The sequence below is a fragment of the Aeromonas sp. FDAARGOS 1416 genome (assembly GCF_019048085.1).
Taxonomy (GTDB): Bacteria; Pseudomonadota; Gammaproteobacteria; order Enterobacterales; family Aeromonadaceae; genus Aeromonas; species Aeromonas veronii.
In genome coordinates this window covers 3006852-3063070 of sequence record NZ_CP077301.1, presented here as the reverse complement: position 1 = coordinate 3063070, position 56219 = coordinate 3006852, and the positions used below count along the sequence as shown (strand labels likewise).

The window sequence follows — 56219 nt, the reverse complement described above, 5'->3', positions numbered from 1 at the left end:
CAATAGTGGCTAGAACTGTGTGCCATAACGGTATATATGGCAGCTTGTAGGGCGGGATGCCGGGTAAAAAAGAGCCCGCACGATGGCGGGCTCTCGGGCAGATCAGATGATTCTGCGCGGCTTATTCTGCCTTGGGGGCAGCCTCAGCGGGTGTTTCACTGCTATCGGCTGGCGCACTCTCGGTCGCCGGGGCTTCCGGTGCCGGGCCCGGCACCAGATCCACAGCCGGCTTGGCGATAAGGGAACGGGTCTCTTCCACCGCTTCGGTCAGCTTCACCTCGATGATCTGGCCGAGCTCGTAGACTACTTCGGTCTTGTCCAGATAGACGCGGCCGTTGTCCCAGTTGCACTCCAGTCGATCCTTGTTGTCGAGAATATGGCGGGCAGGCAGGAAGACCACGGCGCCGTTCTCCTGCAGACGCAGCTTGAGACCGGCACGCATCACGTCGATGATTTCGGCATTGAACACCTGATCGGTGCCAGCCGCGGCTTTCAGGTAGCGAACATAGAGCCAGTCGCCGATGTCACGCTCCACCATGCGGTGCAGGCGGCGGCAGGCGGTCAGATGCTCGGTGAGCTCCTGACTCGGGCGCTCACCCGGGGTCTTGCCGGCGATGACCGCTTTGAGCAGACGATGGTTGACCATGTCGCCGTATTTACGGATTGGGGAGGTCCAGGTGGCGTAGGCATCCAGACCCAGACCGTAGTGGGCGCCCGGTTCGGAGGACATCAGCGCATAGCTCTGGAAGCGGCGGATCTTGCCGTCCAGCCAGCGGGTGTCGAGGTTGTCGATCCAGCGGCGCAGGGCGCAGAAGCCGGAGAGGCTGGCGATCTCATCGCGCTCGAACGGGGCTTCGGCACTCTTCAGCAGGTCGATGGCGCCGTCGAGGGACTCTTCGTCAAAGCCGGTGTGAACGTTGAAGATGCCGTAACCGACGCTCTTGCCCAGCACGCGACCGGCGCAGATGTTGGCGGCGATCATCGACTCTTCCACCATGCGGTTGGCGATGCGGCGCGGTTCGACGTGGATAGCCAGCACTTCGCCATTCTCGCCCAGCTCGAAGTCGTAGTCGGGACGATCCGGGAACACCAGGGCATGCTCGGTGCGCCACGCGATGCGTGCTTCGGTCATCGCCTTCATCAGCGGCAGCTGGGCCAGTACGCCTGCGTCGATAGCCAGCTCTTTGCCATGCTCGGCCCAGTCGGAGACGTCGTCATAGTTGAGACGGGCGTGGGAGCAGATGCGGGCGGCGAAGAACTCGGTCTCCTCCAGTAGCAGACCATCTTCGGCGATCAGCAGACGAGCGCACAGAGTGTTGCGCTCCTCGCCCTCTTTCAGGGAGCAGAGCTCGTCGGAGAGGGTGCGCGGGATCATCGGCACGTTGCGGCCCGGCATGTAGACGGTAAAGGCGCGCTGGGCGGCCTCTTTGTCCAGCTCGCTCCCTTCGGCCACATAGGCGGTCGGGTCGGCGATGGCGACCAGCAGCTCCCAGCCGTTGTCCAGCTTGGTGATGGCCAGCGCATCGTCCATATCCTTGGTCTTGGCACCGTCGATGGTGAAGAAGGGCACCTTGGTCAGGTCACGACGGGGCAGCTCTTCCTCTTCGATGACCTTCCACTCCGGCAGATCAGCCGGCTCGACCTGGGCCAGATTGTGGCGGGCCAGCACCACCCACCAGGGCACGTTGTGATCTTCCTGGGCTGCAATCTTCTGGGTGATCTCGGCAGAGAAGTTGCCGTCGACCAGCGCATGGCGCTTGAGGGTCGCCACCACCCAGTCACCTTCCTTGAACTCTTTCTCATCCAGACCCTTCTTGACGCGGGCCTTGATGGCATCCTTGATCAGCGGATGGTCGGCCACCACGTTGAGGCGGTCGCGGAACATCTTGACCCGGGCCACGAAGCGGGTGACGGACTGCTCCAGCAGGGTATCCGGCTCGGCCACTTCCTTCTCTTTTTCGGTGCGGATCAGGGCGGTCACCCGGTCACCGTGCATCACCTTCTTCATGTAGGGAGGCGGCACGAAATAGCTGGTCTTCTCATCGACTTCCAGAAAGCCGAAGCCCCGGTCCGAGGCGCGGATCACACCCTCTTTCTTCGGGATGTTTTCGCGGATTTGTTGCTTGAGCTGGGCCAGCAGCGGATTGTCTTGGAACATAAGTGAGGAACCTGAAGTGAAAACCTGGGTGGAGACCTGATGAAGGATCGCCCAGCACTATACGTTTTTAGCCCTGCAAAGCCAAGGTGAATGGCCTGCTCAGCGTGGTTTCAACTGCGATCTGGCATGGTCGATAAGCCGTTGGGAGAGCTGCTTGTGAACCCCTTTTTCCAGTACCCAGCGGTGCCAGTAGAGGCGTTCCGTCAGGACGTGGTCGGGACTGAGGTTGAGTAGTGACCCGCCAGCCAGCTGGCCTCTTATTTGCAATTCGGGGATGAGACAATAGGCCAGCCCCTGTTCTGCCATGGCGACGAAGGCCTCCGACGAGTGGACCGTATGGCAGGGATAACCGCCAGGCTCCAGCCCGAAGCGTTCTCTCATAAAGCTCACATGCATGTCATCGCGTTGATCGAACGCCACCGCCGGTGCCTTGGCCAGCGCCTCACGGGTCAGGCCGCGAGGGAAGTGGCGGGCAACAAAGGCGGGGCTGGCGGTAAGCTGATAGTTCATCTCACCGAGCTCATCGACGCAGCAACCCGCCAGTGGTTGGGGATGCAGGCTGACTGCGCCAAAGGCCTGACCCTCGCGGACCTTGTCGAGGGTGCGGCTCTCGTCATCCACCAGCAGGTTGAGTTCGATGGGGTGCTGTTTCAACAAGGGGGCAATGGCGGGAAAAAACCAGGTGGCTAGGCTGTCGGCGTTGACGGCGATGCTGATCCGGATTGGCCCCTGCGGCTCATCGGGAGTCAGCTCCCCCGCCAGCTCGAGCTCGAGCTGATGTACCTGCCGATAGTGGGCCAGCAGTTTCTCGCCGAGTGGCGTGGCCTGCAGCGGCTGGCTGCGAATGAGCAGCGGCTCGGCAAACTGTTGCTCCAACTGCTTGATCCGCTGGGAGATGGCCGACTGGGTGATATGGAGCGACTTGGCCGCCCGATCGAAGTTTTGTTCCTGCAGTACCGCATCCAGCGCCCGCAGCAGTTTGTAATCCAGCTCTTTCATCTTCTCCCCCTTCCGTTGCCCAAGGGCTGACTCTACGTCACTCGGCAGGGGACAACAATGGGCGGTGGAAGGGGCGTTGCGCTGTGATATCTGACAGTGGTGGTCTGTCTTGTAAGGAAGGCATACTGCTAGAGACCGCAGGGGGCAGCCCTGCGGGGTCATAGCGATACAGCGATACGTTTATCCCGGGCCTGTTTTCCCGGGATTTTTTATATCTGGGCCGCTAACTCATGGGAGCGATAGGTGGCAGTTTGATAGTGTCCGATAAGTGGCTGCGAGACCGCCAGGGCAAATCGCTCATCCAGATAAAAGCGCAGGCCGACACCTTTCACTGCACCGAGATCTACCGCTTGGCGGTGGCCCAGACGAGCCATAGGGATTCCGAGACGGCGGAAAATGCGTTCTGCGGGCAGGCTGGCTACACCAACAAACTCTTTGATGCCGTTGGCTGTAGCAAACGCATAGGCTTCCCGAAGGAGCACGCAGGTCAGCTCGCTGACACCATTGGTCATGCACGGAGCGCGGGTCGCATCGATAGCCAGACGGGTGAGTTCCCAGATCTCGGGAGTGCGGGGCGCGTTTTCACCGGCAAGGGCGGTGGGAAAAATGCTGGGCAACATATAGGCGCTGGCGCAACTGAGCAGACGGATACAGGCGCAGACTCCTTGTTCATCTTCGACCAGTACCCAATGGGTGTCTGGCGTGTCAAAGCGGTCGCGTTCCAAACCGTGGTAAGACTCGACGTCCCAGCCTAGCCGGTCGGAAAAGACGCGATTTCGAAATTGATAGAGTTCGTTCTCTACGGCGTTTCGTGGGTGATCTCTCAATTTTCCTTTGAAAACCAACATTATGAACTCTCTCTCTGCCTGTTCGCCGTTATAATCAGAAGCTTGGCCAGGGGGGCTAGCATATGAAACAAGAGCAACTGTTTGAGTATCTGGAACATTTCACTTCGGTGACGGATGGTGACCGTCTTGCCGGATTGATCGGTCGCTTTACGGTCGATATGGGTTATGACTATTACGGCTTTACCCTGATCATTCCGATGTCGATGCAAAGACCCAAAGTGGTACTGTTTAATCAGTGCCCTATCTCCTGGGTACAGACCTATACCGATAACAACATGCTGGCGTGCGACCCTGTGATTCAGTTGGCACGCAAGCAGACGCTGCCCATTTACTGGAACCGCCTCGATGAGCGGGCTCGCTTTCTGCAAGAGGGAAGCATGGACGTGATGGGACTGGCCGCCGAGTTCGGATTGCGCAATGGCATCTCCTTCCCTCTGCACGGCGCAGCCGGGGAGAACGGAATCCTCTCCTTTATCACGTCCGAGCGGGCTTCTAGCGATCTGTTGCTGGAGTCCTCGCCAATCCTCTCCTGGATGGCCAATTACATCTTCGAGGCTGCGATCAGGGTTGTGCGCCTGAGGGATTCGGATCAACAAGCCGCGCTGACGGATCGTGAGACCGAATGCCTGTTCTGGGCCAGTGAGGGGAAAACATCGGGGGAGATCGCCTGCATTTTGGGGATCACCGAGCGTACGGTGAATTACCACCTCAATCAGGTCACTCGCAAAACCGGATCAATGAATCGCTATCAAGCCATTGCCAAGGGGATTAGCAGTGGCATTTTGCTGCCGAATCTTGAACAGGTTGTTGTCACCAACTTCCCTAAACTGATGCAATAGAACCTGTTGATTCTCGGGGCAGAAGCAGGGGGACTCAATTGTCAGATCCTGCTATTGACCATTGGTTTCGGATGGGGCTTTTGGTGACTCCAGGTGATTAGCAAAATGAATCAATCAGTAAATCAATGAATTTCTAAGAAGGAACCTCCATCGCTATAGTGCCGCTCATTCACCATTTCGAACGGTACTCTCCATAATGCTCGCAACAACACTACAGGGCTTCACCATTGGTCTGGCCATGATCATCCCCATCGGCGCCCAGAATGCCTTTGTGCTGAGTCGGGGCATCCATCGCAATCACCATCTGCTGACGGCCACGCTCTGCAGTTTCTGCGATCTCACCCTGATTGCTATCGGCGTATTTGGCGGAGCCAATCTGCTGGCCGCCAGCCCCCTCGGCATGGCGCTGCTCACCTGGGGAGGCGTGCTGTTTCTCGGCTGGTTTGGTGGCCGTTCCCTGCTCAGTGCCTGGCGTGGTAAAGGGGAGGGGCTTGCCGATTCAGCTCAGCAGATGGGGGCCAAAAGCGTGCTGGCGATGACGCTGGGAGTTACGCTGCTCAATCCTCACGTCTATCTCGATACTTTGATGCTGCTCGGCTCCCTTGGCAGTCAGGTGAGCGAGTCCCTGCGTCCGGCCTTTGCTGCGGGGGCCATGCTGGCCTCGTTGGTGTGGTTCTACTCGCTGGCGCTGGGGGCCGCAGCGCTGGCGCCCTGGTTGGCCCGCGGCCGGGTGCAGCAGGGGATCGATCTGCTGGTAGGCATCATCATGTTGAGCTTGGCTGTTCAACTGGCCATAGGACGTTGAGGAAGTTAAGGCGGCAGGAATGAGCGGCCGGTAACAAAAAGATGCCACTCACATGAGTGGCATCTTTGCTATTGGAGGGGCTCAGACTCTGAACTGGGAGAGCAGGCGCTGCTGCAGCAGGCTGGCCTGATGGAGCGAGGAGGCGAGTTGCAGACACTCCTGTGCCTCCTGTTCGCCGGTTCTGGCTTGCAGACTGATGCCGGAGACCTTGTCAGAGGAGTGGCTCAGGGTGTGTGACAGTTGACCTGTGGCTACGGCGACCTGCTGCACCATGTCGGCCAGCTGGTCGATGGCGCCTTCCACCTTGAACAGGATCTGCTTGGTATTCTCGGAGTCCTGCATGCCGGACTCCACCGTTTTGAGGTTGCGTTGCATCATCAGATAGGCGGTCTCGGTCTGCTGCTGGATGCTGCTGATCACCTGGCTGATCTCGGCGCTTGATGTCGCGGTGCGATTGGCCAGGGTGCGCACCTCGTCCGCAACCACCGCAAAGCCACGCCCCATCTCCCCCGCGCGGGCCGCTTCGATGGCCGCATTGAGGGCAAGCAGGTTGGTCTGCTCCGAGATGCCACTGATGGTGGAGATGATCTGGCCAATCTGACCCGCCTGCTCCTTGAGGGAGTTGATGGCGATGGCACACTCGCTCACCTCCTGTACCACCCGTTGCATGCCCGCGCTGGCGGAGGCGACATACTGGCTGCTCTCGGTGGTCAGCTGGCGCACCTCGTTGGCATTGTGGGCCGCCATGCTGCAGTTGTCCGAGATACCGGTGGCGACTTGCACCATCTGTTCACTGTCGTGGTGCAGGGCCAGCGCATGTTCGGCGGTCTGGCGGCTGCTTTGGCTGATTGCCTCCACCCGGTTGACCGAGGTGTGAACGTGCTCGCTGATGTGCTGGTTGTTGTCCATGGTGGAGCTGATCATCTTCTGCAGTTTCTCGATGAAACGATCCACGCTGTTGGCCAGCGAGCCTATCTCATCATCACGTTGCAGGTTGATGCGGGCGTTGAGGTCTCCCTCGCCAGCGGCAATATCCTGCATCCGCTTGTCCACTTGCAGCAGCGGGGTTACCAGCTTGCGGGTCAGCCAGAAGCCGCAGAGGGTGACCATGATCAGGCTCAGCAGCAGGCCACCCAGCAGCAGGGTTCGGGTCTGGCTGATGATGCCGTTGAGCTGGGCCACCTGATCCTCGACGGTAGCATCGCCGCTCTCCTCGATGGCAACCAGCTGTTGTCGTAGCTCATCGGCACTGACCTCATAGACGGACTGCTGGGTCTGATAGCTGCCGAGCGCATCGACCCACTGTCCCATCAGTTGCTGATGCCGGGCCAACAGGGCGCGGTACTCTGCCGACAGTGTCTTGCCGGCAAATTCGCCGGTTCCCTCGATCTCGAACAGCCCGGTGCCGAGCATGCTGTCGACCGCTTCGTGGTAGAAATCGGTCGCCTCTTTTAACTCGGCCTTGATCGCCTCTGTGACTCCTTGTCTGCGCATCTTTTCCAGCGCATAGAGCTGGCGCAAAAAGCCTATGTTGGACTCCATCCCCCCATCGGCCGCTTCCCAGCGAGTGGAGAGGCCGCTGTTCCAGCTGATGGTCTGGTCGGGGGATTGGGTCAGCGCCTCGACCGCGCCATCGCCAATCACCTCCAGCTGGGTCGAGAGGCGGGCCATCAGGTCGGCGTTGTGATGCAGGGTCTGATCCACCTCGGTATAGGCGTGATAGAGCGCCAGCAGCTTCTCTTGTTGCTGTTGATAGTCCTGCTTGTGCTGTTCCATGGTGGCAAGGGCTGCACCATCAATGAGCTGCCCTTGGCTGACCCGGGCCAGTGCGTCATCGGTCGCCGCCTTGGCTGCATCGAGTTCGGCGCGATTGAGCGGGGTGCCGTTTTGCATCTTCTGAATCTGTAGCTGTTGGTTGCCCAGCTCTATGGAGCCCTCCATGGCACCGTCGGCGGTCTGCCAGGCGGCGCCCAGGACATAGGAGAGCAGATTGGCTAGCCGCTGGCTGCCATACCAGCCAACGACCCCCATGCCCAGCGTACAGCCGAGCAATATGGCAAGACCCAGATTGGAGGTGGTAACAATTTTCATGTGATGGCCTTCCTTGGTATCGACATTGGCACCAGTTTCGGTTCCGAACGGGTTTAGTGTAGTGGTTTATCCCCCGCTCGGGGGCCGGTGCGGCGCTGAAACATCCCGTGCACTGGCTGCACCCGATCAAGCATGGTGGAAAATTGGATAAAAAGCCTCTCTGACCACAAGGGTGTTGCTGCCCTATGCTGGATACTTATCCAGTTATTCTTTATGCTATGAGCCAATTTACGAATAGTTGTATTGGTGAGGAGAGAGCCGTGATTGGTCGCTTGAGAGGCATTGTCATTGAAAAGCAGCCCCCCGAGGTCCTGCTGGAAGTGGGCGGGGTTGGCTATGAGGTGCAGATGCCGATGAGCTGCTTCTATGATTTGCCGGAGATCGGCAAGGAAGCGACCATCCATACTCACTTCGTGGTGCGGGAAGATGCCCAGCTGCTCTATGGTTTCAACCACAAACAGGAGCGGGCGCTGTTCCGCGAGCTGATCAAGACCAACGGAGTCGGCCCCAAGCTGGCGCTGGCTATTCTCTCCGGCATGACAGCTACCCAGTTTGTGCTGAGTGTCGAACGCGAAGAGATAAGCTCTTTGGTCAAACTGCCGGGAGTCGGCAAGAAGACCGCCGAGCGGCTGGTGGTGGAGATGAAGGATCGCCTCAAGGGGTGGGTCAGTCACGACCTCTTCTCCCCGGCCATGGTCACCCTGCCAGCCAGTGAGCCCGAATTGCGGGCACCGGATGTGACCGAGGAGGCGGCCAGTGCGCTGGTGGCCCTAGGTTACAAGCCGCAGCAGGCGAGCCAGATTGTCAGCAAGATCGCCAAAGAGGGGATGTCGGTGGAAGATATCATCCGTGAATCCCTGCGTAGCCTGGTGTGAGGTAGTTGATGATTGAAGCAGACCGCCTCATCTCGGCCAGTGCCGCCCGTGAGGATGACATTATTGACCGGGCGATCCGCCCCAAGAAGCTGGCTGACTACACCGGTCAGGATACCGTCTGCGAACAGATGGAGATCTTTATCGAAGCGGCCCGTCAGCGGGGAGAAGCGCTCGATCACCTGCTGATCTTCGGTCCACCGGGTCTGGGCAAGACCACCCTCGCCAACATCGTCGCCAACGAGATGGGGGTCAATATCAAGACCACCTCCGGCCCGGTGCTGGAGAAAGCGGGGGATCTGGCGGCGCTGCTCACCAACCTCGAACCGAACGATGTGCTGTTCATCGACGAGATCCATCGCCTCAGCCCGGTGGTGGAGGAGGTGCTCTATCCGGCGATGGAGGATTACCAGCTCGACATTATGATCGGGGAGGGACCCGCGGCTCGCTCCATCAAGCTGGATCTGCCTCCCTTCACCCTGATTGGCGCCACCACCCGGGCTGGTTCACTCACCAGCCCGCTGCGGGATCGCTTCGGTATCGTCCAGCGGCTGGAGTTCTACAACGTCAAGGACCTGACCGATATCGTCTCCCGCAGTGCCCGTTGTCTGGGGCTAGACATGACGGAAGATGGTGCCATTGAGGTCGCCCGTCGCTCTCGCGGCACGCCGCGGATTGCTAACCGTTTGTTAAGGCGGGTGCGCGACTTTGCCCAGGTGAAATCCGATGGCCGGATCGACGGCCCCATTGCTGCTCGCGCCATGGACATGCTGGATGTCGATAACGAAGGTTTTGACTTCATGGACCGCAAGTTATTGTTGGCTGTGATAGACAAGTTTATGGGGGGCCCGGTGGGTCTCGATAATCTGGCCGCCGCGATCGGGGAAGAGAAAGATACTATCGAAGATGTGCTGGAGCCTTATCTGATCCAGCAAGGGTATCTGCAACGTACACCCAGAGGACGGATTGCGACCACACGAGCCTACGCTCATTTCGGTCTTCAGCGACCAGATGAGAAGTAAAAACAGTCATTTGAACATGAAACCGCCGTCAAAGGCGGTTTTTTGTTATCCGGGCAAAAAAAAGCCCACGGCGGATGCGGTGGGCAAAGACAATTCAGGATGGATGTTCACAGACAGTGAGTGCGTCTGGACACAGACCGGAAAATAAACAGGTGAGCCGTCGCGAGCTCTCAGAGTCGGTTCAGTTGATAGAGCTGAACAAAGGAAAGCTTGTAGTAACGGATGGTTTTAGCAACAAACTTTTTCATCTTCGATTCCAATAGACAGGTTCAAATTGATCGTCGAATACGTACCGTGAACCCGGATTAACCGGCCTGTATCCAAGGGTATGCCCTCACTGCGAGGCGCATTGTAGGAGTTCGAATCGACCCCGGCAAACAAGAAAAATTGCACTCTTCAAATTAGTTTATCTAATGTCTTTATTGATGAAATTGGTTCGCATGAGTATGCATTCTTTGCAATTTTAAATTGAGTTTTCGAATCAGATTGCCTGACTCGGATAACATGGAAAAAGGCGCGTCATTCACGCTTTTCAAATTAAACCGAGCGGCGGGATGTTAAATTCTTAAATTGATTTAAATCAATGTTTTACGCTTTATCGTGTTTTGTGATCTGGCTCGCGTCAATAATCGTGAAATAGATTAAAAATGCCTTTCAAAGCCATGTATGGCGGGTCCTTTTACATTGATTTCAATCAAATAAAGGTGATATAAAAACCCGGTCATCATGGGCGAGAATAAATTTAGGCTGATTGTTTTGGAATTGTTAAACATTAGCTTTATTTGTGTTCTCGTATTGCCTTGTTGTTAATGCCAGTGGTTACTGAACGCGTTTTGTTGTGACACGTCCCAATAAGGCTCATTCGCTAACCTCCAACGGAAGCTTTGTGCTTAAAACTTAAAATAGCCGTGCCAATAATCGGTGAGGAAACATCATGATTGCTGAGCATGTGGTAGACCTATCGCGGTTCCAGTTCGCTGCGACGGCCCTTTATCACTTTTTGTTTGTACCCCTGACGCTGGGAATGGCCTTTCTCCTGGCGATCATGGAATCCGTCTATGTGATGACCAACAACACCATCTACCGGGACATGACCAAATTCTGGGGTAAGTTGTTTGGTATCAACTTTGCCTTGGGGGTCACCACAGGTCTGGCCATGGAGTTCCAGTTCGGGACGAACTGGGCTTACTACTCCCATTATGTCGGCGATATCTTCGGGGCCCCGCTGGCTATCGAAGGGCTGATGGCCTTCTTCCTGGAGTCCACCTTCGTCGGTATGTTCTTCTTTGGTTGGGATCGTCTGAGCAAGCATCAGCATCTGGCTGCCACCTGGTTGATGGCGCTGGGGACCAACCTCTCCGCCCTCTGGATCCTGGTCGCCAACGGCTGGATGCAGAACCCGGTCGGTGCCGAGTTCAACTTCGAATCCATGCGGATGGAGATGATGAGCTTCGCTGACGTGGTGCTCAACCCGGTTGCTCAGGTCAAGTTCGTCCACACTGTGGCGGCTGGTTATACCTGTGGCGCCATGTTTGTGCTGGGTATCTCCTCCTACTACCTGCTGAAGAATCGTGATGTGGCGTTTGCCCGTCGCTCCTTCGCCATTGCCGCTGCATTCGGTATGGCTTCCATCGTGTCCGTGCTGATCCTCGGTGACGAATCCGGTTACGAGACCGGTGAAGTGCAGAAGGTGAAACTGGCCGCTATCGAAGCTGAGTGGGAGACTGAACCTGCTCCGGCCGCCTTTACCCTGTTCGGTATTCCGAATCAGGAAGAGATGCGCACCGACTACGCCATCAAGATCCCCTATGCGCTGGGCATTATCGCGACCCGTTCTCTGGATGGTCAGGTAACCGGTCTGAAGGATCTGAAGAGCGAGCACGAACTGCGCGTCCGCAACGGTATGACCGCTTACGACCTGCTGACCAAGCTGCAATCCGGTGACAAGTCTGACGAGACCCGCGCTCGCTTCGACGAAGTGAAGCAGGATCTGGGCTACGGTCTGTTGCTCAAGCGCTACACCAGCAACGTGACCGATGCTACCGACGAGCAGATCAAGGCCGCCGTGGATGACTCCATCCCGCAGGTTCTGCCGCTGTTCTTCGCCTTCCGCATCATGGTTGCCGTCGGCATGCTGATGCTGGTGCTGATTGGTATGGCCTTCTATGACAGTGCCCGTCACCAGATCGGCAAGCGCAAGTGGCTGCTCAAGGGTCTGCTGTGGGGTATCCCGCTGCCGTGGATCGCCATCGAAGCTGGCTGGTTTGTCGCTGAGTATGGTCGCCAACCGTGGACCATTGCAGAGGTGTTGCCGACTTCCCTCTCTGCATCCAACTTGCCTGCAGCCGAGATCTGGTTCTCTCTGATCGGTATCTGCCTGTTCTATACCGTACTTCTGGTTATCGAGATGTACCTGATGTTCAAGTATGCCCGTCTTGGCCCCAGCAGCCTGAAGACTGGCAAGTATCACTTTGAACAGCTCAAGGCATAAGGAGAGCGACCATGTTTGATTACGAAACTCTGCGTGTCATCTGGTGGGCTCTGGTCGGCGTACTGCTGATCGGTTTTGCCATCACTGACGGCTTCGACATGGGGGTAGGCGCACTGCTCCCGTTCGTCGGCAAGAAAGATGTCGAGCGCCGCGTGATGCTCAACACCATGGGGCCGCACTGGGAAGGTAACCAGGTTTGGCTGGTCACTGCCGGCGGCGCCTTGTTCGCTGCCTGGCCGATGGTGTATGCCGCGACCTTCTCCGGCTTCTACATCGCCATGATCCTGACCTTGATGGCGCTGTTCCTGCGTCCGGTCGGTTTCAAGTACCGCTCCCTGCGTGCTGATGCCAAATGGCGCAGCAACTGGGACTGGGCCTTGTTCGCCGGCAGCGCCGTACCGCCCATCGTCTTTGGTGTGGCCTTTGGCAACCTGCTGCAAGGCGTTCCGTTCGAGTTTAACCAGTTCATGATGTTGACCTATCACGGCAACTTCTTTGGTCTGCTTAACCCGTTCGGCATTCTGGCTGGTCTGGTGAGTCTGTTCATGCTGCTCACCCAGGGCGCAACCTGGTTGATGATGAAGACCGACGGTGAAGTGCTGGCGCGTTCCCGCACTGCCGCCATGATCTGCTCACTGCTGACCCTGGTGCTGTTTGCTGCCGCGGGTTGGTGGGTAAGCGGTATGGAAGGGTATGTCATCGTCAAGGCTGCCGCGACTGACGCAGTATCCAACCCGATGAACAAGGAAGTTGTCCTGCAGGCTGGTGCCTGGATGAACAACTACACCCTCTATCCGTGGATGGTGGCTGCCCCTGTACTGGGCCTGGCCATGAGCCTGCTGACTGCGCTGTTTGCCCGCATGAACATCGGCTGGCTGGCGTTTACCAGCTCCTCGCTGGCGATTGCCGGGGTCATCCTCACTGCCGGTTTCTCCATGTTCCCGTTCGTGATGCCCTCAAGCCTTGAGCCGTCACTGAGCCTGACCATGTGGGATGCTACCGCCTCTTTCAACACCTTGCAGGTGATGACTGTGGCTGCAGCGATCTTCGTACCGATTGTGCTGGGTTACACCATCTGGACTTACATCAAGATGTTTGGCCGGGTAACCAACAAGCACATCGAAGATAACCAACAATCTCTCTATTAAGAGGTGCGCTGACAATGTGGTATTTCACCTGGATCCTGGGACTGTTGCTGGCCTGTGCATTTGGCATCATCAATGCGCTGTGGCTGGAACACACCGAGAACATGGATCGTCAGATCGATGAAAACAAGTGATCGACTCGCCAGGCTGGCCGCTCCACTGGAGCGGCAGCCGTGGCAGGGGTTGATGTTACTCGCGGCGGCCTTGTTGGCCGTCGCTATTTTACAGGCCCCCAATCTGATCGCGGCCAACACCAGCGAGCATGGTCTCTGGCTTGCTCCCTGGCTGATGTGGGCCGTCTGTTGTGGCGTACTTAACGGGCTTGGCTTTCATCTGAAAAGCCTGCCCGGACGTGTGCTGTTCAACCCCTGGCTCGCCTGGCCCAGTTTGTTGTATGGCCTCTGGCTGACACATTCATATTTCCTTTCATAAAAAACGGGGGGAGGCAGGATTTCCCTGTCTCCCCCTGCTTCTTTCCTATTCAGCCCTGCGCTATGATAGCCCCCCATCTGACTGTCGAATGGATCACAGATTGTTATGGGGGAAGTCTTTGAGTTTCCGGTGCGTGTCTACTACGAAGACACCGACGCCGGGGGCATCGTCTACAACGCCAATTATCTCAAGTTTATGGAACGTGCTCGCACCGAGTTTCTTCGTGCCAAAGGGGTCGAACAGGACGTCTGGCTGCAGGAGGGATATGCCTTCGTGGTGAGCCGAACTGAGATCGATTTCCGCTCGGCGGCCCGTTTTAATGAACTATTGAATGTATTAACGCAAGTGATTGAAGTGAAACGCGCATCCCTGCGCTTTTCGCAGCAGATCCTGGCGGCTGATGGACGACTGATCACCCAGGCCATGGTACAGATAGCCTGTGTCAGTCATCCGCAAATGAAACCTGTAGCTATACCTGAAAAAATCAAGGGAGTGCTGTTAAGTGCACGCTGAAATTTCGTTTATTGGCCTGTTTTGGCAAGCCAGCCTGTTGGTAAAACTGGTCATGATGACCCTGATGAGCATGTCTATTGTCTCGTGGGCGCTGATTATCCAGCGTTCAAAGGCGATCAAGGCGGCCAATCTCGCATCGGAACAGTTTGAAGATCGCTTCTGGTCAGGGGTCGATCTCAATCGCCTCTATCAGGAGTCCTCTTCCCGCCGCGATGATATCGAAGGCATGGAAGATATCTTCTACTCCGGCTTCAAGGAGTATGCCCGCTTGCTGAAGGCCGGCGCCCGTGGTCAGGATGCGGTGATGGATGGTACCTACCGCGCCATGCGCGTCTCCCTCTCCCGCGCGGTGGACGATCTCGAATCCAACCTGCCGGTGCTGGCGACCATCGGCTCCATCAGCCCCTATATCGGTCTGTTCGGTACCGTATGGGGGATCATGAACGCCTTTATCGCCCTGGGTCAGGTGCAGCAGGCCACCCTGCAAATGGTGGCACCGGGTATCGCGGAAGCGCTGATCGCTACCGCCATGGGTCTGTTTGCCGCTATCCCGGCGGTTATCTTCTACAACCGCTTCTCCAACAAGGTCGAGCGGCTGGAGAACGCCTACGCCAACTTCATGGACGAGTTCACCACTATTCTGAACCGTCAAATTGCACAGCAGCAGGGTGATCAGTAATGCAAACCTATCAGCGGATCCGGCGCAAGAAGGTGGCCGAGATCAACGTGGTTCCCTATATCGACGTCATGCTGGTGCTGCTTATCATCTTTATGGCGGTCACGCCGGTGATCACGCAAGGGGTCAAGGTGGATCTGCCACAGGCTGAGTCCGAGCAGTTGCCGGAAGATGCCAAGCCACCCTTCATCGTCAGCGTCAATACCGAAGGCGAATATGTCATCAAGGCTGGCGAAGCCGATGACGAGCCGGTGCCAAGCGGCACGCCAGAGGCGATGCAGCAATACATCACCGAAAAAGCCATGGGCTATCTGGCGATCAACCAGAATGCCCCCGTGGTGGTCGCGGGTGACAAGGCCGTGCGCTACGAAGAGGTGATCCTGTTGATGGTGGCCCTCAAGAATGCGGGTGTGCCTCAGGTTGGCCTGATGACAGATCCGGTGAACTAACGGAGATGGATGTGAAGCGTGGTATTTCCGGTTATCTCATCGCGTCGTTTCTGCTGCACCTGATCATCGGCATCATCCTGTTTGTCGGGCTCGATTTCAGCAAACCGAAACGACCCGAATCGAAGGGGCAGATCGTCAATGCCGTCATGCTCGATGAGAACTTCCTCAACGAACAGGCCAAGCAGATCCAGCAGCAGAAATCTCAGCCCAAGCCTCAAAAGGTAGAGAAAGAGAAGGATAAGGAAGATACGGATCTCGCCAAGCGTGAGCTGGCTCAGAAACAGGAGCAGCTTCGCATCGCCGAGACCAAGCGCAAGCAGGCAGAAGAGGCGACTCGCAAGGCCGAGGCCGAAAAGCAGAAGAAGGTGGCCGAGCAGAAGCAGGCGGAAGAGAAGGCCCAAAAAGCCGAGGAAGCCCGCAAGCTGGAAGAACAGAAGGCCAAGAAGGCCGAAGCCGAGCGTAAAGCTGCGGAAGCCGAGAGCAAGGCGTTGGCGCTGAAGAAGAAAAAGGAACAAGAGAAGAAAGAGGCCGAAGAGAAAGCCAAGGCGGCAGAAGCCAAGGCCAAGAAAGCGGAAGCTGACAAGAAGGCTAAAGCTGAAGCCGAGAAGAAAGCCAAGGCAGAAGCAGAGAAAAAAGCCAAAGCCGAGGCCGAGAAGAAGGCCAAGGAAGAGGCTGAGAAAAAGGCAAAAGCTGACGCAGAGAAGAAAGCCAAGGCCGAGGCCGAAAAGCAGGCCAAGATCGCGGCTGAGCGCAAGCGTAAAGCCGCCGAGCAGGCCAAGCTGCAAAAAGAGATGGAAGAGATGATGCAGCAGCAGCTGTCGGCTGAGGCCAATGCCCGCAGTCAGGCGGCATCGGCAGCAGCCCAGGGCGAAGTCGACAAATATGCGGCGCTCATCAAGGCCACTGTTGAGCGGTATATGATTTTGGATCCCACCATGCGGGGCAAAACATGTACTATCGGCGTACGTCTTGCGAGCAGTGGCTTTGTCATATCGGTAGATAACGGCCAGGGTGACCCGGCGGTCTGTCGTTCCGGTAAGGCGGCTGTTCTGAAAGCCAATCAACTGCCTGTGCCCAAGGATCCTGCGGCATTCGAGATGTTGAAGGAATTTAACCTGAAGTTAGAACCGAGTATCTAAGCGTGATAAAACGAGGTTGCTTGCCTTTGGTTGGCAACCTCTCGCCGAGAAAGGAATTTAACCTCTCATCTATATTGGAACCGAGTATTTAAGCCATGATCAGAAAAGTATTTTTTGCTTTGGTTGGCTGTTTGTTGCTGGGCCAGAGTGCCCAGGCGGCCCTGGACATCGTCATCACCGGCGGTATTGATAGCGCACGCCCCATCGCCGTCGCCCCCTTCAAGTGGGAAGGTAACGGGCAGTTGCCGCAGGACATCGCGGAAGTTGTCTCCAACGACCTGATGCGCAGCGGCAAGTTCAAGCCGCTGGCCCGTGGCCAGATGCCGCAGACCCCGAGCAGCAGCAGCGAGATCAACTTCGCTCCCTGGGCCTCCCAAGGGGTTGAAGCCGTGGTGGTGGGTTCCATTTCGGCAGTCGGTGACGGCACCTACAAGGTGAACTTCGAGCTGGTCGATGTGCTGAAAGGCCAGCTGGCCAAGGCACAAGGTGGCGAGAGCAACGGTTACATCCTGGATAGCCGCATGGCGACCATCCCGGGTGCCCAGATGCGCCAGTTTGCCCACCGTATCTCAGATATCGTCTATGAGCGTCTGACTGGCGAGCGCGGTGCCTTCCTGACCCGTCTGGCTTACGTCTCCGTACAGCAGGGTACCCAGTTCCCGTACCAGCTGCGTATTTCTGATTACGACGGTTACAACGAGAAGACCCTGCTGCGCTCCCGCGAACCGTTGATGTCTCCAGCCTGGTCGCCGGATGGCAGCAAGCTGGCTTACGTGAGCTTCGAGAACCAGAAGTCCGAAATCTATGTGCAGGATATCTACACCCAGCAGCGCAGTCTGATCACCAGTTTCCGCGGTATCAACGGGGCGCCGGAGTGGTCTCCGGATGGTCGTCGTCTGGCTATCGTTCTCTCCAAAGATGGTTCACCGAACCTCTATGTGGTTGATGTCGCTAGCAAGCAGCTGACCCGCGTCACTACCAGCCGCGTGATCGACACCGAGCCCTCCTGGATGCCGGACGGGCAAAATTTGTTGTTCACCTCTGAACGTGGTGGCAAACCCCAGATTTATAGCGTAAATTTGGCGACTGGTATGACTCGCCGGATGACTTGGGAAGGTGAATCCAACCAGGGGGCATCCATTACTCCTGATGGCAAAATCATGGTGATGGTGACCCGTGTTCAGGGACAGTATCGTATTGCCCGTCAGGACATGGAAAACAATGCCCTGTTGGTCCTTACCCAGAGTGCTCTGGATGAGTCGCCAAGTGTGGCTCCCAATGGCAGCATGATCATTTATGCCACCATCTATCAGGGTCGTAAGAGTCTCGCGTTGGTGTCGACTGATGGTCGCTTCAAGGCTGTGCTTCCGACCAGTAGCGGTGAAATTCGTGCACCAGCTTGGTCGCCCTTCTTGAATTGATAAAAATCCAATTGTTTTTTGTTTTGTTATAAAGGTTTAAGGAAATAGCATGCAACTCAATAAACTGCTCAAGGGTTTGGCCATCGCACTGCCACTGTTCACCCTGGCCGCTTGTAGTTCTTCTTCTGATTCCGACGCCGCTGGCGCTGAATCAGGTATGACCGACGGCATGGGCGGTGTACAAACCGGCGGCGCCAACGGCATGTTGTCCCCGGAAGAGCAGATGCGTCAGAAGTTCGAAGCACTGCAGCGTGACAACGTGATCTACTTCCCGTTCGACGGTTACGATATCCAGGGTCAGTACGCTGATCTGCTGGATGCCCACGCCAGCTACCTGCGCGAGCGCCCGAGCGTGAAAGTCCTGATCGAAGGTCACGCCGATGAGCGCGGTACTCCGGAGTACAACATCGCCCTGGGCGAGCGTCGTGCCAAGGCTGTTGCCAAGTATCTGCAAACCCTGGGTGTGCAGGCCGAGCAGCTCTCCATCGTCAGCTATGGCGAAGAGAAGCCGCTGGATCTGTCCCACACCGAGGATGCCTTTGCCAAAAACCGCCGCGCGGTTCTGGTTTACTAAGGTTTAAACCGAACGAAGTTCGTTTATATGCAAGCGGCCATTTCGATGGCCGTTTTATTTGCACTAAACGCCAAGGTTTGATCCGAATGAAATCTGCATATGCGAGCGACGATGGCGCTGGCCGTTTTATCTGTACTAAACGCTAAGGTTTGATCCGAATGAAATCTGTGTACAAGCAAGCTGTCGTTGCGCTGGCCGTATTGGTTGCTCTGAATGCGCAAGCTGCGGCACCGGTCAGCGATCTGGGCGGTGACTCAAGTGGTGGGGTTGTCCTTAGTGGCAACAACGGTGCCATCGTGCCCACCGGTAGCCTGGAAGATCGGGTAGCCCTGCTGGAGCGCACCCTCAATGCCCGTCTGCGACTGCAAGCTGAATTGCAGCAACAAGTCGACTCCCTGCAAGGGGAGGTCTCCGAGCTGCGTGGTCAGCTGGAGCAGCAGACCTACCAGATGGAACAGTCGCAAGAGCGCCAGCGCCAGCTCTACCAAGAGCTCGACAAGGTTGCCAGCAGCCAGCAAGCTGCTCCAGCCGCCGCGGCCCCTGCTGCTGCCACACCGGCTGCTGCCGCCAATTACTCAACCAATCAGGATGAGAATCAGGCTTACGACGCAGCGGTCAACATGGTGCTCAAAGAGAAGAACTACGACAAAGCCATTCCGGCTTTCCAGGGCTTTATCAAGCAGTACCCCAATTCGGGCTATGTTCCCAATGCACACTACTGGCTCGGCCAGCTGCTGTTCAACAAGGGTGACCGAGCCGGTGCTGCCGCCCAGTTCTCTACCGTCGCCAACAAGTACAGCAAGTCGCCCAAGCGCGCCGATGCCCTGCTGAAGCTGGGGATGCTGGCGCAGCTGGATGGCAAGAAGGCGGAAGCCAAATCCTTCTATGAGCAGGTGATCAAGGGCTATCCCAACACCTCGCCAGCCCAGTTGGCCAAACAGAGTCTGGCCAAGCTGTAACATTGCTGTATGTCACTGTTTTCGTAACGCTACTGTAAAAACAGCCTGCATTTGTACGCACAGTGAGCAAACGGATTTAAATTACGAATTTTCTGTTGCACCGGAAATTTAAATCCGTAATATAGGCCGCCGTCAGAGCCGAAGCAGTAATGCAGTCGGAACTGGTCGTGGTGAGGGTCGTTAGCTCAGTCGGTAGAGCAGTTGACTTTTAATCAATTGGTCGCTGGTTCGAATCCAGCACGACCCACCATTTTCTCCACTCGGTGGAGACAGAATTCCCAGGTCGTTTAGCTCAGCTGGGAGAGCACCTCCCTTACAAGGAGGGGGTCACTGGTTCGATCCCAGTAACGACCACCAGTTTGTAGAAAAAATGATTTAGATGGGTCGTTAGCTCAGTCGGTAGAGCAGTTGACTTTTAATCAATTGGTCGCTGGTTCGAATCCAGCACGACCCACCATCATTTCAAGAATCCCAGGTCGTTTAGCTCAGCTGGGAGAGCACCTCCCTTACAAGGAGGGGGTCACTGGTTCGATCCCAGTAACGACCACCAGTTTGTAGAAAAAATGATTTAGATGGGTCGTTAGCTCAGTCGGTAGAGCAGTTGACTTTTAATCAATTGGTCGCTGGTTCGAATCCAGCACGACCCACCATCATTTCAAGAATCCCAGGTCGTTTAGCTCAGCTGGGAGAGCACCTCCCTTACAAGGAGGGGGTCACTGGTTCGATCCCAGTAACGACCACCAGTTTGTAGAAAAAATGATTTAGATGGGTCGTTAGCTCAGTCGGTAGAGCAGTTGACTTTTAATCAATTGGTCGCTGGTTCGAATCCAGCACGACCCACCATCATTTCAAGAATCCCAGGTCGTTTAGCTCAGCTGGGAGAGCACCTCCCTTACAAGGAGGGGGTCACTGGTTCGATCCCAGTAACGACCACCAGTTTGTAGAAAAAATGATTTAGATGGGTCGTTAGCTCAGTCGGTAGAGCAGTTGACTTTTAATCAATTGGTCGCTGGTTCGAATCCAGCACGACCCACCATCATTTCAGAATCCCAGGTCGTTTAGCTCAGCTGGGAGAGCACCTCCCTTACAAGGAGGGGGTCACTGGTTCGATCCCAGTAACGACCACCATATTTGCAGTAAAAAGTTTAAAAAAATGATTTAGATGGGTCGTTAGCTCAGTCGGTAGAGCAGTTGACTTTTAATCAATTGGTCGCTGGTTCGAATCCAGCACGACCCACCATCATTTCAAGAATCCCAGGTCGTTTAGCTCAGCTGGGAGAGCACCTCCCTTACAAGGAGGGGGTCACTGGTTCGATCCCAGTAACGACCACCATATTCGCAAGCGAGGCTGAGATATCAGCTGCGATTGCAGAGAAAGTCCCCATTCAGATGGGGATTTTTTTTGCCCGCAATTCAGTACTCCAGCTTCTTCTGTTGCCGTTGTGGCGAGCCAAGCACCACCTCTTATAGTGCCACTCTGCCACTCCGATCCTTCTTCATCCTGCTCTTCCGAGATTGCTCGACGGCCACTGACTTCACTCCTGTCCATCGTGATGCTGTTCATATGAACGCCTGTTAAAGCAAACGCCAGCAATAAAAAGGGCAGGCCAAGGCCTGCCCGCAAAGATGCGCAAGGTGTTACATGATCCCGCGGATCAGGATCCCGCTGATCAGCAGCGGCGCCACCACGCGCCAGCACCAGAGCAGCGCCAGACGCAGGGCGGGTGACAGGCCCGCAGGCAATATGGCATCACCCAATCGCCAGCCAAGCAGCAGGGTCAGTACCAGACCAAACAGCGGCATCATCAGGTTTGAGGTCAGATAGTCGAGCAACTCGAAGATGGTCTTGCCAAACAGGGTCAGATCGCTCCATGGGCCGAACGACAGGCTCACCGGAATGCCGGAGGCCATGATGAGCAGAGTCAGTACCCTGCAGGCGCCACGACGCGACCAACCCCACTCCTCGGTGGTGAAGCGCACCAGATGCTCCAGCATGGAGATGGAGGAGGAGAGAGCGGCGACCAGCAGCAACAGGAAGAAGATCACCCCCAGCCCCTGACCGAACGGCAGATGACTGAACACGGCAGGCATGGTCATAAAGGTGAGCCCTGGGCCCGCGGTGGGATCGATGCCGGTGGAGGCCAGCGCCGGGAAGATCATCAAGCCCGCCAGCACCGAGATAAGGCTGGCCAGTGTGACCACCCAGACCCCAGAGCGCAGCACCCCTTCGCTATTGGGCAGGTAGGCGCCATAGGTCGTGTGTACCCCGAGCCCGATGGAGAGGGAGAAGAAGGCCAGCCCCAGCGCGTCCAGCACGCTCTGGCCGGTCAGCATGGAGAAGTCCGGCAGCAACAGCTGGCGCACACCCGCCATGGAGCCCGGCATGGAGAGACCGACCCCCACCAGCAACAACATCATGATGAAGAGCGCGGGCATCATCCAGCGCAGTGCCCGCTCCACCCCTTTCTGAATACCCCCCTGCACGAACCACCAGGTCAGGCCTGCGAAGATCAGATGGGTCAGCACCGGCCACCAGGGGTTGCTGACATAGCCGTTGAACAGGGCGGTGAGGGCGCTTCCTTCGCTCAGATTGAGCTTGCCAGCCATCGCCAGCGCGGCGTAACCCACGGTCCAGCCGCCCACCACGCTGTAGAAGCTGTAGATAAAGAAGCCGCAGGCGATCCCCATATACCCCATCCAGCGCCAGTTCGGCCCCACCAGTTTGCGGAAAGCGCCGAGCACCCCGCGCTGACTATGGCTGCCGAGCAGAGTTTCGCCGACCTGTACCGCTACCCCCAGGGTAAAGCTGAACAGCAGAAACACCAGCAGGAAGGCGCCACCGCCATTGGTGGCGGTCACATAGGGAAACTTCCAGATGGCACCAAGGCCAATCGCTGTGCCTGCTGCGGCCAGCACATGACCGAGACGGGAAGACCACTGAACCTGGCTCATACAACCTCCGGGTAACACGACATCGAAGCAATACTCCTGAGTAGCAATAAACGACAGACCATAAAAAAGGCCGCTTGAGGCGACCTTTGCAATGAACATTCAGAAAAACTGTGCGTGCAAGGTCACCTCTCTTGCGAGCTAAAAAATCGACCAAACAGCACGAGGATGGCAGACATGAGGTGACAACCTGACTAATGAATGAGGGAACAGCCTAAACCATGGAAAGAATAATTGACACATAAAATCAAATTTTTTTATGTGTGCCGCTGTCACCACTCTGGCTATACGTACAACTCAATGGGGGAGAACCTCGCAGGGCTGCATCTTTTCTACCTTGTGGCTATTTACTGGGCGATAATCGACGTAGCTTCTTCTGGAACTAGTGACCGCTACATGGCACTGACGGGAACAACGATGAGACAGGATATCGTATGAGATGGATGGTGCTGCCTTGGTTACTGATCAGCCTGAGTGTGTCGGCGCAGCCCGGATTAACCCTGCTGAGTCACGACTTACCCCCCTTTACCGAATACCGCGACGGCAAGCTCGATGGCTTCGCCATTCGTTTGATTGATGAGGTGCAGGAGGAGCTTGGCACCCGTTATCCGGTGCGGATTTACCCGCTCAAGCGGGCGCTGGCCCTGGCACGGGTCGAGCCCGGCTATGGACTGTTCGTGGTACAGCGGCTCCCGGAGCGGGAGTCCCATTTCAAATGGGTTGGCCCGCTCTTTATCAATCGGGTCTTTATCTATCAGGCGCCGGATAGTCGCCACCCGCTGACCTCGCTGGCACAGTTGCGAGATCTGCCCAGAGTGGGGGTGGTGCTGGGCAATGCCGATGATGTGCGGCTGACCCATGAGGGCTACACCAATCTGGTGCGCTACAAGACAGTCGGGGAGGCGATAGAGCGGCTGATGTTGGGCAAGATCGATGCCTTGCCGATGGCGGAGCTGGTGATGGAGGCCACCCTCGACAAGATGGGGTTATCCCGGCGCAGCATCGTCAGCAGTGGAGTGCTGCTCCATCAGGCCGGTCTCTATATCGTCTTCTCCAAGGGAACGGATGATGCCGAGATCACCCGCTGGCAGCATGCCCTGGATGCCGTCAGAGCCGCACAGGGGCGGGCCGATGGGCCCACCCGCGAAGAGTAACCGTCACACCAGACCGCGAATCAAGATCCCGCCGATCAGCAAGGGGGCAATCCAGCGCCAGCAGTTCATCAGCAGGTGATGCCAGTGGCTGGCAATCCCCTGCGGCAGTGCCTTGCGCCCCAGCTTCCAGCCCAGCAGCAGCGTCAGCATCAGGCCGAACAGCGGCATCATCAGGTTGGAGGTGACAAAGTCCAGCAACTCGAAAATGGTTTTGCCAAACAGGGTGGCGTGTTGCAGCGGGCCAAACGACAGGCTGACCGGAACACCGCTAACCATGACGAATCCAGTGATGGCGCTGCAGGCCGTGCGGCGTGACCAGCCCCAGGTCTCGCACAGGAAGCACTGCAAATGCTCCAGCAGAGAGATGGCTGAGGAGAGCGCCGCGAAGACCAGCAGGGCGAAGAAGATCACCTCAAGTACCTGACCGAAGGGCAGCAGCTGAAACACCGCCGGCATGGTCATGAAGGTGAGACCGGGGCCGGAGGCCGGGTCGATACCGGTCGAGGCCAGCACAGGGAAGATCATCAAGCCCGCCAGTACCGCCACCATGCTGGCCAGCAGCACCACCCAGAGGCTGGAGCGACCAACCCCTTCGCTGGTCGGCAGATAGGCGCCGTAGGTGGTGTGGATGCCAAGACCGATGGAGAGGGAGAAGAAGGCCAGCCCCATGGCATCGAGCACGCCGGACATCCCCAGCTTGCTGAAGTCGGGCATCAGGAAGTGACGTACCCCCGCCATTGCATTGGGCAGGGTAAGGCCAAAGGCGACCAGCATCAGGATCATCAGAAACAGGGCTGGCATCATCCAGCGCAGGGTGCGCTCCACCCCTTTCTGAATGCCGCCTTGCACCACCATCCAGGTGAGGGCGGCAAACAGCAGATGGGTGAGAATGGGCCAGACGTCGCCGCTGACATAGTCATTGAAGCGGGCGGTGAGGGCCGCCGCATCCCCATGGTTGAGCTGGCCTGAGATGGCCATGCCGGTATAACCCAGGGTCCACCCGCCCACCACGCTGTAGAAGCAGTAGATGAGCAGGGTAGAGATCACCCCCATTACCCCAACCCAGCGCCACTGTTTGCCGAGCAGATCGGAGAAGGCTCCGACTACCCCGCGGCGACTCATGCTGCCGAGCAGGGTCTCCCCCATCAGTACCGCCACCCCCAGGGTGAAGCTGAACAGCAGAAAGACCAGCAGGAAGGCGCCGCCGCCGTTGACGGCGGTGACATAGGGGAATTTCCAGATTGCGCCGATACCGACCGCGGACCCCGCTGCGGCGAGGATGTAGCCGAGTCGGGATGACCATTGGGACTGCTTCATAAGAACTCCAATCGAGCGCCCCTGGGCAGGGGCAGAATGGCGCTCATGTTACGGAGGTCACGGCGCAATCACTACGACGGTTATCAGGTGTAAATGCGATTTATTGGCACGATTGTCTAATTTAATTCTGTTTTTTGCCCAATTCTGCCACTCAATAAAAAACCGGAGCGAGATTGCTCCGGTTTGGTCTCTGACAGCTGCTCGTCGGTGGACTAGATCACCCCGAGCTCCCGCAGCCGTTCCATCAGGTAGCTGTGGGCGGTATGGCGCTCGGAGAGCACCACCTCGGGCCGCGGATGGAGGAACAGCGGCAGCGAGATACGTGACTTGGCGGCACTGCCACCGGTCGGGTTGATGACGCGGTGAGTAGTGGAGGGATAGTAGCCGCGAGAGGCCTCCTGCAGCATATCGCCGATATTGATGATGAGGGTGCCAAAGTCGCACGGCACGTCCATCCACTCGCCATCGGAACCCTTCACCTGAAGCCCTGGTTCGTTGGCGGCGGGCAGAATGGTAAGCAGGTTGATATCCTCGTGGGCGGCGGCGCGGATGGCGCCCGGCTCCTCGGTACCATCGAACGGCGGATAGTGCAGCACCCGCAGCAGGGTCTTCTGGCTCTCTTCGATCATCGAGGAGAGGGGGCAGCTGTAGTTGGCGGCAATATCGGCCGGGGTGTACTGCTCGACCCAGCCCAGCAGCTCTGCGGCCAGACCGTTGGCTAGACGATAGTACTCCATCGCCTGCTCTTTCAGCTCTTCCGGCATCTGGCCCCAGGGGTAGATGTGGAAGTACTCCTTGATGTCTTTCTGGCTATGGCCCTTGGCTACCTCGGAGACCGAGGGCGGGAAGTAGCCATCTTGAGTCTCGCGGTTGAACAGGAAATCCTGCTTCTGCTCGCTCATGAAGAAGCGATACCAGTTTTCGTAGATGGACTGCACCAGCTCTTTCGGAATGGGGTGATTGGTCAACACGCCAAAGCCGGTGGTTCGCAGGGATTCGGTGAAGCGTTGGGCCGCATCGGGTGAGCGGTAATCGACGGTCAGGACTTTCATTGTTTTTGTTGCGCGCCAGTTAAAAGATGGCGCAGTTTACCTTGCGCCTGATAACAAGGAAAGCGGGTTGGCCGCCCGTCTGGCACGGCGTTGAATAGTGACAAAAACATCAAATAAACCGCGCCAGACCGCACGGGAGCGCATCCCTTGTTATGGCCTTTTATCCTCTCTAGAATGCCGGTCACTATCTTTTCCGGAGTCTGTTCATGTCCCCCAAAATCCTGTTGCTGACCCTGCCGGTATTGCTGGCGGGATGCAGTGCCCTGTCAGAAGATGAGTGCCGCACCATGAGTTGGTACAACCTGGGTTATCAGGATGGATCGGAAGGCAAAACCCGTCAGGCGACCCGCGATTACGTTTCGTCTTGCAGCGAGTATGGCCTCAAAGTGGATGAAGCCGAGTGGAAACGGGGCTACGACAAGGGGCTGGAGCTCTACTGCATTCCCGAGCTGGCTTACAGCAAGGGCAAGGAGGGGCAGGCTTATCTGGGGGTATGCCCCAATGACGCCAGCTTCCTCAAACAGTATCAGCGTGGCTACGAAGAGTACAAACTGGCTGCCCGCATGCGGGAGATCAGCGACGAGCTGGAGCGTACCGAGCGGGATATCGATACGCTGGAGCGCAGCATCCGCAACGAAACCAACACGGAACAGCGTGACTATTACCGCGCCAAGCGCGATCGGGCCATTCGCCACTACGAATCCCTGCGCCGGGAGTACAACCGTCTGCGCTATCCGGATCGGGTGATCCAGTTCTCCTTCGGCGGTTAATCCCTCTCTTCATGGCCAGCCCGCGTGCTGGCCATGTTGCATCTTGTCAGCTCAGGGCAGAACCCAGCGCTGCAGCGCCAGTGCGATGCCGTCTTCGTTGTGATCGGCCGTGACTCGATGGGCATGACTCTGGATCTGCGGGGCCGCATTGCCCATGGCCACCGCCAGCCCCACCTGCTCGAACATGCTGATGTCGTTGTTGTTGTCACCAAACGCCACCACCTGCTTCATCGCAATCCCTTCGCTGGCAGCCCACTGGGCAAGCCGGTTGCCCTTGCTGCAACCGGGCTGTACCAGCTCCACCGCATAGGGGGCCGCCCAGTCACGGGTAAAGGGCATCTGCTCGACCACCTCGCCCATAAAGGTGTGCAGGCGTGCCGGATCCTGATTGAACAGCTCCAGCTTCCAGACCGGGTTGTCGAGCCAGCCTGCCAGCTCCTCGACCGGGTGGAGGGCGATCTTGAGGTGGTCCGGCTGATTGGCCGACCAGTGGCGGATGCGGGTGACATGCTCCTCGCAGCCGATGTAGCCAATGCCCTCGCTCAGGTGGAACAGGGCGCCCATCTGCTGTGCCTCGACCGCGGCCAGCAGCTCGGTAAGCGGGGCGGTAGCCAGCGGGTCGCCGCTGAGGATCCCGTTTTGCACCGGATCATAGAGATAGGCGCCGTTGCTGCAGATGAGGGGGGTATCGAGTGCCAGTTCGTGGTGGAAGGGGCGTGCCGTCATGTAGTGGCGCCCCGTGACCAGCAGCACCTTGATGCCGTGGGCGCGGGCCTGCGCCAGGGCTGCCCGGGTGGCCGACGAGATCTTGTGATCCCGGGTCAGCAGGGTACCATCCATATCGAGCGCGATGGCCTTGTACTCACTCATAGCTCCTCCAGCATCGAACAAATCCGCAAAGAGCTTTACCGTCCCAGACCCGGCGCCCCGATGCAAGTTTTGCCCGCGGCCGAAGCGCCGAACTGTGATCCCTTCGTGGCTCAGGTGCAGCTGGCCAGCTGTTGACGACGGTCGGCACGGCGGCGCAGCAGATAGAAACCGGCGGCACTGGCAAGGGAGCAGAGGGTGGCGAGATAGAAGGGCCACTCGGTACCGGCCAGCAGCACCAGACTGCCGAGCAGCACCGCCAGGATCTCGCTGCCCACGGCGAGGGCGCGGTAGAGCCCCATCGCCTGCCCCTGCTGCTCCGGGTGACTGCGGTTGGAGATCGCCACCGAGGTGGCCAGCTCCCCCAGACTCATGCCGATGCCAGCCGGAACGAAGGTGAGTGCCAGCCCCCACCAGTGCACGGGCAGGATAAAGAGCAGCATGCCGCTCGCCATCACCAGATGGCCGACGATGCCGAGGGAGCTGCCGCGCCAGTGACGGGCGATGCGGGATCCGAGCCAGGAGCCCGCCATCATGGGCAGACTCACCAGCACCGCCGCCTGTGCCAGCTGGGCCGGATCCCAGGACAGCCGCTCCACCAGCCAGATATTGAAGTAGGTGAAATAGAGCTGCACCGCACCATAGCTGATCAGGGTAAGTGCGAAGTAGGGCAGCAGGGCCGGTTGCAGCAGCAACTGGCGGCTGGAGAGGGTCGCGGCCTGACGGGTGGCCGCCACCGGCGGACGATAGGGGAGCAGCCAGTAGATCAGCAGCAGGTTGATCAGGGTCATTCCTACCGCCAGCCAGGCGGCCAGACTGTAATCCCCCGAGATCACCGCGGCGTAGCCCCCGATCACCGGCCCCACTACCCAGCCCAGATTCATGCCGATATTGATCCAGGCGAAGCTGCGCGCCTTGTGCTCCTTGCCGGCGAGATCCGCCGCCATCGCCTGCACGATGGCGATGTTGCCGTTGCATAGCCCCTCCACAATCCGGCTGAGCAGCAACAGGGGGAGTGAGCGCCAGGCGATACCGAGTGCCATCAGGGCATAGCCTGCCAGTACCCCCGCCAGCGAGAGCAACAGCAGTGGCTTGCGGCCATAGCGGTCGGAGAGGCGCCCGAGCCAGGGGCTGCCCACCAGCTGGAACAGGGGGTAGAGCCCCATGATGACCCCCAGCCACACTTTGCGGCTCCAGTCTGAGGCCTCCGGCGTCAGCATGCCCTGGGCCGGATCCAGCAGCAAGGGCGCCAATACCGGGGAGGGAAGACTGAAGCCTGCAACTGCCAGCGTGACCGTCATGACCAGCACCCAGAGGGGATTTTTGTGCCCTTGTTTCTCCATGTTGCACCCATTAAATAAAGTTATTGGTTTATTTATGCTGATTCATAGACGGGATTAAGTAAAGTGAATTATTGATTTAATAAAGGGTGCTCCCCATAATGAGATCATGAACGCAAGCACCGACAAGATCCTGTTTCTGCTCAAGAGCCATGGCCCGCAGAGCGCCGCCGCGCTGGGGGAGCAGTTGCAGATGACCTCCATGGGCGCCCGCCAGCACCTGCTCACGCTCGAGCAGGAGGGGTGGGTAACATTCAGCGACGAGGCGCGTGGGCGCGGTCGTCCAGTGCGGCTGTGGCAGCTCACCGAGCAGGCCTGGCAGCGCTTCCCCGATAGCCATAGCGACCTGACCGTGCAACTGATCGACAACGTGCGCGAGCTGTTTGGCGAGGAGGGGATGGAGCGGCTGATCCAGCAGCGGGAGCAGCAAATGCTTGCTCGCTATCAGGAGGCGCTGGGGTCCCATGGCCTCTCTGGCCGGCTGGCGGCACTCAAGGAGCTGCGCACTCGCGAGGGCTACATGGCGGAGATCCGCCGCGAAGAGGATGGCAGCTGGCTGCTGTGGGAGAGCCACTGTCCCATCTGTGCGGCGGCGCGTACTTGCCGCGGTTTTTGTCGCAGCGAGCTGGCGCTGTTTCGCCAGCTGCTGGCGCCAGCGACGGTGGAGCGGGAGCAATATCTGCTGGAGGGGGCACACCGCTGCCTCTATCGCATCACGCCGCCCGTGCTCTGATTTCGTCAAACGCCCAAAAACAACAAAGCAGGCGCCGGGATGCCTGCTTTGTTGCCTTCGGGGAGGGGGTTCTCTCGTTCCAGCCCGTCGTTTCCCGATAAGGTAAGACGGCTGATGGGGCTCTTGACCCGGTAAGGTCCTTCACCGCAGAGACCCGGTCAGGTATCTGCTTTGCCACCGGAAGATGTAACCATAGTATCCCTCCCGTGCCGGTGAGTGGTTGCAAAGTAACCACTTATTTCGGTTGTTTTTGCAATAGTTCACCCTTAATCTAGGAAAAGTGGATTAGTCATTGCAACGAGGAAGGGTAAATGCTGAAACTTGATCGCATAGACAGACATATTCTCGAGCTGATGCAGGAGAATGGCCGCATCAGCAATCTGGAACTGGCCGAGCTGGTGGGGCTCTCCCCGTCCCCCTGCTCCCGCCGGGTCAAGGCGCTGGAGGATGCCGGTCTCATCGACACCCACGTTACTCTGCTCAACGCCCGCCAGCTTGGCCTTACCCTCACCGCCTACATTCACATCTCCATGGACAGACACACGCCCGAGCGGTTCGAAAACTTCGATCGCGCCATCAGCGAACTGCCCGAAGTGCTGGAGTGTGACCTCATCACCGGCAATGATGCCGATTACCAGCTCAAGGTGGTGGTGCGCGACATGGAGCACTATCAGCACTTCCTGCTGGACAAGCTGACCCATATTCCGGGGGTGACCGGTGTGCGCTCCAGCTTCGTGCTGCGCCGCATCAAGCACAAGACGGCGCTGCCGCTCAACCATCTGGGGTGAGCCCGCGCAAACCGCTTACGTAGAAACAGAAAGAGGAGGCCTGTGGCCTCCTCTTTCTGTTATGCGGTATTGGTTATTCGGTTCTGGATTAGCTGTCGCGGTGACGGGGAATGGCGACTGCTGTGGTCAGACGCTGACCTGGCTGATGTCTTCCACCTGCAGCAGCCAGCCGCTCTGCTCCTGCTGCGGTTCGCCGCTGACTCGCAGCCGCTCGCCGGTCGGCACCCACTGCCCCTCGGGCAGGGAGACCAGCAGGCTCTCGCTGCCGTTGTCGAACAGCCAGCGATCTTCGCCAAGCGATTCAATCAGATAACCTTCCATCTCCACTCTGGACTCGGCTTGCCAGGATGGCGCAACGGAATCACGGCTCTCGATGAAATCCCCCTGAACACCAAAACTGGCTAGCCCCCACAGAATGGAGAGCCCGACGATGGATGTTTGCATCTTGTCTCTCCTCTTTTGGAACTGTAGGGCCAGTATGGGAACAGAAAACTGAGCGCACCATGAACAAGGTGGCAAAGTGCTGGCGAGATCGCGAAAAAATCCGGCCAACTGGCCGGCAGTGTAATTTTATGGTGCCTGGATCACACTATTTGGCGGCTTCTTCTGCCATCCGTTCAGCTCTTGGCTTATTCGTCCACATGGCTACCCCGCGATGATCCCCACAGATCCCCTCTGCCACCACGGCGCGAACCCGGGTGCCATCTTTGCAAATGGCCTGCCAGGCGTCGGCATCATCGATGGCGAGCGAGTTGGGGAACGGCGTGGTTTGGCAAGCTGTGAGCAGCAGAGCGCACAGGGGGAGCAATTTTTTCATGGCGGACTCCTCGGGGTGATGGGGGACTGAGAGGATGGGGATGGCCTCTCCATCCGGGCTTCACTCCCCAGCATCAGTGATAACCGGTTAAGGGGCAAGGGGAGGAGCCACCGACAGGCGCAGGTGCCGTGCAGCCGGGGCTTGCCCTGTGCCCTCCTTGGGCCTAAGGTGGGGCCGTTTTAGTGCCTTATTGAAGGAGCGTTTTCATGTCCACTCTCTATCCCCGCGTCGGGGTCGGCGTCATCCTGACCAACGCCCAAGGCCAGGTGCTGCTTGGCAAACGCAAAGGGAGCCATGCCCCTTACTGGTCGATCCCGGGTGGTCATCTGGAGTTGGGGGAGAGCTTCGAGTCGGCGGCGATCCGCGAGGTGGCCGAGGAGACGGGACTTGAGATCCATGGGCCCGAGGTGGTGGCGGTGACCAACAATCTGGAGACCTGGCGCGAGAGCGGGCTGCACTATATCTCGGTGACGCTGCATGCCAAGGCTGATGGTGAGCCGCAACTGCTGGAGCCGGAGAAGTGCGAAGGCTGGGTCTGGTGCGATCCGCGCGAGTTGCCCGAACCCCATTTCGACGCCAGCCGTCAGTCCATCGCCTGCTGGCTGGCGGGACGCTGCTATCTGCCGGGTGATGTGCCCATGGTGTCGGCCTAATCAGTCTGATTGTCATAAAACGATCATCGCGCTGTCATAATATCTCCTCTCCATCGGGAGGAGAGGGATGAGGGAGAAGAGCGTGGGACAGGTATTTATTCAGTTTTTATGGCTGGGATGCATCAGTTTTGGCGGTCCGGCCGCTCATATCGGTTATTTCCAGCGCACCTTCGTCCAGCGGCTCGGCTGGCTGACACAGGCCGAATTTGCCCGCTTGCTGGCGCTGTGCCAGCTGCTGCCGGGGCCCGCCTCCAGCCAACTTGGTTTCGCCATCGGTCGTCACCGCGCCGGTCTGGGCGGGGCGCTCTCAGCTTTTCTTGGCTTCACGCTGCCCTCATTTCTTCTGCTACTGGCGGCCGCGATCGGCATCGGCCAACTGGGCAGCAATCTGTGGCTCGATGCGGCGCTGCATGGCCTCAAGCTGCTGGCGCTCATCGTGGTGGCCGATGCGGTGCTCACCATGAGTCGTCAGTTCTGTGCCACGGGAATGACCCAAGGGATCATGGTGGTGACCGCTGCCGCACTCTGGTGGCAGCCCGGTCTGCTGACTCAACTGTTGATGCTGGCGGGAGCGGCGCTGATCTGCGCCCGCAGCCAGCGCTGGGCGGGCAGTGTGCCAGCCTCCGCCGAGCTGCCTTCTGCCGCCAGCAGTCAGCCTCATTGGCCTACCCTGCTGCTGTTTGGCATCCTTTTTATCGGTCTGCCGCTGCTCGGTAGCCCGCTTGGCCAGCTGGTTGCCGACTTCTATCGCGCCGGTAGTCTGGTGTTTGGCGGTGGCCATGTGGTGTTGCCGCTACTGCAAGAGAGCGTGGGACACACTCTCAACGAGCAGCAGTTTCTGACCGGTTACAGCCTGGCCCAGTTGGTGCCGGGCCCCATGTTTACCCTTGCCACCTATCTTGGCGCCCAACTGCTGCCCGAGATGCCGCTGATCGGGGCCCTGTTGGCGACCCTGGCGCTCTTTGTGCCCGGATTTCTGCTGCTCTGGGCGGTAGGCCCCTGCTGGCAACAGTGGCTGGCCCGGCCCCGTCTGGCGGGGGCAGTCACCGGCATCAACGCTGCCGTGGTGGGCTTGTTGCTGGCGGCGCTCTATCAGCCGGTGTGGCAGAGTGCAGTGCTGGTTCCGAGCGATCTGGCGCTGGCGGCCATCGGCTTTTATCTGCTGCGGGTGGTGAAGCTGCCGATACCGGCCATTGCGGCCCTGCTGGTTATGGCTGCTATCCTGCTGGCGTGAACGCGGTGAAATCCCGATAAAAAACGGCGCCTCCGTGATGGAAGCGCCGTTTTTATTGCAATGGGTCAGCCGTTTAAGCGTCGGGATCGAAATCCAGACTCAGGCTGTTGACGCAGTAGCGCTGGCCTGTCTCGGTCGGTCCGTCGGGGAAGACGTGACCGAGGTGAGAGCCGCACTGGCGGCAGGTGATCTCCACTCGCTTCATGCCGTGGCTGTTGTCTTCGGTGTACTCCACCGTCCCCTCGATGGCCTTGTCGAACGAGGGCCAGCCGCAGCCGGAATCAAACTTGGCTCCTGAGTGAAACAGCACGCTCTTGCAGCAGACACAGAGGTAGTCGCCGCTCTTGCGATTGTGGAGCAGGGCGCCGCTGTAGGGGCGCTCGGTGCCCTTCTCCCAGCAGACGTGAAACTGCTCGGCGGTCAGTTTGCTGCGCCACTGTTCCGGATTGTTACTGCTCATACCGACTCCTTGCCATCCATACCGGAGCCCAGCATAGCGGCTCCGTAAAGCTGACTCCAGCATGCCTCTTATGCTTTGCCTGTATCTGTGATCGAGGTGGCAACCATCTCCTCACCGGATGCAGGGAGAATTTCCTGCTGCGGTGGCTGGGCATCCTCCGCCGTGCTGGCCAGCGCCACCCGCTCCAGCAGTTTGAGGGAGTGGGCCCGGCCGACCGCCACCTGCCGTTTGATGTCATCGGGCAGGAAGGGCAGCCCATCGTTGGTGGCGGTGTCGATGGTCTGGATCCACTCCAGCCCTTCCCCCGGCGGCGGCAGGCGGAACTGGATATCGTAGTCGCTGGCGTTGAACAGCACGTACCAGCGCTCGCCGACACAGTTGATCATGCCGATATCCATGGCGAACGCCTGCCCCATGGGGGCGTGCCAATCCTGATCGGTGAGCTGGTGGCCGTCCGGGTGATACCAGTTGACCTGATGGCAGCTGGACGGGGTGCCATTCCAACTGTCGTCGCTCAGTTGCAGGTTGGAAAAGACGCAGGACTCCGCCCGCAGCGCCATCATCTGCTGGGTGAAGGCGAACAGCCGCTCATCCTCCGGCCGCCACTGCCAGTTGACCCAGCTGATCTGGTTGTCCTGACAGTAGGCGTTGTTGTTGCCAAGCTGGCTGCGGCCCATCTCGTCCCCGGCGAGGAAGTGGGGAGTACCTTGGGAGAGCAGCAGGGTGGCAATCAGATTGCGCTTCTGCTGCTGGCGCAGGCTGTTGACCCGCGGATCCAGGGTCGGCCCCTCTACCCCGTGGTTATAGGAGAGGTTGTTGCCGTGGCCATCGCGATTGTCCTCACCGTTGGCCTGATTGTGGCGCTGGTTGTAGGAGACCAGATCCTCCAGGGTGAAACCGTCGTGATAGCAGAGGTAGTTGACGCTGGTGTGGGGGGAGCGCCAGTTTTTCGGGAAGATATCCCGCGAGCCTACCAAGCGGGTGGCAAAGTCCCCCATCTTGCCCGCATCACCGCGCCAGAAGGCACGCACAGTATCGCGATAGCGGTCATTGATCTCCTGCCACTGGCTCGGGAATTGACCCAGCCGGTAGCCGAAGGGGCCGATATCCCAGGGTTCGGCGATGAGCTTGACCTGTGACAGCACTGGGTCGGCCATCACGGCTTTGAAGAAGGCGCCCATGGGCTCGAACTCCCCCGCTTCCCGCGCCAGCGTCACCGCCAGATCGAAACGGAAGCCATCCACCTGCATCTCGGTGACCCAGTAGCGCAGGGCATCGAGCACCAGCCGCAGGGTGTTGGGGTGATCCAGATTGACGCTGTTGCCACAACCGGTCACGTTGGCGTGACGGGTGTAGTCGGGGCCGTGGGGGCCCGCTTCGAAGGCGTAGTAACCGGCGTTGTCAAAGCCCTTGAACGAGAGGGTGGGGCCGTCGAAGCCCGAGGCGGCAGTGTGGTTGTAGACCACATCCAGAATCACCTCGAGCCCGGCCCGGTGCAGCTCGCGCACCATGGTCTTGAACTCGGTCACCGCCTCGTCTGCTCGGGTGCTGTAACGAGGCTCCGGGGCGAAGAAGGCAATGGGGTTGTAGCCCCAGTAGTTGGTCAGTCCCAGCTGCTCCAGTCGCGGTTCCGACATGAAGGCGGCCACCGGCATCAGCTGCACCGAGGTGATGCCGAGGCTCTTCATATGCTCGATAACCAGCGGATGACTGATGCCAAGGTAGGTGCCCTGCAGCGCTTTGGGGATCCCCGGGTGCTGCTTGGTAAAGCCCTTGACGTGGGTCTCGTAGATAATGGTGCGGGCCGGGCTGATCCCGGGTTTGCCAACCCCTTGCCAGTCAAAACTGTCATCCACTACCACCGACTTGGCAATCATCCCGGCACTGTCCCCCTGATAGAGGGCTTCATCCCAGTAGGTGGGACGACTGAGCGCCCTGGCGTAGGGGTCGATGAGCAGTTTTTGCGGATCGAACAACATCCCCTCCTGCGGGGTGCCATAGACCCGATAGCCGTAGCGCTGACCGGCCTTTACACCGCGCACGTAGCCAAAGCGATACTGGCCACGGCGGCCGGGCAACTCCAGCCGCATCAGCTCCTGCTCCTGCTCGTCGTACAGGCAGATCTCCACCTTGTCCGACTGGGGGGCCCAGACGCAGAAGTGGCAACCGTTCTCGTCAAGGCGGGCCCCCAGCGGGTGGCCCACCCCTTTTTCCATTACAAGCATCAAGACTCCTGTTTGATAAACAAGGTCGCCAGCGGCGGCAGATCCAGCACTATGCTGTGTGCCATCCCCTGCCAGGGGGTCGGCTCGGCAGCGAACACCAGACCTACATCATAGTTACTACCCCAGTAATACTCGCTGTCGGTGTTGAGCACCACCCGATAGTGGCCCGCAGCTGGGACGCCGATCCGATATTCGAGACGGGGCACCGGGGTGAAGTTGCAGGCCACCACAATAGTCTGCTTGCCCTCTTTGTCCGCCCGCAGCCAAGCAAAGATGCTGTTGTCGGCATCGTTGTGATCCAGCCAGCGGAAGCCGGTCTGCTCATAATCGGCCTGATACAAGGCAGGCTCATGACGGTAGAGGTGGTTGAGATCGTGGATCAGCCGCTGCTGACCGGCATGTTTGGGATATTGCAGCAGGTGCCACGGCAGCTGGGCATCGTGGTTCCACTCGTTGCTCTGAGCGATTTCGGTGCCCATGAAGTTGAGCTTCTTGCCCGGGTGGGCGTACATGAAGCCCATGTAGGCGCGCAGGTTGGCAGCCTGCTGCCACTCGTCACCCGGCATCTTGTAGAGCATGGAGTGCTTGCCGTGCACCACCTCGTCGTGGGAGAGCGACAGGATGAAGTTCTCGTCATAGTGGTAAACCATGGAGAAGGTCATGTCATTGTGGTGGTAGCGGCGGTGGATCGGCTCTTTCTGCATATAGGTGAGGGTGTCGTGCATCCAGCCCATATTCCACTTGAAGCCAAAGCCGAGGCCGCCGAGGAAGGTGGGGCGGGAGACACCGGCAAAGGCGGTGGACTCTTCGGCTATGGTCATGGCGTGGGGATACTTGCCGTAGACCTCCTCGTTGGTCCACTTGAGCAGGCTGATCGCCTCGTAGTTGTGGTTGCCGCCATCGACGTTCGGTACCCACTCACCGGCGTTGCGGGAGTAGTCCAGATAGAGCATGGAGGCAACCGCATCCACCCGCAGGCCGTCGATGTGGAACTTGTCGAGCCAGAACAGGGCGCTCGCCACCAGGAACTGGCGCACTGTGTCGCGGCCAAAGTCGTAGATGTAGGAGTTCCAGTCCGGGTGCCAGCCACGGCGCGGATCTTCATATTCGTAGAGCGGGGTGCCGTCGAAACGGGCCAGGCCGTGGGCATCGGACGGGAAGTGGGCGGGTACCCAGTCCAGAATGATGCCGATGCCGGCCTGGTGGCACTGGTCGACGAAGTATTTGAAATCATCAGCGGTGCCGTAGCGGCTGGTGGGGGAGAACATGCCCACAGGCTGGTAGCCCCAGGAGCCGCTGAAGGGGTGCTCGGAGACCGGCAGCAGCTCGATGTGGGTGTACTCCATCTCCTTGACGTAGGCGACCAGCTCCACTGCCAGCTCGCGCCAGCTCAGGCTGTCGCCGTTGGGGTGGCGCTTCCAGGAGCCGACGTGCAGCTCATAGATGGATAGGGGTTGCTCACGCTTGTCGTTGTGCTGGCTGGCAATCCACTCGGCATCCTGCCACTGGTACTGGGCGTGGTCATAGACCACGGAGGCGAACGACGGATACTGCTCACTGTAGAAACCTACAGGGTCGCTCTTGTGGGGCAGCCGGTTGCCCATGGGGTCCTTGAGCTCGAACTTGTAGCGATCCCCGGCCTTGAGGCCCGGCACAAACAGCACCCAGTGACCGCAGAGGCTGCGCTGCATCGGATGGCGGCGGCCATCCCAGAAGTTGAAATCGCCGATGAGGCTCACGGCGGTGGCGCTCGGTGCATAGACCGCAAAACGCACCCCTTCCACCTGCTGGCCAAGATGCTCCACGGTGCGCAGCTGGGCGCCAAGGGTGTGGTAGAGGTTTTCCGGCTGGGCAGTCAGTTCGGCCAGGCCTGCCCAGGCGGCATCCTGAAACTGATAGGGGTCGATAACCTCGGTAGTGGCATCTTGGTAGCTGGCGATCAGCTGATAGGGGAAGGAGTTTTTGCGGCGGGTGAAAACAGTTTCAAAAAGACCCGATTCATCGGTGGGCGCCAGGGTGGCAACGACTTTGCCCGACTTGAGATCCTTGACGCGGACTTCGAGGGCATCAGGCAACCAGGCGGTCAGTTTGAGGCCTGGCCCATCCGGATTGGCCTGCAGGCCTAAGTGAGAGAAGGGATCGGAACAGCGGGCAGCAACCAAACGTTCAACGAGCATCGAGATTTCCTTTCATGACAGAGCATCCACTCCGGCCGAAGCCGGAGTGGATTTAGGTGAGAGCGCTGTGGGAGACTGCGTCTCAACGACTGGCCTCATCACGGGCTTGGCTCATCTTGCCAGCCAGTGCCTTGAGTGCCTCATTGGCAAAAATATCTTCCAGATCAGCGGAGAGCTTGCGGCGCCAGTTGGGGTATTCGTAACTGGTGCCCGGTACGTTGACCGGCTTGTCCATCTCCAGCCAATCTTCCAGCTGGGTACTGAACAGGGCGCAGCTGCCGCGGGACATGTGGATCTGCAGACCGTGGTTGAGTTCGGTGTTCATGCCGACCCAGTTCACGTCATGACTGATGTTGTCAGAGATGACCTTGTGGGCATGCAAGCTGTCGAGGATCCGCTGTTTGGCCTGGTGACGATCAGCATACAGAGTCTTCAAAACATCTTCATCCGGATACAGACCCAGTTGACGGCCGAGCGCCAGATCATCGCAGTGCCAGAAGCCCTTGAGGGTCGGCATGTCGTGAGTGGTCAGGGCCGACATCGCCTGCTCGGTGTAGTGCGCCGGGGAGATAAAGCCGCCATCTTCCTTGGAGCGCTCGAAGAAGAACACCTTGTAGGAGTGAACGCCGTTCTCTTTCAGGGTCACGTCGATCCCCTCCGGCACGGTACCCAGATCTTCGCCGATCAGCAGGCACTGATTGCGGTGGGATTCGAGGGCCAGAATGCCCAGCAGATCGTTGACCGGATAGTAGATGTAGGCGCCCTTGGCGGCGGACGCTCCTGGCGGTACCCACCACAGGCGCAGCAAGGCCATCACGTGGTCGATACGCAGTGCGCCGCATGAGCGCATGTTGGCACGGAACAAGTCCACCATCGGCTGATAGGCCGCTTCGAACAGCTTGTTCGGGTTCATCGGGGGCAGGCCCCAGTTCTGACCGAGCGGGCCGAGAATATCGGGCGGCGCACCGACCGAGGCTTTCGGGCAGTAGAGATCCTGATTGGCCCAGATCTCGGTGGAGCCTTCGGAGACGCCCACCGCCAGATCCCGGTAGATACCCATCACCATGCCGGCAGCCTTGGCACGGGCATCGGCTTGCGCCAATTGCTCATCAGCTAGGAACTGCAGATAGAGGTAGAAGTTGACATCTTGCGGGTGCTCTGCCATCCAGGCGGCAACGGCAGGGTTGTGGTAATCGCGCAGCTCCTGCGGCCATACCGGCCAGCCCCAGGCATTTTCGCCTTTGGCATAGAAGTGGGCCTGCAGGGCATCAAATGCTGCCTGCTGTTGCAGGCTGTCGCCACCGGCGGCCACGAAGGCATCAAAGGCAGCCTGACGCTCGGCGCCAAGGCTGGCTTCGTCGAACACCTGACGCAGCATGCCGAGTTTGGTCTGGATCACGCCGGTGTAATCGACGTTCTCTTTGGCGCGCAGGTCGGCCAGATGTTGCTGGAAGGCAGGGCTTGCCACTTCCGCTTTCAGGCGATCGCTCTGCTGGAATTCGGGCACCGCTTCCACATTGATATAGGCCACGTTGAGCCAGCGACGGGAAGAGGGGCTGTAGGGACTGGCGCTCTCCGGATTGGCCGGATAGAGGGCGTGGATAGGGTTGAGGCCGACGAAGTGGGCCCCCCAGGCGGCCGCTTTCTCAACCAGCTGGCCCAGATCGCTGAAATCACCGATACCCCAGTTGTGGCGGCTGCGCAGGCAGTAGAGCTGCACGCTGGGGCCCCATACCTTGCGGCCATTGGCAATCGGCGCCTGCTTGTAGCAGGCCTTGGGGGCAACGATGAGGCGCATGGTGGCCAGCGGCTCTTCATTGCCCTCTTCCAGCAGTACCAACTGGTGATAACCCAGCTCAGGGGCCATCTCCAGCGTGACGCGATAGGCCTGGCACTCCATCTCTTCAAATTCGGCCACGCCGACCAGCTCACCCTCGATGGGGGTGAATTGACCGGACAGCACTGCACCCTGCTCCTGCTGGAGCTGCCAGGTGAGGGCGTCGTTGACGAATTCGATGGGGAGGCGAACCTCAAGGGTAACGGCGTCGCCGGTGCGAACCACCATCACAGGATCCAGCGCCCGCAGCCAGTGCTGGCGATGCTCCTCTTCCAACTGCTGCACCAGTGCGGCCTCGTCATCGACGCGGTAGCCCATGGCGCCCAGCATGGCGGCCTTGCTCTCTTCGGATACCTGGGCCGGGTGGCCCCAGGCATCGACATACTCACTGGCGATACCTTTTGCGGCAGCCAGCTGTTCAATCAGGGTGGTCATAGTTTGAGAATTCCCGCTGTGGATTCTATCTATACTATTTTGTTTGATTTTTATGGGGTGGTACTTGAACAGTGGCTCTTTGGCCATGCTAAACCGCGCACATTTTTACATATCTCAGTGAATGGTTGTGTGACCGAGTAGGCACTATTGTTGATATCTGCGCGATGCCACGATCTGGCACTTTTTTCGTCAAAACGTGGTAATCAGTTACATAAACAGAAAATTAATTTCACAGTTTTTCATGATATAGCGCAATTTCAGACAGAATGTTGGTTGACTCACCGGAGAGTTCTAGTAAATTTACAAGCGGAATTTTCTTTGACTACTGAACAGTTAGGTAACTAAATATGACTATCAAAGTAGGTATTAACGGTTTTGGCCGTATCGGTCGTTTCGTATTCCGTCTGGCTTGCGAGCGTTCTGACATCGAAGTTGTTGGTATCAACGACCTGATCGATGTTGACTACATGGCTTACATGCTGAAGTACGACTCTACCCACGGTCGTTTCAAGGGTACCGTTGAAGTTAAAGACGGCAACCTGGTTGTAAACGGCAAAACCGTACGTGTTACCGCTGAGCGTGACCCGGCCAACCTGCGTTGGAACGAAATCGGTGTTGACGTTGTTGCCGAAGCTACCGGTCTGTTCCTGACCGACGAGACTGCTCGCAAGCACATCGCTGCCGGTGCCAAGAAAGTTGTTCTGACTGGCCCGTCCAAAGACGCGACCCCGATGTTCGTAATGGGCGTTAACCACGCTACCTATGCTGGCCAGGACATCGTTTCCAACGCTTCCTGCACCACCAACTGCCTGGCTCCGATCGCCAAAGTACTGAACGACACCTTCGGTATCGAATCCGGTCTGATGACCACCGTTCACGCTACCACTGCTACCCAGAAGACCGTTGATGGTCCGTCTGCCAAAGACTGGCGCGGTGGCCGCGGCGCGGCTCAGAACATCATTCCGTCCTCTACCGGTGCTGCCAAAGCTGTTGGCGTAGTTATCCCGGAACTGAAAGGCCTGCTGACTGGTATGGCTTTCCGTGTTCCGACTCCGGACGTGTCTGTTGTTGACCTGACCGTTAACCTGAAGAAAGCTGCCACCTACGCAGAAATCTGCGAAGCGATGAAAGCTGCTTCCGAAGGCGCTATGAAAGGCGTTCTGGGCTACACCGAAGACGAAGTTGTATCTACCGACTTCCTGGGTGAGCGTCAGACCTCCGTATTCGACGCCAAGGCTGGTATCCAGCTGAACGACAAATTCGTTAAAGTTGTATCCTGGTACGACAACGAAATGGGCTACTCCAGCAAAGTTCTGGACCTGATCGCTCACATCTCCAAGTAATTTGGGATGCGCAATCGCGTAGCTTGAAAAAGGCGGCCATTGGCCGCCTTTTTGTTTTTCGGTTTCCCCTGATGACAGGAGTCCACATGCAATCCATTCGTCCCCTGACAGCCAATTGCAAGCTTGCCAACAATGCGGCCGGTCTGCCGGTTCTCACCATTAATAACGACTATGCCAAGGCCGAGATCAGCCTGTTTGGCGCCCATGTGCTGAGCTATCAGCGTCATGGCGAGCCGGCCTCCATCTGGCTGAGTGACAAGGCGGTGCTGGATGGCAGCAAGCCTGTTCGCGGTGGTATCCCGATCTGCTGGCCATGGTTTGGCCCGGCGCCCGCCCGCGTCGGTAGCGGCAAGCCCTCCCACGGTTTTGCCCGTACCACCCTCTGGATGCTGGATGGGGTCTCCGATCACGCTGACGGCACGCTTGTTCATCTTTCCCTGCGCGACAGCGATGCGACCCGTGCCCTGTGGGATCACGCCTTCGAACTGGAGCTGGACGTGCTGGTGGGCAAAGAGCTTTCGCTGGTGCTGACCACTCGCAACACAGGTGCTCAGCCGTTGACCTATAGCGGTGCGCTGCACACCTATTTGCAGATCAGCGCACCAGAGGCGGTAAGCGTCACCGGCCTGGGCGAGCCCTATGCCGACAAGCTGACCGGACAGGATGCCAAGCAGCAGGGGGCATTGACCCTGAGCGGGCCACTGGATCGGGTGTACTGGCAGCCAGAGGCGCTGGTGAAGGTGCTGGATGGTGAGCGCGAGGCCCGGGTTGTCAGTGGCAACCACGACAGCGTGGTGGTCTGGACCCCCTGGCTGGAAGGGGCCACCGCCATGGCCGACATGAGCGACGATGGCTATCGCACCATGCTCTGCGTCGAAGCGGCTATCGCTGGTGAGGCGGGTGTGACCGTTGCGCCGGATGAAGAGCACAGTCTCTCCACCGTAATCATCTGAGTTGGATGAGGTTCAGATAAATAAAGAGGGCTCCCGCGGGAGCCCTCTTTGCATCTGGTGACGGCGGCAATCAGGCGTTGCCCTGGGTCTTGAGCTTGAGTTCGGCGGCGAAATTGAGCATCCGGTCGAGGGGGATCAAGGCTTTGACCCGCAGATCTTCGTCGACATGGATCTCGTGGCGCTCGGCACCATCGGTGAGGGCCTCCTTGATCGCCACCAGACCGTTCATCGCCATCCAGGGGCAGTGGGCGCAGCTGCGGCAGGTAGCGCCATCGCCACCGGTCGGTGCTTCCACCATCTCTTTCTCCGGACAGGCCTGCTGCATCTTGTAGAAGATGCCCCGATCGGTCGCCACGATCAGCTTCTGCTGGGGCAGCTCCTTGGCTGCCTTGATCAGCTGACTGGTGGAGCCCACCGCATCGGCCAGCTCGATCACCGAGGCGGGGGATTCCGGATGAACCAGCACAGCGGCGTCCGGATTCTGCTCTTTCAGCTCGCGCAGGGCGCGGGCCTTGAACTCGTCGTGGACGATGCAGTGGCCTTGCCAGCGCAGCATCTGCGCCCCGGTCTTCTTCTCGATATAGGCACCCAGATGACGATCCGGGCCCCAGATGATCTTGTGACCCAGACTGTCGAGGTGTTCGACGATCTCGAGCGCTATGCTGGAGGTCACCACCCAGTCAGCCCGTGCTTTGACCGCAGCCGAGGTATTGGCATAGACCACCACGATATGATCCGGGTTGGCATCGCAGAACGCGGAGAACTGCTCGATGGGGCAGCCCAGATCGAGGGAGCATTCGGCCTCCAGAGTCGGCATCAGCACCCGCTTGTGGGGGCTCAGGATCTTGGAGGTTTCCCCCATGAAACGTACCCCGGCGACGATCAGGGTTTGTGCCTCATGATCGCGGCCAAAGCGGGCCATCTCCAGCGAGTCACCGACGAAACCGCCGGTGGCTTCGGCCAGCGCCTGGATCTCGGGATCCGTGTAGTAATGGGCGACCAGTACCGCCTTGCGCTCCTTGAGCAGCGCCTTGATTTCTGTGGTCAAGGTCGTTCTCTGCTCGGCACTCAGGGGAAGAGGTTTGGCCGGAAAGGGGTAGTCCATTGCGACTACCGGCGGGACACTGCTCAGTGCATTGCTCATTGCGACTGTTCCATCAACGCTCGGGAAGGCAAAAATTATAACCAGAAGCCTGCCACAAACCCATCAACAAATCGGGTGAAGCGCAAGTGGGCGAATATACTCAAGTAATTCGTTGTTATTCTGCCATAAGGAGTTGTCGCATGAAGCAACGTTCCCTCAAGTTCAAGTTGTTGTGCCTTACCATGGGGCTGTTTTTGCTGACCGGGCTGGCCATGACCCTGTTGCAATCGGCCTCTTTCAGCTCCCTTCGAAACATGGTGATGACCCAGACCAGCGATGCACTGGAAGAGGAGGTCTCCCGCAGCCTGCAGTATCAGGCAGAACGCTATGCCATCCAGATTGCCTCGCTGATGCAGAACTCCTATCAGGTCCCCCTGACCGTGACCGCCCAGATTGAAGCCGGTATGGCCAAACCGGAACTGCGCTTGTCGCGACCCCAAGTGGAGTCTCTGCTCGGCAGCAGCCTGCAGCAGGCGAGCGGGATCAGCTCCATCTACGCCCAGTTTGAACCGGATGGCTACGATGGCGAGGATGGCAACTGGCTTGGTGGGGCCAGCCACTCGGTGGCAGGCAAGGGGAGTTTGGAGGTCTATTTCACCAAGGATCAGGGAGGGGCCGTCGCTCAGCAAGCGGTGGACGCCGCCGCCAGTGAGGCCAAGTTTGATACCTCCCTCAACGAGTTCGGTATTCGCAACAGCGAGTGGTATCTCTGTGGTCGCGATACCCGCCAGCCTTGCCTGATGGAGCCCTACCTCTACGAAATCAGCCCAGGCAACAAGATGCTGATGACCAGTCTGACGGTGCCCGTGCTGCGTGACGGCAAATTTGTCGGGCTGGCTGGGGTGGATATGAACCTGCCCATCTTCCAGCAACTGGCTGAAAACCTTGGCAAGAGCCTCTATGACAACAAGGCGGATGTGACCCTGGTCAGCAAGATGGGGTTGATTGTGGGCAGCAACCGCTATGCCGATAAGCTGGGCCGTCCACTCAAGGAGGTGGGCCTGACCCTGCCTGACGGTCAGCCTGTCAGCAGCGACAGTGACTTTATTCTTCATCAGCCCATCCGGGTTGAGGCAGCCAATACCCAGTGGTGGTTGATGATCAAGGTGCCCAAGGCGCTGGCGCTGAGCAAGGCGCACGCCATCAGCAATGAACTGGGCACCCTGCTGGTGGATGCCCAGCGGCAGCAGATCATCGCCATGGGCGGGATTACCCTGTTGGTGCTGGGCTTGCTGGTCTGGTTTATTCAGACCATCACAGCGCCGCTTTCCCTTATCAGCCGCCATGTGGGCCATCTCTCCAGCAACGAGGGGGACCTGACCCAGCAGATGGAGATCGACACCCATCAGGAGCTGATCGATCTGGGGTCCCAGCTCAATGCCTTCCTCGGCAAGCTGCGGGGCATGGTGCAAATGAGCAAGGGGATCGGTCAGCAGGTCTACCAGCAGGCGCGGGAGATGAAACATACCGCCGACACCATGCGCAGTAGTCTGGACGAGCAGAATCTGGAGCTGGAGAGCGTGGTGAGCGCCATGCATCAGATGAGCACCACGGCAGTCAGCGTGGCGGGTTATGCCGAGCAGGCTGCGCAGGAGTCGGAAGCGGCGACCCACCACATCAATACCGCCCAGCAGACCCTCAGCAATGCCCGCAACGAGATCCATACTCTGGTCGGCGATATGCATGAGGCGGATAAAGCGGTGGCGCTGGTGGCCCAGCGCAGCACCAATATCAGCCGGATCCTCGATGTGATCCGCGCCATTGCCGAGCAGACCAACCTGCTGGCCCTCAATGCCGCCATCGAAGCGGCGCGGGCAGGGGACATGGGCCGTGGCTTTGCGGTGGTGGCAGACGAGGTACGGGCGCTGGCCAACAAGACCCGTGAATCGACCGACGAGATTGGCCAGCTGATTGGCAGTTTGCAGACTGAGGTGAGCAGCAGCCAGCGTCTGATGAATACCGGCATCGAGCGCTCCACCACCACGGTGCAGGGTACCGAGCAGGCGTTCGAGGCGCTCAATCGGGTGGTGGCCCAGATCCAGCAGATCCACGACCACATCAGTCAGGTTGCCACCGCCGCCGAGCAGCAGAGCGCCGTCAGTGACGATATCAACAAGAATTTGATGCGGATCGGCGATACCGCCAACGTGATCGGGCAGGAGGCAAGCTCCAGCCATCAACTGAGCGAAGCGCTGGAGCAAGCGGCCACGGCGCTGGCCAGTCAGCTCGATCGGCTGCGTACCTGAGTGGCATCCAGAGAGACAAAAGCCCGCGAGCGATCGCGGGCTTTTTTATGACTCGATGGCAGAGTTGCGTCAGTTGCGGGGTTCAACCAGCAGGATGTGGGAGTCAGCCCCCACTACCCTGACCTTGCTGCCCGCAGGTAGCGACTCGTCGCAGCGCACCGTCCAGACCGTATCGTCCAGATGCACCCGGCTGGTGCCTTGGGCGACATCATCCAGCAGGGTCAGCTCGCGGCCCATATAGCTCTGCATCCGCTCGTTGATGGTGCTGGCGGCATCCTGACCCGAGTTGTCACGCTGGTGCTGCCAGCGCCACCAGGCCCAGGTGGTGAGCAGGGATTGCACCGCAAACAGCAGCAACTGCGCCTGCCAGCCAAAGGGCCAGATCAGCAGCAGTAGCCCCACTTCCAGAGCGGCGATGCCGGTCCAGAGCAAAAAGCCCACCGAGCCGAGCACCTCGATGGCCAGCAGAATGAAGCCGAGCCCCAGCCAGTGCCAATGGGTCAGCCCCTCTAACAGGGCTGTCATGACTTGCTGCCCTTGCCATCTTTGTTGAACAGCTCGGCCATGCCAGCCACCGAGCCAATCAGGCTGCCCGCTTCCAGCGGCATCATGATGATCTTGCTGTTGGGGCCTTCACCGATGCGGGCCAGTGCCTCGGTATATTTCTGGGCCACGAAGTAGTTGATGGCCTGCAGGTCTCCTTCCGCAATCGCCTGGGAAACCATATGAGTCGCCTTGGCTTCCGCCTCGGCAGCCCGCTCCCGCGCTTCGGCGGCGAGGAAGGCGGCCTGACGCTCACCTTCGGCTTTCAGGATCTGGGACTGCTTTTCGCCTTCCGCTTTCAGGATTTTGGACTGGCGCACCCCTTCGGCTTCCAGTACCTCGGCCCGCTTCTGGCGCTCGGCCTTCATCTGGGCGTTCATCGCTTCGACCAGCGCCAGCGGCGGGCGCACATCTTTAATCTCGATGCGGGTCACCTTGATACCCCAGGGGGCGGTGGCGGCATCCATGGTGCGCAGTAGCTTCTCGTTGATGGTGTCGCGCTGGGAGAGCATCTCGTCCAGCTCCATGGCACCGAGCACGGTCCGCATATTGGTCATGGTGAGATTGCGGATGGCGCTGGTGAGATCGTTGACCTCATAACCCGCTTTGCGGGCATCCACTACCTGCACAAAGCTGATGGCGTCGATGGTGACGTTGGCGTTGTCGCGGGAGATCACCTCTTGTGCCGGGATATCCAGCACCTGCTCCATCATGATGATCTTGTGGCCGACCCTATCCACGTAGGGGATCAGCAGGTTGAGACCCGGGGTCAGGGTGCGGGTGTAGCGGCCGAAGCGCTCCACCGTCCAGTTGTAGCCCTGGGGCACGATCTTGATGCCCGCGCTCAGGGTGGCGAGCACCAGGAACACGAAAATCCCTAGCACAATCAATGATTCATTCATCATTTAGCTCCTTATGAAACACAGTCCCTAGCCTATGGTCTGGCGTCAGGTACCACAAGTGACTTCGTACGCCTTTGTCATGAATCGGCTTTGCTAATTACCAAAACGCATTAAAAAGCATTTTTTATTATTTTGAGGGATAAGCTGCCCTGCCTATAGTCGCCCCATATTAGTCGTGTTCCGAGGGATGGGCCGAAATGGATTATTTACCTATGTTTGCCAAGTTGGAAGGCCGCCCGGTACTGCTGGTGGGCGGGGGCGAGGTTGCCCTGCGCAAGGCGCGCCTGCTGCTGGCGGCCGGTGCCCGGCTGACCCTGGTCTCCCCGGAGCTTGAACCGGAATTTGCGGAATTCACCGGTCGTTTCACCCATCTTGCCGAGCGCTTCACTCCGGCCCATCTGGCTGGTCAGATTTTGGTGGTGGCGGCGACCGACAACCTCGAAGTCAATGCGCTGGTTTATCAGAGTGCCAACCAGCTGGGTCTGTTCGTCAACGTGGTGGATGACCCCAAGCGCTCCAGCTTTATCTTCCCCTCGATCATCGATCGCTCGCCGCTGATGGTGGCGGTCTCCAGCGGCGGCAAGGCGCCGGTGCTGGTGCGCCTGCTGCGCGAGCGGCTGGAGAGCCTGCTGCCGCGCCATCTTGGCGGGCTGACCGATCTCTCCGGTCGGGTCCGTGACAAGGCCAAGCGGGTGCTCTCCTCGATTTCCGATCGTCGCCGCTTCTGGGAGCGCGCCTTTGCTTCCAACACCCTCGCCAGCCTGATTGAGAAAGAGGATTGGCAAGGTGCCGAGCAGTGGCTGAGCGATGGCCTCGATCAGGCGAAAAGCGAAGTAGGAGAAGTGGTGCTGGTCGGCGCGGGCCCCGGCGATCCGGGCCTCTTGACCCTCAAGGCGCTGCAACAGATTCAACAGGCTGAAGTGGTGCTTTACGACCAGCTGGTCTCCGCCGAGATCCTCGATCTGGTGCGCCGCGACGCCACTCTGGTGTCGGTCGGCAAGAAGGCGGGCGCCCACAGCGTGCCGCAGGAGGAGACCAATCGCCTGCTGGTGGAATACGCCAAGGCGGGCAATCGGGTAGTGCGGCTGAAAGGGGGCGATCCCTTTATGTTTGGCCGGGGTGGCGAGGAGCTGGAAGTGCTGGCCGATGAAGGAATCCCCTTCTCGGTAGTGCCCGGCATCACGGCCGCTGCCGGTGCCACCGCCTATGCCGGTATTCCACTCACCCACCGTGATTACGCCCAGAGCGCCGTCTTTATTACCGGCCACTGCCAAAAAGAGGGCAAGGAGCCCGACTGGCAGCAGCTCGCCGCCACCAGTCAGACCCTGGTCATCTATATGGGGCTGATGCGTTCCGAGCATATCCAGCAGCAGCTGGTGGATCACGGCAGAAGCCAAGCCACCCCCATCGCCATCATCGAGCGCGGCACCACATCCCGCCAGCGGGTGCTGACCGGCACCTTGGCGGATCTGGCGGAGCTGGCCAAACAGGCGGTGAGCCCGTCGCTTATCGTCATCGGCGAAGTGGTCGCCCTGCGCGATCGGCTGGCCTGGTTTGGAGAGCAGGGCGGCGAGCAGCTGCGCGCTAACCCGGGTCTCGATGGCTGCGACCTCAAGCTGGTGCAGCTGGCCTGACCGAGAAAGAGATATTTGATGCGGCTGCCAGCGCGGCCGCGCACTGAACCACCCAGCGCCCCGAGCAGGCGCATAAGCAATGACCCGAGGACCAACATGGACCGTGAAAGATTGACGCACTTGCAGCAGCTGGAAGCCGAGAGCATCCATATCATCCGCGAGGTGGCTGCCGAATTTGAAAACCCGGTGATGATGTACTCCATCGGCAAGGACTCCTCCGTCATGCTGCACCTGGCCCGCAAGGCCTTCTATCCGGGCAAGATCCCGTTCCCCTTGCTCCACGTCGACACCGACTGGAAGTTCAAGGAGATGATCAAATTCCGCGACGAGACCGCTAAGAAGTACGGGCTGGATCTGATCGTCCACAAGAATCCGGAAGGGCTCGCCATGGGCATCAACCCCTTCGTCCACGGTAGCGGCAAGCACACCGACATCATGAAGACCGAGGGGCTCAAGCAGGCGCTCAACAAATACGGCTTCGATGCCGCATTCGGTGGCGCGCGCCGCGATGAAGAGAAGTCCCGCGCCAAGGAGCGGGTCTACTCCTTCCGTGACAAGTCCCACCGCTGGGATCCGAAGAACCAGCGTCCGGAGCTGTGGCGCGTCTACAACAGCCAGGTCAACAAGGGGGAGAGCATCCGGGTGTTCCCGCTCTCCAACTGGACCGAGCTGGATATCTGGCAATACATCTATCTGGAAAAGATCGACATAGTGCCGCTCTACTTCGCCGCTTACCGTCCGGTGGTGGAGCGTAACGGCATCAAGATCATGGTGGATGACGATCGTATGCCCATCGGCCCGGAAGACGAAGTGAAGCAGGAGCTGGTGCGTTTCCGTACCCTCGGCTGCTACCCGTTGACCGGTGCCATCGAATCCGATGCCACCACCTTGCCGGAAATTATTGAAGAGATGCTGCTCACCACCTCGAGCGAGCGGCAAGGGCGGCTGATTGACCACGATCAGGCCGGCTCCATGGAGCAGAAGAAGCGTCAGGGATATTTCTAAGGAGTCGTCAGCATGAACAGCCATATTCAGACCGCCATCACCGAACAGGGCATCGAAGCCTATCTGCACGCCCAGCAGCACAAGAGCCTGCTGCGTTTTCTCACCTGCGGCAGCGTGGATGACGGCAAGAGCACCCTTATCGGTCGCCTGCTGCACGACTCCCAGCAGATTTATGAAGATCAGCTCAAAGCGCTGGAGTCCGACAGCCAGAAGCTCGGCACCACCGGCGAGAAGCTGGACCTGGCACTGCTGGTTGACGGCCTGCAAGCGGAGCGCGAGCAGGGCATCACCATTGACGTGGCCTACCGCTATTTCTCCACCGCCAAGCGCAAATTTATCATCTCGGATACCCCGGGCCACGAGCAGTACACCCGCAACATGGCCACCGGCGCCTCCACCTGCGATCTGGCCATCATCCTGATCGACGCCCGCAAAGGCGTGCTGGATCAGACCCGTCGTCACAGCTTTATTGCGAGCCTGCTCGGCATCAAGCAGTTCGTGGTGGCGGTCAACAAGATGGATCTGGTGGAGTTCAGTCAGGAGGTGTTCGAGCGCATCAGTGCCGACTACCGCGAGTTCGCCAAGAAGCTCAGCGTCGACACCATCCATATCGTGCCGGTCTCGGCGCTGGACGGCGACAACGTGGTCAACCCGAGCGACAAGCTGGCTTGGTACGAAGGCGAAACCCTGCTCTCCCTGCTGGAGTCTGCCGAGGTTGAGCGCGAGCTGGAGCGTCATCCGGTGCGCCTGCCGGTGCAGTATGTGAACCGCCCCAACCTCGATTTTCGCGGCTTCGCGGGCACGCTCGCCTCCGGCATCCTGCGGGTGGGCGACAAGCTGGCGGTGCTGCCGTCGGGCAAGGAGAGCACAGTCACCCGCATCGTCACCTTCGACGGAGATCTGGAGTACGCCCTGCCGGGTCAGGCCATCACGGTCACCTTCGCCGACGAGATCGACATCAGCCGCGGCGACCTGCTGGTGGATGCGGCCAAGCAGCCGCAAGTGACCCAGAATGTGCTGGCCCATATCGTCTGGATGGGGGAGGAGTCCCTGCAACCGGGTCGGGTCTACGACGTCAAACTGGCCACCAAGAAGAGTCGCGGTCAGGTGGAGGCCATTCGCCACCGCATCGAGATCAACAAGCTGGACGAACTGCCTGCGAGCGAGCTCAAGCTCAACGAGATCGGCCTGTGCGAGCTGAGCCTCACCGACCCGGTGGCGTTTGACCCGTATCAGGAGATCCGTGATACCGGCAGCTTTATCCTGATCGACCGGCTGACCAACGTCACCGTCGGCGCCGGCATGATAGTGGAAGGCTTGGCGGCCAAGGCAGTAAAAGGGCACTACAGCGAGTTCGAAATCGAGCTCAACGCGCTGGTGCGCAAGCACTTCCCGCACTGGCAAGCCCTTGCCATCGGTAACGACACAAGCAAGGAGTAAGCCCATGACCTGGCAACAATTCCTGGTGCTGGGTCTGCTGGCTGCTCTCGTGGCCCTGCTGATCCAGGGCAAACTCCGCCCGGCGCTGCTCTTCTCGGGCGCCGTGCTCATCACCTACCTGAGCGGGCTGGCGGATATCAACGCCGTGGTGGCGGGCTACACCAACAGTGCCCTGCTGACGCTGGTGCTGTTGCTGCTGGTGTCGCTGGCGGTGGAGAAGACCCGCATCATGAGCTGGTTCGCCAATCTGGTGGGCACGGGTTCATTCAACAAGGTGCTGGTGAAGGTGTGGTTCTCCACCGCCTTCCTGTCTGCCTTCGTCAACAACACCGCCGTGGTGGCCTCCATGCTGGGCGCGGTCAAACGCAACCCCAACCATGCGCCATCGCGGCTGCTGCTGCCCATGTGCTTCGCGGCCACCTTCGGCGGGGTGCTGACCCTGATCGGCACCTCCACCAACCTGATCGTCAACAGCTTCCTCATCAAGATGGGGGCGCCGCCGCTCGGCATGTTCGACTTCTTTATGGTGGGGGCGGGCACCTTACTGACCGGTCTGGTGGCCGTGCTGCTGTTTGCTCGTCACCTGCCGGAGCAGGATACCGAGATGAGCCGCGAATCCGGCTATTTTCTCGAAGCCAAGGTGGGCGCCGGTTCGCCGCTGGCGGGGCGCAGCGTCAAGGAGAACGGCCTGCGCAGCCTGAAAAGCCTCTATCTGGCGGAAATTATTCGCGGCGATCAGGTGATCTGCCCGGTGCAGCCTGAACACGAACTGCACGAAGGGGACGTGCTGCTGTTTTGCGGCGATGTGGAGAGCGTCGGCGTATTGCAGGAGATGAAGGGGCTGGATCTCTACGGCCAGCACCGCCTCAACGGCCAGCATCTGGTGGAGGTGATCGTTAGCCACAGCTCGCGGCTGGTGGGTCAGACCATCAAGGATGCGGAATTTCGTACCCACTTCGATGCGGTGGTATTGGCGGTGCGCCGCGGCGAAACCCAGCTCACCGGTGGCCTCGGCCAGATTGAGCTGCACGCAGGGGACACTCTGCTACTGGCCCCCGGCCCCCAGTTTGCCCGCAACAAGTCGCTGGGGCGGGAGTTTGTGGTGGTGAGCGGGCTGGAAGCTTCCACCCGTCTCGATGGCAAGCGCAGCGCCGCCGTGGTGCTGGGATTTCTCGGGGTGCTGGCGCTCTCGGTATTCGATCTGGTGCCGCTGTTCAAGGGCTTGCTGCTGATGCTGGTGGCGCTGCTGCTGACCCGCATTCTGACCCTGGACGAGATCCGCCGCCGCTTCCCGCTCGATATCTGGCTGGTGGTGGGCGGGGCTCTTGCCATCGCCGATCAGCTGGAAAAGAGCGGACTGGCCAAGCTTATCGCCGACTGGCTGATGGGGGAGTTCAACGGTGCCAGCCCCATCATCGCCTTTATCGGTATTTATGTGTTTACGTTGGTGCTGACCGAGTTGATGAGCAACAACGCCGCCGCCGCACTGGCCTTCCCCATGGGTTACCAGCTGGCGCTCAGCATGGATGTCTCGACCATGCCGTTTATTCTGGCGGTGCTGTTCGGGGCCAGCTCCAGCTTTATCCTGCCCTACGGCTACCAGACCAACCTGATGGTCTATGCCGCGGGCAACTACAAGATGCCGGACTACCTCAAGCTGGCCTTGCCGGTCTCGCTGGCCTATAGCCTCGGGGTGATTGTGATGGTGCCCCTGCTGTTTCCGTTTTAAGGCGTAAGTGCCAATCAAGGAGTGTTGAATGAGTAATGCCATGGCATCAGCACGTTGTCGGCGGATAGTCCGAGGCGGCTCCCCGTGGTGCCGGACAGTTTAAGTTTTGAGGCGTAAGCGCCAAGCAAGGAGTGTGGGATGAGTAATATCGTGTGGCACAAGCATGCCGTCGACAAACAGAGCCGGGCCGAATTGAAAGGGCAAAAACCGCTGGTGATCTGGTTTACCGGGCTGTCGGGGGCGGGCAAATCGACCCTGGCGGGGGCGCTGGAGCAGGCGCTGGCGGCACAAGGCAAGCACACCTATCTGCTGGATGGGGACAATGTGCGCCACGGCCTCTGCGGCGATCTCGGTTTCGATGATGCTGCGCGGCAGGAGAATATCCGTCGGGTCGGCGAAGTGGCGAAACTGATGGTGGATGCGGGGCTTATCGTGCTCACCGCCTTTATCTCGCCATTTCGTGCCGAGCGGGCGCTGGTGCGCAATCTCGTGGGTGAAGGGGAGTTCGTCGAGGTGTTTGTCGATGCGCCGCTCGCCATCTGTGAAGAGCGCGATCCCAAGGGGCTCTATAAAAAGGCGCGGGCAGGGGAAATCACGAATTTTACCGGTATCGACTCCGCCTATGAGGCGCCCGAGCAGCCGGAAATTCATCTGCTGAATGCCGGTAAATCGGTGGAGGTGCTGGTGGGGGAGCTGCTGACTGCCCTGCGGCAGGGGAACTGCCTGTAGCTGGATCGGAAGAACCTATAACAAGCGCCCGGCGGCCGGTCAGTTGGCCACCACAGGCGCTGATGGGCTGGCGTCAGCCACTATAAGCAAATGTTGGGTCATTATCGGAAAACCCATAAATCCAGCTTATAGTGGCACCGACGAGCCTTGAGCCACTCCAAGGCAGCCGATAGCAACCCCGCAAAAGGATCTTCCGATCCTTGCTTATATCGCGGCGGGGTTATTCGTGATTGTCCGAATACGCTTCGCTATTCGAACCTGCAGGCTTAATATGGGTATGGGATATTATCTAACCAATCCCATAAATTTCTTTGACCAAAGTGCCCTGGATTTGTTGGGTTGTAATCAGCAGCTTGAGGGCCTGGAAGCGGAGGATTACCAAATCCAGAATTTGGGTTGTAGCCACTAGAAGAGTTAGCGTCAATAGTAAATCTTACTAAAATTACTTCTGGATGATTTCTGAGATAAGCGCGAAACATCATTAATGCCGGGACGATATGGTTTAGCCAGTCTTCAACGGGCTGATCATCAGTTCCTAGCTTGGGATAACGGTATGCAGTGCCACCTAAGTTTTCCCAACCAAAACGCTCAAACATCGCCTTTAAGCGACCATGGTCATTCTGATTATAATCAGTAAGATCAAACGTAATTACAACTGCCATATATTTCCTTGTTTATTTACACTTGAATAATATAAGAAATGAAAATTTGGACGGTCACCGTTTTGGTTCTGTTGGCCACAACGCGACGCTGAGATGCTCAAAACGGCGGATGTCAGATGGGATGTTTCCGATCCTTGCTTATGTCGCAGCGAGGTTATTCGCGAATTCGCGATTGTCCGAATACGCTGCGCTATCCTAACTTACGGGCTGATTGATAAACCGCTTTCCAAACCAAAATCTCGAGCTCTCCTTCTTTCTGACTCAAAGTACTCAATGATGAAGCTATCACCTAAGATAGTTGCACCAATGCTTGCTCTAATTGGTGAGCATCACAAGCGTTTCCCATACTATGGGCGATATTTCGAACTCACGCGAATATTTTATTGGGGTGCTATAGTTAAAATATTTCTCTTATATCAAAAAATCTGTTTTTCCTCGATTCATAAATTAAATATTCAAAACTCTTTTGGGGTTCAGTGAAATTTAACAGTGGCATTATTTCTTGGTTGCAGCGCTCAAGTTCGCACCAATAGGATGTTTTTGTTAACACAACATGCCTTCTACAAACAAATGGTCGCACATTGTATATGCTGCAACCATTATTTTTTAGAAATGGGCAAGGTTTTTCCTGAGTTTTGTCATATACAGAGAACGCTTTTCTCTTTATTTTTAAAGACTTTTCTATGTACTCTACTTCTAGTTCTGAAACTGACACTGGAATATGGCAGCAATGAGAGCAACCTTTTTTGCAAGGTGTGAATTTATCTACATAAACATAAATCTCATTCATTTCAGAGAATAGTGTAGATAGCTTATTTAGGTAATTAGTCTTGCTTTTTAATATTCTAAAATATAAGCCTTCTTCTATTTTAGATAGATAGGAAGGGAACAGTCGAATCATCTTATCACGATTCGAATTTGAGAATTCAACTGCCATCTTGGGATTTTTCTCATCGAACTCACGATCCATAAATAAAATGCCCTCATTTGCTATAAACAAAGAACAAGTGACCTAACGTCGTTGCAAGAGGTTGAAATTTATTGGCTACACGAAGAATTATAAGCTAAGCGTCTTGCGTCCTATTTGATGGCCTATTATTGTGCTTTATCGACAGAGCTCTATTAATAGTTCAATTGAAGTTCTCATTTCTTGTTCAGTAAAGACATTTCCAGAGTCAGGATGATGAATTGCATTTCTGATATAAGTTGGAAGCGTATCATATGTAGTATGTCCAAACCCTGAGATTTTACTGTGCTTTGACGGGTCGTATAGTGTGCTTGCTTTGATAAAGTCGTCACAAGACTTTACACTATTTTTTGATTCTTTATCTTGGAGCCAGCCGTAAAGCTCAATATGGTAGTCGTTAGATATAATATCAAATGCCAGATAGTTTGTTTCTGCACTTGTAACCGATGGTAGAACTGATGGAGAGTCTACCTTTCTCACCTTGATAACCCCACCATCGTCTTCTAGGGCAATAATTAAGTTTTTATTATTATCAGACAGTGCAGATTTAAGAACATGATCTGAATGCGTAGCGAAGAACATTTGAGTTATAAGATTATTGTTTTTAGTAAATAATTCTTTGTAGTATGCAAGTATTCTTTGCTGCCATTTAGGATGCATGCTTAGTTCAGGTTCATCAAC

Annotated in this window: 50 protein-coding genes and 12 tRNA genes (1 of these 62 only partly in view); 41 read left to right on the top strand and 21 right to left on the bottom strand. The window is 58.2% G+C overall.

The window, feature by feature from the left end; all coding sequences use genetic code 11:
• Positions 1-121: 121 nt before the first annotated feature.
• From I6L46_RS13695 to I6L46_RS13685, 3 genes are all read right to left on the bottom strand, one after another.
• The gene (locus tag I6L46_RS13695) at positions 122-2158 is read right to left on the bottom strand and encodes an exoribonuclease II (protein ID WP_216975965.1); all 2037 of its coding nucleotides are present in this window, start codon (positions 2156-2158) and stop codon (positions 122-124) included.
• Positions 2159-2257: 99 nt separating this feature from the next.
• Positions 2258-3157 carry a LysR family transcriptional regulator ArgP gene (locus I6L46_RS13690; RefSeq protein ID WP_216975962.1) on the bottom strand — a complete coding sequence of 300 codons (900 nt, stop codon included), beginning with the start codon at positions 3155-3157 and terminating at the stop codon, positions 2258-2260.
• 209 nt (positions 3158-3366) lie between these two features.
• Complete coding sequence (locus I6L46_RS13685) at positions 3367-4005, bottom strand: acyl-homoserine-lactone synthase (protein ID WP_021231751.1); 639 nt, start codon at positions 4003-4005, stop codon at positions 3367-3369.
• Between the two features lie 62 nt (positions 4006-4067).
• On the opposite strand from I6L46_RS13685, the gene I6L46_RS13680 reads away from it, so the two are divergent.
• Together I6L46_RS13680 and lysE are read left to right on the top strand one after the other, a co-directional pair.
• Complete coding sequence (locus I6L46_RS13680) at positions 4068-4844, top strand: LuxR family transcriptional regulator (protein ID WP_021231752.1); 777 nt, start codon at positions 4068-4070, stop codon at positions 4842-4844.
• Between the two features lie 196 nt (positions 4845-5040).
• The gene (gene lysE / locus I6L46_RS13675; RefSeq protein ID WP_021231753.1) at positions 5041-5649 is read left to right on the top strand and encodes an L-lysine exporter; all 609 of its coding nucleotides are present in this window, start codon (positions 5041-5043) and stop codon (positions 5647-5649) included.
• Positions 5650-5730: 81 nt separating this feature from the next.
• Here the strand turns inward: lysE and I6L46_RS13670 are convergent, their stop codons facing one another.
• Entirely contained in the window at positions 5731-7740 is a 2010-nt protein-coding gene (locus I6L46_RS13670; protein ID WP_216975960.1) for a methyl-accepting chemotaxis protein, read from the bottom strand.
• A 260-nt stretch (positions 7741-8000) separates the two neighbouring features.
• On the opposite strand from I6L46_RS13670, the gene ruvA reads away from it, so the two are divergent.
• From ruvA to I6L46_RS13545, 25 genes are all read left to right on the top strand, one after another.
• Positions 8001-8615 carry a Holliday junction branch migration protein RuvA gene (ruvA, locus tag I6L46_RS13665; protein ID WP_005335746.1) on the top strand — a complete coding sequence of 205 codons (615 nt, stop codon included), beginning with the start codon at positions 8001-8003 and terminating at the stop codon, positions 8613-8615.
• 8 nt (positions 8616-8623) lie between these two features.
• Positions 8624-9634 carry a Holliday junction branch migration DNA helicase RuvB gene (ruvB, locus tag I6L46_RS13660; protein ID WP_005335744.1) on the top strand — a complete coding sequence of 337 codons (1011 nt, stop codon included), beginning with the start codon at positions 8624-8626 and terminating at the stop codon, positions 9632-9634.
• A 934-nt stretch (positions 9635-10568) separates the two neighbouring features.
• Positions 10569-12125 (top strand): cytochrome ubiquinol oxidase subunit I, encoded by a 1557-nt coding sequence (locus tag I6L46_RS13655; protein ID WP_064339410.1) that lies wholly within the window; start codon positions 10569-10571, stop codon positions 12123-12125.
• Between the two features lie 11 nt (positions 12126-12136).
• Positions 12137-13273: a cytochrome d ubiquinol oxidase subunit II gene (gene cydB, locus I6L46_RS13650; protein WP_005335741.1), complete on the top strand. Its 1137-nt coding sequence runs from the start codon at positions 12137-12139 to the stop codon at positions 13271-13273.
• Between the two features lie 14 nt (positions 13274-13287).
• The gene (gene cydX, locus I6L46_RS13645; RefSeq protein WP_005304933.1) at positions 13288-13404 is read left to right on the top strand and encodes a cytochrome bd-I oxidase subunit CydX; all 117 of its coding nucleotides are present in this window, start codon (positions 13288-13290) and stop codon (positions 13402-13404) included.
• Positions 13391-13702, top strand: a complete 312-nt coding sequence (locus tag I6L46_RS13640) for a cyd operon YbgE family protein (protein WP_041202810.1) — start codon at positions 13391-13393, stop codon at positions 13700-13702. Before cydX ends, I6L46_RS13640 begins: the two co-directional genes overlap by 14 nt.
• 105 nt (positions 13703-13807) lie before the next feature.
• Entirely contained in the window at positions 13808-14215 is a 408-nt protein-coding gene (gene ybgC, locus I6L46_RS13635; RefSeq protein WP_005335737.1) for a tol-pal system-associated acyl-CoA thioesterase, read from the top strand.
• Positions 14205-14894 carry a protein TolQ gene (tolQ, locus tag I6L46_RS13630; RefSeq protein WP_005335735.1) on the top strand — a complete coding sequence of 230 codons (690 nt, stop codon included), beginning with the start codon at positions 14205-14207 and terminating at the stop codon, positions 14892-14894. Before ybgC ends, tolQ begins: the two co-directional genes overlap by 11 nt.
• Positions 14894-15340 carry a protein TolR gene (gene tolR, locus I6L46_RS13625; RefSeq protein WP_005335733.1) on the top strand — a complete coding sequence of 149 codons (447 nt, stop codon included), beginning with the start codon at positions 14894-14896 and terminating at the stop codon, positions 15338-15340. Before tolQ ends, tolR begins: the two co-directional genes overlap by 1 nt.
• 5 nt (positions 15341-15345) lie before the next feature.
• Positions 15346-16479, top strand: a complete 1134-nt coding sequence (tolA, locus tag I6L46_RS13620) for a cell envelope integrity protein TolA (protein ID WP_013723471.1) — start codon at positions 15346-15348, stop codon at positions 16477-16479.
• A 95-nt stretch (positions 16480-16574) separates the two neighbouring features.
• Positions 16575-17900, top strand: coding sequence for a Tol-Pal system beta propeller repeat protein TolB (gene tolB / locus I6L46_RS13615; protein ID WP_005335728.1), 1326 nt, complete (start codon positions 16575-16577; stop codon positions 17898-17900).
• Positions 17901-17949: 49 nt separating this feature from the next.
• The gene (pal, locus tag I6L46_RS13610) at positions 17950-18474 is read left to right on the top strand and encodes a peptidoglycan-associated lipoprotein Pal (protein ID WP_005313284.1); all 525 of its coding nucleotides are present in this window, start codon (positions 17950-17952) and stop codon (positions 18472-18474) included.
• A 158-nt stretch (positions 18475-18632) separates the two neighbouring features.
• Complete coding sequence (gene ybgF / locus I6L46_RS13605) at positions 18633-19433, top strand: tol-pal system protein YbgF (protein WP_216975958.1); 801 nt, start codon at positions 18633-18635, stop codon at positions 19431-19433.
• 174 nt (positions 19434-19607) lie between these two features.
• Positions 19608-19683 (top strand) — tRNA-Lys (locus I6L46_RS13600).
• Positions 19684-19714: 31 nt separating this feature from the next.
• A tRNA-Val gene (locus I6L46_RS13595) sits at positions 19715-19790 on the top strand.
• 24 nt (positions 19791-19814) lie between these two features.
• Positions 19815-19890, top strand: a tRNA-Lys gene (locus I6L46_RS13590).
• 17 nt (positions 19891-19907) lie between these two features.
• A tRNA-Val gene (locus I6L46_RS13585) sits at positions 19908-19983 on the top strand.
• A gap of 24 nt (positions 19984-20007) precedes the next feature.
• A tRNA-Lys gene (locus tag I6L46_RS13580) sits at positions 20008-20083 on the top strand.
• A 17-nt stretch (positions 20084-20100) separates the two neighbouring features.
• Positions 20101-20176 (top strand) — tRNA-Val (locus tag I6L46_RS13575).
• A gap of 24 nt (positions 20177-20200) precedes the next feature.
• Positions 20201-20276, top strand: a tRNA-Lys gene (locus tag I6L46_RS13570).
• Positions 20277-20293: 17 nt separating this feature from the next.
• Positions 20294-20369: transfer RNA gene (locus I6L46_RS13565), tRNA-Val, on the top strand.
• 24 nt (positions 20370-20393) lie between these two features.
• Positions 20394-20469, top strand: a tRNA-Lys gene (locus I6L46_RS13560).
• A 16-nt stretch (positions 20470-20485) separates the two neighbouring features.
• A tRNA-Val gene (locus I6L46_RS13555) sits at positions 20486-20561 on the top strand.
• 36 nt (positions 20562-20597) lie between these two features.
• Positions 20598-20673: transfer RNA gene (locus I6L46_RS13550), tRNA-Lys, on the top strand.
• A gap of 17 nt (positions 20674-20690) precedes the next feature.
• Positions 20691-20766: transfer RNA gene (locus I6L46_RS13545), tRNA-Val, on the top strand.
• Positions 20767-21071: 305 nt separating this feature from the next.
• On the opposite strand, the gene I6L46_RS13540 is transcribed toward I6L46_RS13545, so the two are convergent.
• The gene (locus I6L46_RS13540) at positions 21072-22385 is read right to left on the bottom strand and encodes a sodium-dependent transporter (protein WP_216975957.1); all 1314 of its coding nucleotides are present in this window, start codon (positions 22383-22385) and stop codon (positions 21072-21074) included.
• 431 nt (positions 22386-22816) lie between these two features.
• On the opposite strand from I6L46_RS13540, the gene I6L46_RS13535 reads away from it, so the two are divergent.
• Positions 22817-23536: an ABC transporter substrate-binding protein gene (locus I6L46_RS13535; protein ID WP_216975956.1), complete on the top strand. Its 720-nt coding sequence runs from the start codon at positions 22817-22819 to the stop codon at positions 23534-23536.
• A gap of 3 nt (positions 23537-23539) precedes the next feature.
• Here the strand turns inward: I6L46_RS13535 and I6L46_RS13530 are convergent, their stop codons facing one another.
• On the bottom strand, positions 23540-24853 hold the full coding sequence (locus I6L46_RS13530; protein ID WP_005335722.1) for a sodium-dependent transporter: 1314 nt from the start codon (positions 24851-24853) through the stop codon (positions 23540-23542).
• 212 nt (positions 24854-25065) lie between these two features.
• On the bottom strand, positions 25066-25905 hold the full coding sequence (locus tag I6L46_RS13525; RefSeq protein WP_216975955.1) for an isopenicillin N synthase family oxygenase: 840 nt from the start codon (positions 25903-25905) through the stop codon (positions 25066-25068).
• A 206-nt stretch (positions 25906-26111) separates the two neighbouring features.
• Here I6L46_RS13525 and I6L46_RS13520 point away from each other — a divergent pair, with 206 nt between their 5' ends.
• Positions 26112-26675, top strand: a complete 564-nt coding sequence (locus I6L46_RS13520) for a DUF2799 domain-containing protein (protein ID WP_069554893.1) — start codon at positions 26112-26114, stop codon at positions 26673-26675.
• 51 nt (positions 26676-26726) lie between these two features.
• Here I6L46_RS13520 and I6L46_RS13515 read toward each other — a convergent pair whose 3' ends face one another.
• Both I6L46_RS13515 and I6L46_RS13510 read right to left on the bottom strand, forming a co-directional pair.
• Positions 26727-27545, bottom strand: a complete 819-nt coding sequence (locus I6L46_RS13515; RefSeq protein WP_216975954.1) for a Cof-type HAD-IIB family hydrolase — start codon at positions 27543-27545, stop codon at positions 26727-26729.
• Between the two features lie 110 nt (positions 27546-27655).
• Entirely contained in the window at positions 27656-28885 is a 1230-nt protein-coding gene (locus I6L46_RS13510; protein ID WP_216975953.1) for an MFS transporter, read from the bottom strand.
• 106 nt (positions 28886-28991) lie between these two features.
• On the opposite strand from I6L46_RS13510, the gene I6L46_RS13505 reads away from it, so the two are divergent.
• Both I6L46_RS13505 and I6L46_RS13500 read left to right on the top strand, forming a co-directional pair.
• On the top strand, positions 28992-29615 hold the full coding sequence (locus I6L46_RS13505; protein ID WP_216975952.1) for a metalloregulator ArsR/SmtB family transcription factor: 624 nt from the start codon (positions 28992-28994) through the stop codon (positions 29613-29615).
• A gap of 311 nt (positions 29616-29926) precedes the next feature.
• Positions 29927-30403, top strand: a complete 477-nt coding sequence (locus I6L46_RS13500; RefSeq protein WP_005304871.1) for an Lrp/AsnC family transcriptional regulator — start codon at positions 29927-29929, stop codon at positions 30401-30403.
• A 126-nt stretch (positions 30404-30529) separates the two neighbouring features.
• On the opposite strand, the gene I6L46_RS13495 is transcribed toward I6L46_RS13500, so the two are convergent.
• Together I6L46_RS13495 and I6L46_RS13490 are read right to left on the bottom strand one after the other, a co-directional pair.
• Positions 30530-30847, bottom strand: coding sequence for a hypothetical protein (locus I6L46_RS13495; RefSeq protein ID WP_005343224.1), 318 nt, complete (start codon positions 30845-30847; stop codon positions 30530-30532).
• 145 nt (positions 30848-30992) lie between these two features.
• Entirely contained in the window at positions 30993-31220 is a 228-nt protein-coding gene (locus tag I6L46_RS13490) for a hypothetical protein (RefSeq protein WP_216975950.1), read from the bottom strand.
• 206 nt (positions 31221-31426) lie between these two features.
• Between I6L46_RS13490 and I6L46_RS13485 the strand changes: the two genes are divergently transcribed.
• Positions 31427-31873, top strand: a complete 447-nt coding sequence (locus tag I6L46_RS13485) for an NUDIX hydrolase (protein ID WP_216975948.1) — start codon at positions 31427-31429, stop codon at positions 31871-31873.
• Between the two features lie 67 nt (positions 31874-31940).
• A complete protein-coding gene (gene chrA, locus I6L46_RS13480) occupies positions 31941-33107 on the top strand; it encodes a chromate efflux transporter (protein ID WP_197724798.1) in 1167 nt (388 codons plus the stop codon).
• A gap of 73 nt (positions 33108-33180) precedes the next feature.
• Here the strand turns inward: chrA and msrB are convergent, their stop codons facing one another.
• From msrB to malQ, 4 genes are all read right to left on the bottom strand, one after another.
• The gene (gene msrB / locus I6L46_RS13475; protein ID WP_040068248.1) at positions 33181-33567 is read right to left on the bottom strand and encodes a peptide-methionine (R)-S-oxide reductase MsrB; all 387 of its coding nucleotides are present in this window, start codon (positions 33565-33567) and stop codon (positions 33181-33183) included.
• A 68-nt stretch (positions 33568-33635) separates the two neighbouring features.
• On the bottom strand, positions 33636-35792 hold the full coding sequence (gene glgX / locus I6L46_RS13470) for a glycogen debranching protein GlgX (protein WP_005354729.1): 2157 nt from the start codon (positions 35790-35792) through the stop codon (positions 33636-33638).
• On the bottom strand, positions 35792-37969 hold the full coding sequence (gene glgB, locus I6L46_RS13465; protein ID WP_216975946.1) for a 1,4-alpha-glucan branching protein GlgB: 2178 nt from the start codon (positions 37967-37969) through the stop codon (positions 35792-35794). The genes glgX and glgB overlap by 1 nt, the downstream gene beginning before the upstream one ends.
• Before the next feature lie 82 nt (positions 37970-38051).
• Entirely contained in the window at positions 38052-40241 is a 2190-nt protein-coding gene (malQ, locus tag I6L46_RS13460) for a 4-alpha-glucanotransferase (RefSeq protein ID WP_216975944.1), read from the bottom strand.
• Between the two features lie 347 nt (positions 40242-40588).
• On the opposite strand from malQ, the gene gap reads away from it, so the two are divergent.
• Entirely contained in the window at positions 40589-41584 is a 996-nt protein-coding gene (gap, locus tag I6L46_RS13455; protein WP_216975942.1) for a type I glyceraldehyde-3-phosphate dehydrogenase, read from the top strand.
• 86 nt (positions 41585-41670) lie between these two features.
• Entirely contained in the window at positions 41671-42537 is an 867-nt protein-coding gene (locus I6L46_RS13450) for a D-hexose-6-phosphate mutarotase (RefSeq protein ID WP_216975940.1), read from the top strand.
• Between the two features lie 70 nt (positions 42538-42607).
• Here the strand turns inward: I6L46_RS13450 and nadA are convergent, their stop codons facing one another.
• A complete protein-coding gene (gene nadA / locus I6L46_RS13445; RefSeq protein WP_058056600.1) occupies positions 42608-43681 on the bottom strand; it encodes a quinolinate synthase NadA in 1074 nt (357 codons plus the stop codon).
• A 140-nt stretch (positions 43682-43821) separates the two neighbouring features.
• Between nadA and I6L46_RS13440 the strand changes: the two genes are divergently transcribed.
• Positions 43822-45927 (top strand): methyl-accepting chemotaxis protein, encoded by a 2106-nt coding sequence (locus I6L46_RS13440; RefSeq protein ID WP_216975938.1) that lies wholly within the window; start codon positions 43822-43824, stop codon positions 45925-45927.
• Positions 45928-45996: 69 nt separating this feature from the next.
• Here the strand turns inward: I6L46_RS13440 and I6L46_RS13435 are convergent, their stop codons facing one another.
• Together I6L46_RS13435 and I6L46_RS13430 are read right to left on the bottom strand one after the other, a co-directional pair.
• Entirely contained in the window at positions 45997-46452 is a 456-nt protein-coding gene (locus tag I6L46_RS13435) for an NfeD family protein (protein ID WP_005354718.1), read from the bottom strand.
• The gene (locus tag I6L46_RS13430) at positions 46449-47372 is read right to left on the bottom strand and encodes an SPFH domain-containing protein (protein WP_005335703.1); all 924 of its coding nucleotides are present in this window, start codon (positions 47370-47372) and stop codon (positions 46449-46451) included. Before I6L46_RS13430 ends, I6L46_RS13435 begins: the two co-directional genes overlap by 4 nt.
• Positions 47373-47569: 197 nt before the next feature.
• On the opposite strand from I6L46_RS13430, the gene cysG reads away from it, so the two are divergent.
• From cysG to cysC, 5 genes are all read left to right on the top strand, one after another.
• Entirely contained in the window at positions 47570-49006 is a 1437-nt protein-coding gene (cysG, locus tag I6L46_RS13425) for a siroheme synthase CysG (RefSeq protein ID WP_216975936.1), read from the top strand.
• 72 nt (positions 49007-49078) lie between these two features.
• Positions 49079-50011: a sulfate adenylyltransferase subunit CysD gene (gene cysD, locus I6L46_RS13420; protein WP_323137704.1), complete on the top strand. Its 933-nt coding sequence runs from the start codon at positions 49079-49081 to the stop codon at positions 50009-50011.
• A 12-nt stretch (positions 50012-50023) separates the two neighbouring features.
• Positions 50024-51451: a sulfate adenylyltransferase subunit CysN gene (gene cysN, locus I6L46_RS13415; protein ID WP_201911761.1), complete on the top strand. Its 1428-nt coding sequence runs from the start codon at positions 50024-50026 to the stop codon at positions 51449-51451.
• A gap of 4 nt (positions 51452-51455) precedes the next feature.
• Positions 51456-53180 carry an SLC13 family permease gene (locus I6L46_RS13410; RefSeq protein WP_005362933.1) on the top strand — a complete coding sequence of 575 codons (1725 nt, stop codon included), beginning with the start codon at positions 51456-51458 and terminating at the stop codon, positions 53178-53180.
• Positions 53181-53318: 138 nt separating this feature from the next.
• A complete protein-coding gene (gene cysC / locus I6L46_RS13405; protein WP_216975934.1) occupies positions 53319-53909 on the top strand; it encodes an adenylyl-sulfate kinase in 591 nt (196 codons plus the stop codon).
• A gap of 266 nt (positions 53910-54175) precedes the next feature.
• Here the strand turns inward: cysC and I6L46_RS13400 are convergent, their stop codons facing one another.
• From I6L46_RS13400 to I6L46_RS13390, 3 genes are all read right to left on the bottom strand, one after another.
• The gene (locus I6L46_RS13400; RefSeq protein ID WP_163155853.1) at positions 54176-54571 is read right to left on the bottom strand and encodes a hypothetical protein; all 396 of its coding nucleotides are present in this window, start codon (positions 54569-54571) and stop codon (positions 54176-54178) included.
• A 397-nt stretch (positions 54572-54968) separates the two neighbouring features.
• On the bottom strand, positions 54969-55541 hold the full coding sequence (locus I6L46_RS13395) for a YkgJ family cysteine cluster protein (RefSeq protein WP_216975932.1): 573 nt from the start codon (positions 55539-55541) through the stop codon (positions 54969-54971).
• Between the two features lie 135 nt (positions 55542-55676).
• Positions 55677-56219 carry the 3' end of an AAA family ATPase gene (locus tag I6L46_RS13390; protein WP_216975931.1) on the bottom strand. The gene runs 810 nt beyond the window's last position, so only the last 543 of its 1353 coding nucleotides appear in the window; its start codon lies off the right edge, out of view; the stop codon is at positions 55677-55679.

Excerpts from the sequence above, each read along its gene's own strand:
- I6L46_RS13695 (WP_216975965.1), bottom strand. The coding sequence starts at position 2,158 with ATGTTCCAAGACAATCCGCTGCTGGCCCAGCTCAAGCAACAAATCCGC.
- I6L46_RS13690 (WP_216975962.1), bottom strand. The coding sequence starts at position 3,157 with ATGAAAGAGCTGGATTACAAACTGCTGCGGGCGCTGGATGCGGTACTG.
- I6L46_RS13685 (WP_021231751.1), bottom strand. The coding sequence starts at position 4,005 with ATGTTGGTTTTCAAAGGAAAATTGAGAGATCACCCACGAAACGCCGTA.
- I6L46_RS13680 (WP_021231752.1), top strand. The coding sequence starts at position 4,068 with ATGAAACAAGAGCAACTGTTTGAGTATCTGGAACATTTCACTTCGGTG.
- lysE (WP_021231753.1), top strand. The coding sequence starts at position 5,041 with ATGCTCGCAACAACACTACAGGGCTTCACCATTGGTCTGGCCATGATC.
- I6L46_RS13670 (WP_216975960.1), bottom strand. The coding sequence starts at position 7,740 with ATGAAAATTGTTACCACCTCCAATCTGGGTCTTGCCATATTGCTCGGC.
- ruvB (WP_005335744.1), top strand. The coding sequence starts at position 8,624 with ATGATTGAAGCAGACCGCCTCATCTCGGCCAGTGCCGCCCGTGAGGAT.
- I6L46_RS13655 (WP_064339410.1), top strand. The coding sequence starts at position 10,569 with ATGATTGCTGAGCATGTGGTAGACCTATCGCGGTTCCAGTTCGCTGCG.
- cydB (WP_005335741.1), top strand. The coding sequence starts at position 12,137 with ATGTTTGATTACGAAACTCTGCGTGTCATCTGGTGGGCTCTGGTCGGC.
- cydX (WP_005304933.1), top strand. The coding sequence starts at position 13,288 with ATGTGGTATTTCACCTGGATCCTGGGACTGTTGCTGGCCTGTGCATTT.
- I6L46_RS13640 (WP_041202810.1), top strand. The coding sequence starts at position 13,391 with ATGAAAACAAGTGATCGACTCGCCAGGCTGGCCGCTCCACTGGAGCGG.
- ybgC (WP_005335737.1), top strand. The coding sequence starts at position 13,808 with ATGGGGGAAGTCTTTGAGTTTCCGGTGCGTGTCTACTACGAAGACACC.
- tolR (WP_005335733.1), top strand. The coding sequence starts at position 14,894 with ATGCAAACCTATCAGCGGATCCGGCGCAAGAAGGTGGCCGAGATCAAC.
- tolA (WP_013723471.1), top strand. The coding sequence starts at position 15,346 with ATGGATGTGAAGCGTGGTATTTCCGGTTATCTCATCGCGTCGTTTCTG.
- tolB (WP_005335728.1), top strand. The coding sequence starts at position 16,575 with ATGATCAGAAAAGTATTTTTTGCTTTGGTTGGCTGTTTGTTGCTGGGC.
- pal (WP_005313284.1), top strand. The coding sequence starts at position 17,950 with ATGCAACTCAATAAACTGCTCAAGGGTTTGGCCATCGCACTGCCACTG.
- ybgF (WP_216975958.1), top strand. The coding sequence starts at position 18,633 with ATGAAATCTGTGTACAAGCAAGCTGTCGTTGCGCTGGCCGTATTGGTT.
- I6L46_RS13540 (WP_216975957.1), bottom strand. The coding sequence starts at position 22,385 with ATGAGCCAGGTTCAGTGGTCTTCCCGTCTCGGTCATGTGCTGGCCGCA.
- I6L46_RS13535 (WP_216975956.1), top strand. The coding sequence starts at position 22,817 with ATGAGATGGATGGTGCTGCCTTGGTTACTGATCAGCCTGAGTGTGTCG.
- I6L46_RS13530 (WP_005335722.1), bottom strand. The coding sequence starts at position 24,853 with ATGAAGCAGTCCCAATGGTCATCCCGACTCGGCTACATCCTCGCCGCA.
- I6L46_RS13525 (WP_216975955.1), bottom strand. The coding sequence starts at position 25,905 with ATGAAAGTCCTGACCGTCGATTACCGCTCACCCGATGCGGCCCAACGC.
- I6L46_RS13520 (WP_069554893.1), top strand. The coding sequence starts at position 26,112 with ATGTCCCCCAAAATCCTGTTGCTGACCCTGCCGGTATTGCTGGCGGGA.
- I6L46_RS13515 (WP_216975954.1), bottom strand. The coding sequence starts at position 27,545 with ATGAGTGAGTACAAGGCCATCGCGCTCGATATGGATGGTACCCTGCTG.
- I6L46_RS13510 (WP_216975953.1), bottom strand. The coding sequence starts at position 28,885 with ATGGAGAAACAAGGGCACAAAAATCCCCTCTGGGTGCTGGTCATGACG.
- I6L46_RS13505 (WP_216975952.1), top strand. The coding sequence starts at position 28,992 with ATGAACGCAAGCACCGACAAGATCCTGTTTCTGCTCAAGAGCCATGGC.
- I6L46_RS13500 (WP_005304871.1), top strand. The coding sequence starts at position 29,927 with ATGCTGAAACTTGATCGCATAGACAGACATATTCTCGAGCTGATGCAG.
- I6L46_RS13495 (WP_005343224.1), bottom strand. The coding sequence starts at position 30,847 with ATGCAAACATCCATCGTCGGGCTCTCCATTCTGTGGGGGCTAGCCAGT.
- I6L46_RS13490 (WP_216975950.1), bottom strand. The coding sequence starts at position 31,220 with ATGAAAAAATTGCTCCCCCTGTGCGCTCTGCTGCTCACAGCTTGCCAA.
- I6L46_RS13485 (WP_216975948.1), top strand. The coding sequence starts at position 31,427 with ATGTCCACTCTCTATCCCCGCGTCGGGGTCGGCGTCATCCTGACCAAC.
- chrA (WP_197724798.1), top strand. The coding sequence starts at position 31,941 with ATGAGGGAGAAGAGCGTGGGACAGGTATTTATTCAGTTTTTATGGCTG.
- msrB (WP_040068248.1), bottom strand. The coding sequence starts at position 33,567 with ATGAGCAGTAACAATCCGGAACAGTGGCGCAGCAAACTGACCGCCGAG.
- glgX (WP_005354729.1), bottom strand. The coding sequence starts at position 35,792 with ATGCTTGTAATGGAAAAAGGGGTGGGCCACCCGCTGGGGGCCCGCCTT.
- glgB (WP_216975946.1), bottom strand. The coding sequence starts at position 37,969 with ATGCTCGTTGAACGTTTGGTTGCTGCCCGCTGTTCCGATCCCTTCTCT.
- malQ (WP_216975944.1), bottom strand. The coding sequence starts at position 40,241 with ATGACCACCCTGATTGAACAGCTGGCTGCCGCAAAAGGTATCGCCAGT.
- gap (WP_216975942.1), top strand. The coding sequence starts at position 40,589 with ATGACTATCAAAGTAGGTATTAACGGTTTTGGCCGTATCGGTCGTTTC.
- I6L46_RS13450 (WP_216975940.1), top strand. The coding sequence starts at position 41,671 with ATGCAATCCATTCGTCCCCTGACAGCCAATTGCAAGCTTGCCAACAAT.
- nadA (WP_058056600.1), bottom strand. The coding sequence starts at position 43,681 with ATGAGCAATGCACTGAGCAGTGTCCCGCCGGTAGTCGCAATGGACTAC.
- I6L46_RS13440 (WP_216975938.1), top strand. The coding sequence starts at position 43,822 with ATGAAGCAACGTTCCCTCAAGTTCAAGTTGTTGTGCCTTACCATGGGG.
- I6L46_RS13435 (WP_005354718.1), bottom strand. The coding sequence starts at position 46,452 with ATGACAGCCCTGTTAGAGGGGCTGACCCATTGGCACTGGCTGGGGCTC.
- I6L46_RS13430 (WP_005335703.1), bottom strand. The coding sequence starts at position 47,372 with ATGAATGAATCATTGATTGTGCTAGGGATTTTCGTGTTCCTGGTGCTC.
- cysG (WP_216975936.1), top strand. The coding sequence starts at position 47,570 with ATGGATTATTTACCTATGTTTGCCAAGTTGGAAGGCCGCCCGGTACTG.
- cysN (WP_201911761.1), top strand. The coding sequence starts at position 50,024 with ATGAACAGCCATATTCAGACCGCCATCACCGAACAGGGCATCGAAGCC.
- I6L46_RS13410 (WP_005362933.1), top strand. The coding sequence starts at position 51,456 with ATGACCTGGCAACAATTCCTGGTGCTGGGTCTGCTGGCTGCTCTCGTG.
- cysC (WP_216975934.1), top strand. The coding sequence starts at position 53,319 with ATGAGTAATATCGTGTGGCACAAGCATGCCGTCGACAAACAGAGCCGG.
- I6L46_RS13400 (WP_163155853.1), bottom strand. The coding sequence starts at position 54,571 with ATGGCAGTTGTAATTACGTTTGATCTTACTGATTATAATCAGAATGAC.
- I6L46_RS13395 (WP_216975932.1), bottom strand. The coding sequence starts at position 55,541 with ATGGATCGTGAGTTCGATGAGAAAAATCCCAAGATGGCAGTTGAATTC.